Here is a 57,671-nt window from a genome sequence, read left to right as displayed (position 1 = left end):
ATAATAACACCTGATTACGGTTGGCATATACCATGCCAAGTTCCTCTGTAGCTACCTTGTAGATGTGATCCAGGTCCATATCGGTATTGATGCGGGTCTGCAGCGCATCGTTCTCAGAGCGAAGCTGCTCCAGCTGCTGCTCCAGCGTCTCAATGTTGTGGATCTTTGCGGTCATGGAGGACTGCACATGCAGATACCCGATACAGATATACAGCGCGCAGACTGCTGCCAGTGTCAGCATGATCACGTACGGCAGATTCATCTGAAGTGCCTTTTCCTGATTTTTTCTGACAGTATGGCTCATATCCTGGCGGTACTGCACCACTCTCTGCTTTCTTGTGCGTTCCCTCTCTGCTGCCATATTTCTGGCTGCAGTTCCGTACACATAGCCCTGGTTTGCTGCTCTGTGCGAAGCCATACTCATTCCTCCTTTTTTCTCTTACGTAAGATTCTCTTTTATTTATGCTCTTTCAAATACCCGAAGCTTGGAACTCTTCGAGCGCTTGTTGTATTCTAATTCTTCTTCCCCCGGCACGATGGGTTTTCTTGTGATCACAGTGCCTTTGCTCTTTCTGCCGCACATGCATACCGGGAATTCCGGCGGGCAGATGCAGGGATTTTCATTGTCCCGGAAGCGTTTTTTCACGATCCGGTCTTCCAGCGAATGGAAGGTAATAATGCTTAACCGTCCTCCCGGATTCAGGAGGTCAATCATAGTATCGATGGAGCAGTTTAATACATCCAGCTCATGGTTTAGCTCAATGCGGATTGCCTGAAACGTACGCTTGGCCGGGTGACCTCCCGTTGCCCGGATTTTGGCCGGAATTGCGGCCTTTATGGTCTCAATGAGTTCTCCGGTCGTCTCGTAAGGCTTTTCCTGACGCTGCCGCACAATGTGCTTGGCAATATTCTTGGCAAAACGGTCCTCTCCATAATCACGGATGATCCGGTAAAGTTCCATCTCGCTATAGGTATTCACAATATCTGCTGCCGTCTGGGTATTCCGCTGGTCCATACGCATATCCAGCGGCGCATCCTCCCGGTAGGTAAAGCCCCGGGAAGCAGTATCCAGCTGATAGGAGGAAACTCCCAGATCCAGATAAATGCCGTCCACCTTCTCAATACCAAGCTCATGAAGGACCGAAGCAATATTCTCATAGTTGCTTCGTACCACCGTAACCTTGTCCGCAAACGGCTCCAGGCGTTTGGTGGCCGCCGCGATCGCGTCTGCATCCTGGTCGATGCCGATCAGGCGTCCATGTTCTCCCAGCCGTCTGCAGACCTCATAGGCATGTCCGCCTCCGCCCAGGGTTCCATCCACATAGATACCGTCCGGCCTGATGTTCAGGCTGTCAACCGTTTCATACAGTAATACTGATTTATGCTCAAATGCCATCTTAAATTCCAAGACCCTCCATATTTTCTGCAATTTCTTCCATGTCGTCGTAGGTGTTTGACTGATTCCAATTATCTCTGCTCCAGATCTCAATCCGGCTTCCTACGCCGACTAACACTGCGTCTTTATCGATCTTGGCAAACTCCCTTAAAACAGCCGGCAGCAAAATCCTTCCCTGTTTGTCTACTTCACAGGTAGTAGCACCCGCAAGAAAAAAGCGTGAAAACTTTCGTGCGTTTGCATTGGTAAGAGGCAGGGCATGCAGCTTTTCTTCCAGAGCTTTCCATTCGGTGTTTTCATAGACGAATAAACAGCCATCGAGCCCTTTCGTTACAACGAATTCGTCTCCAAGCTGTTCTCTGAATTTGGAAGGGACAATCAGTCTTCCCTTCGCGTCCACTGTATGATTGTATTCACCCATGAACATAATCAATCACCTGTTACCCTGTCATCTGGCACCCACATATGCCACTTTTGTACCATTTCAAACCACTTTGTGCCACTTTCCACCACTTGTATTCTAAGTTTAGTACATGCGTAAGAAAATAGCAAGTTTTTTTTAACAAAAACGACTGGAAAATCCAGGAATTATCGTCAAAAAAAGAAGGATATCCACACTTCTTTTGTGGACACCCTTCCGGAATGGATGTTAAACCTTTGTTAAGAATCTTTTCATTAATATTCCATGCTGATGTATATCTCAAGCAGGCGGTCAAGCGCTATGCTGTTTTCATAAATATAGCGGTAATCGTCTTTGTTCGCAATACTGCCATCCAGTTTCTTTCTGGCACGCTCAATACACACAACCAGTTCCTCCTTGGAAATTTCCATGTCTGCTTTTCTCCTTCCAGTTGTCAGATGGTGCAAGGTGCATCATAACAATACTGCGACATGTTTTATGGCTTGATTTTGCGTCTTTGTCATGGCTTTGTTGCTGTCAGGTTTTCTGCCTGTGCCGATATCCTCTCCAGATCAGGTTTCCTGCTGCCACCAGGATCAGGACCAGGGAAAGTGCCTGAGATACCGGAAGTCCGGTTCCGAACAGGATCAGCTGGTCTGTACGCAGGCTCTCGATCCAGAAACGTCCTATCCCATAACCAAGCAAATAAATCCAGAGCATCTGTCCATCATACTTTTTATATCTGCGAAACCACAGCATAAAGAGTAAAAGGCACAAATTCCAGCAGGACTCGTAAAAAAAGGTGGGGTGCACCTGAATATATTCCACCCCGTTTTCCACAATTCTGTGGTTCAGAACATCTGCATTCAGCATATTATCATTCACCAGAGCCCGTCTGATCCGCATGGCCAGCAGACTGTCCGTATAGCCGCCAAATGCCTCGCAATTAAAGAAGTTCCCCCACCGGCCGATGATCTGACCGGTAACCAGTCCAAGCACACCTGTGTCAGCCATGGAAAAAAAGGATACTTTTTTCATCCGTGTGTAGACGATCATGGTGATGGTTCCCGCAATGACACCACCATAGATAGCAAGACCGCCGGCTCTCAGGTTAAAAATCTGCAGCAGATTGTTCTTATAATAGTCCCACTCAAAAATCACATAATACAATCTTGCACCGATAATGGAACATATGATCGCGTACAGTGCAAAATCCAGATACAGCTCCGGGTCCTGCCCTCTGCGCTTTGCATCTGACTGGGCGATCCACAGCCCTGCCAGCATTCCGATTCCAATGATGATGCCATAAAACGCAATCCGGAATCCGAATACTGAAATACTGCTTTTCAGATGATTGATCGTAATTCCAAGATGTACAAAACGGATGTCTGCTCCGTTCATTGTCGTTCTCCTTTCGATGCTGTTTATATTTTAACGCGGATCTCCGGCAAAGGCAAACAGATTCGTGCGACTTTGTTCGACAAACTCCGCATAGATAATATGCTACAATCAAAGGGAAAAAAAATCAACTATTATATTCTCTGGTGATCAGAAGTTCCACTGCCAGCCGGTCCTGCAGCCGTCCACTCTTTACCGCTTCCTCTGTCTCCACGCAGAATTCCACATAGGAAAGGATCTGTTCTCTACCAAACTGCCTGGCCTGCGGCATGGTCTTTCCGACTACGAAAGGCTGCATCTTCAATTTAGAAGCAATGGTTCCCTTATCCATACCTTTTCCCATCAGATCCTTTACCTGCAGCAGCTGATTGAACTGTCTTGCGATCAGGAACAGAATACGCATGGGCGGCTCTTTTAATGTCAGAAGATCTTCATAAAGGTCCATCGCCTTTCTGGGCTGTCGGTTCACAATAGCCGACACCATCTCAAAGATGCGGTTTGTCACCTGTACTGTGCAGACCGCCAGGACATCCTCATCGGTGATGACCTCCCGGCCCAGGGTATAGCTGATGAGCTTTTCCAGTTCCATGCGGATATTTTCCATGTCATCTCCCGCCATGCTTAAGAACAGCTCCATCGTATGCTTCGTGATTTTTTTCTGCTCCCGCGTAAGAATTCCGCCGGCCCATCTTGCGAGCTGGGCACTGTCCTGACGGTTCAGCTCTGCCGCATATCCCATGTCCTTTACTTTCTTATAAAGACGGTTCCGCTTATCCACTTCCGTTTCTACAAACAGCAGAATAGTGGTATCCGGCATGGATGGCAGATACTGCACCAGGGCATCCGACGCACTCTTAAAAAAGCCGCTGTCCTCCACCAGGATCAGACGGCGCTCCGCAAAAAACGGCATGGTGTCCGCGAGGCGGATCAGCTCGTCCACATCCAGTCCCTTTCCCTCAAAGCGGGCAAAATTCATGGTATCGTCTCCAATGATAGCTTCTTTTAAACGGTTCTTGTAGCTGTTCTTTAAAAATGCCTCTTCTCCGTATAAAAGATAGATCTGTTTGAATTCGCCTGTTTTGATATCCTGGTTTAATGTCTGCATTGCATGTATCTCCCATTCTGTTTTACATTATGATAACACAAGCCGCAGAACGGAACAAGAAAAAAACTCCATTTGAAGCGTGCGCACAGGGCGCACAACACAACAGGGCTGCCGGTTCAAGTCCGGCAGCCCTGCGTTCCATTTAGATCTGAGCCTTTATTCTGTTGGGAATCTTAATGTGTCTGATCACTCTTTTGTTACCAGACTGTCAACGGTATCCTGGGTAACAAGCTGATTATCCAGAACAACGTGAGCCTCAACCTCTTTGCCCTCAAGATAATCATAAGCAGTGTTCAGAATTGCTTTGCCAAGGAAGAACGGCGGCTCTGCGATGGTTGCTTCCACACGTTTATCTTTGATTGCTTCCAGAGTATCATCGATGGCATCACAGCCAACCTTAACGATATCAGCAGTCCTGCCTGCGGCATCCATAGCCTCCAGAGCACCTAATAACATCTCATCGTTTGCAGCGTATAATCCGTCAATCTCAGGGTTTGCCTGCAGGATGTTTTCCATAACACTCATTGCTTTTGCACGGTCAAAATCCGCAACCTGACATGCAACGATTTCCATATCCGGATTCTCAGCAATTACAGAATTGAAACCTTCCGAACGCTGCTGCGCAACATTGGTACCCATAATACCCTGCAGCTCAACGATCTTTCCTTTTCCACCGAGGGAATCTACTAAGAACTGACCTGCGAGCTTGCCGGATTTGATTGCATCGTAACCGATATGGGAAATAACGTCGCCGCCGTTTGCTTCACGGTCCATGGTAAATACCGGAATACCAGCCTCATTGCATGCCTCAATCGAAGAAACAATTGCATCAGAATCACAGGTATCAATGATGATCGCGTCCGGATTCTTCGTGATCAGATTCTCCACATCCTTCATCTGGATAGTCGGATCATCCTGTGCATCAGTGATGTAAAGCTCAATACCATGCTCATCTGCCGCTTTCTGAACACCATCTTTTACATCTACGAAGAACGGGTTTGTCTGCGTATTCATTGCAAGTCCGATCACGTAACCATCCTTCTTCTCTCCGCCTGTCTCTTCCTTACTCTCGTCGGCTTTCTCCTCTGCTTTGCTCTCTGCCTTTGTTGCTGCCGGTGCACTGGCTCCTGAACTACATGCAGTCACGCCTGCGCACACCATTGCCATTGCCATAAAAGCTGCTCCCATTCTTTTTCTCATAAATACATTCTCCTTTTTTATTTTTCCCCGCAGGGATATTTACGCCTTTTATTCAGCCTTTGCAGACAGATCCTTTACCTTCTTGTCCACCAATACTGCAATTAAGATCACCGCACCCTTCACAATATTGGTTGCATGCGGATTTACATTCATAAGGGTCAGGATGTTATCAATAATACCCATGATCATCGCGCCGACTACCGTCGGAAGCACGAATCCGACACCACCGCTTAAGCTGGTTCCCCCAAGAATAACAGCTGCAATGGCATCCATCTCGATACCTGTTCCGCTTGTGGACTGCGCAGATCCAAGACGTGCTGTCAGGATCAGTCCTGCCATACCACACATCAGACCATTTAAGGTATATACCAGAAACTCACTGGTTTTTACCCGGATACCGGAAAGACGCGCTGCCTCGCGGTTTCCGCCCACCGCATACACACTGCGCCCGTAGGAGGTCTGAGTGAGGATATAATGTGCCAATAAGAATACAATGATGAGGATGATAACCGGCACCGGGATTCCTGCGATACTGCCTTTACCAAAGAACTTGTAGGCATCTGATTTGATCGGAATCGGCGAGCCCTTTGTGTATACAAGAATCACACCGCGAAGCAACGTCATCATACCAAGGGTAGAAATAAACGGCGGGATACCACAGACAGATACGAAAAATCCATTCACTGCACCGCAGGCAATACCGACTGTCAGGGATACTGCGACAGCCACAGCCGTATTGCCGGTCGATGCCAGCACACCGGAGGCCAGTACACCGGATAATCCCAGAATAGAGCCAACGGAAAGGTCAATACCACCGGTTAAAATTACAAATGTCATACCGCATCCGACAATTCCCGCTACCGTGATCTGCTTAAAAACATTGAACAGGTTTGTCACACTCAAAAAGCTTGGAGACAAAATCGTTGCAAATACACAGATCACAAGAAGGATCAACACGGAGCGGTAGATATTAATCTGATTGATTAATTTTTTCTTATTCATTTTCACTGACTCCTCCTGACGCATAGGCTAATATTTTTTCCTGATTCATCTCTGACTTATCAATTTCCAGAACGGTATATCCCTCACGCATGATCACCACGCGGTCACTCATGCCGATCACCTCGGGCAGATCCGTTGAGATCAGAATAATGCTCTTTCCCTGCTTTGTCAGTTCATCCATAATCTGATAAATCTCTGCCTTTGCGCCCACATCGACACCACGGGTAGGCTCGTCCAGAATCAGTATGGACGGATCTGCCTCCAGTACCTTCGCGAATACAACTTTCTGCTGGTTTCCGCCGCTCAGCTTTCCGGCAAGCTGAGCCGGACTGCTGATCTTGATATTCAGGCGCTTTACCTCTGCATTGATATTTTCTGTTTCTTTTGCCTTATTCAGATACAGACCATTGCTGATCTTATCCAGAGACGACATGGAAATATTTTCCCGGATATTACGGATCAGGACCAGTCCCTCCTGCTTGCGGTCATCTGAGACAAACCCGATACCTGCTTTTAAAGCTTTTCGTGGTGAGGAACAATCTTTTTTCTCTCCATTGATGATAATTTCCCCATCCGTCATCGGCAGTGCACCATATACGATTTTGGATAGTTCGATCGTTCCGGAGCCAAGAAGTCCTGCCACACCAAGAATTTCTCCTTTGTGCAACTTTAAGCTGACACCGTGTACTCCCTTTCCGGTTACATTGCGAAGTTCCATCGCAACATCCTGTTTTTCATAATTTCGTTTCGGATAAAGGTTGGTCACACTCCGTCCTACCATCATGGAAACCACATCATCATAATCGGTTTCTCCGATTGCTTTTGTCGCAATGTATTTTCCATCCCGGAATACGGTCAGCCGATCTGAAATCCGGAAAATTTCATCCATACGGTGTGATATGTACAAAATAGAAATTCCCTTTGCCTTCAATTCCGCAATGATCCGGAATAAAATCTGAATTTCCTCATCTGTCAGTGCCGCAGTTGGCTCATCCATGATAATAACCTTTGCACCGATCGTCAGACATTTTGCGATCTCCGTCATCTGCGATTCTGCTACCGACAAATTCTTTACTTTATTGCGGCAGTCAAATTTTAAGCCGAGCTTTTTCAAAACCTCATCCGCATCCTGATAAAGCTTTTTCCAGTCAACCACCCCAAGCTGTGTTTTCGGCAGTCTGCCAAGGTACATATTCTCTGCCACAGAAAGCTCAGGAACCATATTAAATTCCTGATAGATCATGGCAATCCCCATTTTTTCCGCTTCCTTGGTTGAATGGAATACCACCTCCTGGTCATTGATGTACATATGACCGGAGGTATAGCCCTGCGCGCCTGCAATGATCTTCATCAGGGTTGATTTGCCGGCTCCGTTCTCCCCGCAGAGCGCATGAACCTCCCCCTCTTTCACATCAAGCTTTACCCCATCCAAAGCCTTTACGCCCGGGAATGTCTTAACAATATCCTCCAGGCGCAATATAACACGATCCCCCATTTTCCGCCTCCTTCGGGTTTCTTGCACTAATAAGCGCAGCCTGCAGTAAGGATTACATTAGTATAGCCTGTAAACTCTCCCGTAAGAATGATTGCTTTCGCGTTTGCGCTTCTGGCTTTTAATTCTGTATGCGGAATATACTCCACCGGAAGTTTCGCCGGAAGAAGCGCCTTTGCCTTTTCATGAAACTCTGGCGTTACACGGAGTGCCTCATCCGCAAAGGTAGCTTTTTCAACCACAATATATTTTAAGATTTCCTCCAGTACATCCAGATAGGCAGGATCTCCCGGTCTCCATCCAAGATCGATGCGCTCCACCCCTTTCGGGATCGGAAGTCCTGCATCTCCGATCACCAGTGTATCCTTATGACGCAGTTCCGCGAGCACTCTTGCCAGCTGCGGATGTAAAATTCCAGTTTTCAGCATAATTTCTTCCCCCTATTTTTTATGTGCATTTAAAAAGTCATCGATTTCACTTCTGACCGGCATAGATGGTGTCGTTCCGATTTTCTGAACAGATAATGCAGCCAGCGCATTCGCAAAATCTGCTGCTTCCCAGATATCCTTATCCTCGGCCAGTGCCGCCAGAAGTCCGCCATTGAAGGCATCTCCAGCACCTGTTGTATCAATTGCATTAACCTTATAAGCCGGGATAATTCCTTTTTTATCTCCGGTGTTGATGTAAACACCTCTGCCCCCCAGAGTAATCAGCACTCGTTTTACTCCTTTGCCGAAAAACCACTCAGCTGCTTTATCTGCCGCTTCTTCACTGTCAACCTTCACACCGGTCAGGATTTCTGCCTCTACCTCATTCGGTGTGATCAGATCAACCTTGCTGAGAAGTTCATCACTGATCGGCTGTACCGGCGCAGTATTTAAGATAACCTTAACACCCTTTTTGCAGGCAATATCCACAATGCGCTCTACCGAAGATACATTCGTTTCCAGCTGGGTCAGCATATATTCACAGCCATCCAGCAGATCCTCCAGAGAATCTACCTCCGCATCAGAAATCGTATTGCAGGAACCCAGAATCACTACAATCTCGTTCTGACTGGTATTTTCATCTACCATGATCAGCGCACAGCCGGTCTCGGTATCATCTGAATACAGGATCCGGTCCTGCTTCATGCCAAGCTCCTTCATAGTATTTAACGCAATGTCGGCAAAAGTATCCCGGCCAAGCTTTGTTACCATAGTCACATCGGCTCCGGCTTTATGAGCAGCTACGCCCTGGTTGAATCCTTTTCCTCCCGGTCCCATTTTGAATACGGTTCCTTTTACGGTTTCCCCTGCCGCCGGAAGATGCGGGGTTCTTCCCATCAGATCCACAACAAAGCTTCCAAATACAACTGTTTTCTTCCCCATAAGCTGTCTCCTTCTTTCCTTTTTATCCCCAAACTGCTACAGCAATACAATTCCATTTCCGGCACCGATCCGGTCTGCGCCTGCTTCCACCAGAGCCTTTGCCGCCTCCGGTGTGCGAATACCGCCGCTTGCCTTTACCTTTGCACGCTCGCCAACGGTCTTTTTCATCAACGCCACGTCTTCCACAGTAGCACCACCGGTAGAAAATCCGGTTGAAGTCTTTACAAAATCCGCTCCGGCTTTTACAGATAATTCGCACGCCCGAACCTTCTCCTCATCCGTAAGGAGGCAGGTCTCAATAATCACTTTTACAACTGCGCCTTTGGATGCTTCAACCACTGCACGGATATCATCTTCCACGTAGTTATCATCTTTATCTTTCAGTGCACTGATATTGATAACCATATCCACTTCATCGGCTCCGGCTTTTACTGCTTCAGATGCCTCAAAAGCCTTGGCTGTCGTCAGCATGGCTCCCAACGGAAAACCAACCACACAGCAGGTCTTTACTTCACTGCCCTTTAACTCGTCAGCCACCAGCGGAACAAAGCAGGTATTTACGCAGACAGATGCAAACTCATGCTCCTTCGCTTCTCTGCAGTAACGGATGATGGTTTCCTTTGTTGCGTCTGCCTTTAACATTGTGTGATCGATCATGCGATTTAAGTTCATAATACTCTCTCCTTTATAATAAATATTTCTCCTTCTGTATGTAACCGGTTACATATTGTTTCAAAGAAAAATGTGCATCTTACATACACATTTCTTTCGTACTCTTTTCTGATCCTCGCAGAATGACCCGATACGGAACCAGAATCCTTTTTCCGCGCTGCCGGTTCTTACTGTCTGCAAAGCATTCCATGAGAAGCTTCATAGCCTCCATTCCCTGTTGTCTTGCATCACGCTCCACCACAGACAGCCTGTAATCAATGACTTTCAGTGTTTCGATATCATCAAACCCCAAAAGTGCGATCTCCCGTCCCGGCACCATGCCTTTCTCGGTCAGATATTTTAAGCACCCGAGTGTTGATTCATTGTTGGATGAAAAGATTGCTGTCGGCGGATCCTGCTGTTCAAGCAGATACTTTGTTGACTCATAGGCTTTCTCACTCTTGAAATCCCCATAGGCAACATATTCTTCCCGTACGGGGATCCCTGCATCCTCCATGGCCTGCCGGTAACCCTGAAGCCGCTCTTTTCCGGGCTTCGAAGTGCCTGGTCCGGCAATCACAGCGATCTTTTTATGACCATTCTGGATCAGTGCCTCCACGCCGTCATACGCTCCGCCAAAATTATCAACAAACACCCCATCAAAGCGTGCTCCCCGGATATCCCGGTCGATAAGGACAACCGGTATGCCGGATTCTTCCAGCTTGAGCAGACTGTCCTTTGTAACCGTATCCAGCTGGGAGACCGGCGCAATGATCACGCCCTTCAGGCGTTGGCTGATCGCTGCATTCAGAAACTCATGCTCTTTGCCCAATGTCTCATTCGTTCCGAAATATACGATGTTGTAGTGATAGCTGTCCGCAATTTCACCGATTCCGCTGATGGCCTTAAAAAAGAACTCATTTTCAATATCCGGAATGATCACGCCAATACTCGGATTGTCATTGATGCTTAGGTTCCGCGCGATCGCATTGGGAACATAATGATATTCCTCCACCGCTTCCAGCACCTTTTTTCGTGTTTCTTCTTTTACATATCCAGAGTTATTCAGCACTCTTGAGACTGTGGCAGAAGAAACGCCTGCACGCTTAGCCAGTTCTTTAATATTCATTTAAAACGTCCTCTTTCGCTTCCATTTTAGGAAACCGATTACATATATGATATTAACATACATACCATGAAATGTAAACGGTTTTTTGTAATTATGCACAATTTTTTCTTTTTACTATGCCAGCCGATATTTTAACATCAAACTCAGAGAAAAGGAAGCCCTTAATTTCTGTAAAATAAAGGGCTTCCTCTGTCCCGCCGTGTCATTCCCTTCCGGCAATCATCCGGTAAAACAGGGAAGAAAAAAGACACAGAAGCACGATGGATAGCACGACACAGTCCAGCTGAAAAACCTGGCTGCCATAAATAATAAGATAACCAAGTCCTCTCCTTGCCGCCAGGAATTCTCCGATGATCACCCCCACCAGACACAGTCCCACATTGACCTTCATATTGCTCAAGATCAGAGGCACAGAGCCAGGCAATAATACCTTTGTGAGCACATCCTTCTTCGTTCCTCCAAGAGTATAGATCAACCGGATCTGATCCGGATCCATAGAGGAAAATCCGGACTGCAGCGTCAGGATTGAACCGAACACAGCTACGGAAACCGCCGCCGCGATGATGGTATGCACATGACTTCCCATCCACACGATCAGCATAGGAGCCAGAGCGGACTTTGGAAGGCTGTTTAGCATCACCAGATACGGCTCCAGGATTTCCGATGCACTCCGGCTGGACCACAGCAGGACTGCTGCCGAAATTCCGATTATCGTAACAATCAGAAAGCTGACAATCGTTTCGAACAGTGTGATGCCGATATGGGAAAAGATGCTGCCATCCAGCACCATCTTCCGGAAACAAAAAAAGACTCTGGACGGCGAGCTGAATATAAAATCATCCACCATATCCAGTCTTGTACAGAGCTCCCACAGGGCGAGAAACAGCACCAGGATCATGACTCTTATGGTTCTGACTTTTCTCTCATGATATTTTTCCTGTTCTATATATGCTTTCTGAAACCGATCCACGGATTGAAGCTGCGGATTGTTGTCTGCCATCTTCCTTCCTCCAGTATTCTTCTTTTCTCTATTATATGCCAGAAAACCACCGTGGCTTCTTTCCGGAAACTACTGTGGTCTTCTCATTTTCATGCTGTATTTAATTACTTAAAAATCCCTTGCCGATGATCTCACTGGAGTTGGAGATCAGGATGAATGCGGTCGGCTCCACTTTCTTGATGTAGTTGCGCAGGTGCACGGCCTGACTGCGTTTCATGGTTGTCATAATAACGGTCTTGCTGTGATGGGAAAAAGCGCCCTGTGCCTTGTAAACAGTGGCACTGCGGTTTAACTCCCGGATGATGAAATCACAGATCGGATCCGGATCATCACAGATGATATGAAAGCATTTACAAAGGTTGATATTCTCGATGACACCGTCAATTACCAGGGACTTCGCCATCAGTCCCAGCGAGGAATACAGTCCGGTAGTCGGTCCGAATACAAAAAAGGACATAACCACAGAGGTAATATCCACCACCAGAAGTGCCGTTCCGATATTCATGCTGGAATGTGCCTTTAAGATCATGGCAATGATATCGGTACCACCGCTGGACGCTCCGATGTTAAATAAAACTGCGGATCCAACGGCCGGAAGGAAGATTGCAAAGATCAGTTCCAGCATCGGCTGGTCGGTAATGGTTCCTGCTAACGGAACAAAGCGGTCCAGGGCGCTTAAGCTGAAGGACATCAGCATGCTGGCGTATACCGTCTTAATGCCAACATCGGTTCCCAAAAATAAAAAGCCCATGACCAGAAGTCCTGTGTTCACTATGAACGTAAAGTCACTGGCATTCATGCCGGTCAGTCTGCTGACCACGGACGAAAAGCCCGTAACGCCGCCAAAAGAAAAGTTATTCGGAAACTTAAAAAAATAAATTCCAACGACCATGATCCAGATGCTCACGGTGATCAGTGCGTATTCCGCAATCTTACGTTTAACCGGATCTTCAATCTGCTGTGTAGCCATAATTCTCCCCCAAATTCTGCAAAAATCCGTAACTGTTCAATACCATCACAGTCACGGGCCATAATCTCTCCTGTCTGCCAGAGAGACTATAACTCGTTCCCATCTGAAAAACAAACACTATTCTGACTGGCTCAATTACAATATTATTATTGTATGATTTTCCGGTTTTTAACTGCCGGCACTGTTCCAGCTCTGTCTTGCCACACGACTGTCCTCTGCCATACTCTGCATCTCCTTAAACTTCTTTCCCTTCGGGTCCACGCGCTGCCACAAAGTGTAGGCCGAGGTCTGCTTTGCATCACTCCATGGCACTGCCTCACCCAGGCAGTAGGGGAAGTATAGATCTGCATACAGGGATGCCATCTTTTCCTTCAGATCATCCGGCACCAGAGTAATGGTCTGCTTCACCTGCTCCCGGATCACAGATTTTCCATACTGTAAAGACCAGTCCGCAAAATTAAGCAATTCCGGATTTTTCGATCCCTGTGTCTTTGCCCATGCTGCCACGTCCGCATGCCGGGTCTCAAACGTCATAGTATCGTCCAGGTCCCAGCTCAGCATACCGTACTGATTTCCGGGGAAGGAATACGGACTCAGCACGATCTCATGGATACCATTCTGCACATCTTCCAGTCCCGGACCTGTTACATGCTCCCGGATCCGCTGTACGTGCAGATGTCCGCTGATATAAAGCGGTACCTGATACGCCTCCAGCAGTGCCGTCACCTCCGGCCCGTTCTCCATTTCACACTGAGTTGTGAACAGGCGGCTTTCCTGGAGCAAATTGTGGTGAGCCAGCACGATCACCTGAATATCATGTTCCTTTGCCACCCGGAGATGGACTTCCATCCATTTGAGTGTTGCCTCGCTGATACGCCCTTCCACATGATTTCCGTCATCATAAATACAGGAATCCAGCATCAGAAGCCAGTGCTTTGCATCCAGCGGATACACATAGCTCAGGGATGCCATATCCCGGTTCGGAGACTGGTCATACCCAAACCGGTGATAGATCTCATAAAAGTCATCTCCCGTTTCCAGATACTCTGCCTCTTCCCGTTTTTCACCAAAATAGGTGGCTGCGTTTTGATTCCGGATATCATGGTTGCCGGGAATCACCAGCACCGGAATGCCTGCATCCTGAACCTTCTGCAGCTTCTCAGCCAGCAGTTCATGGTTGATCCGCTCACCATTTAAGGTGATGTCCCCGGTCAGGGCCAGAGCCGTCGGATGATTCTCGATCGCCGTTTCTACCAGCGTATCAAGCATCTCGTCACTGTACTGGTCAAGCTTGCCGTCATCGTGCTCCACCATGCTCCGGAAAGCTTTTCCGTCATCGTGGGTGGTGCTGCTCATATAATGAAGATCAGAAGCCAGCATCAGAGTCGGCGGCTCATAAGGCTTCTCTTCTATCTCTGTCTCTTTTGTGTTATGCTCTGCCTCATACTCTTCTGATTCATCCAGGCCATTACCGGTCTCATCCAAACCGGCTCCATTCTCGGTTCCGGATGCTCCATTTTCATTCTGGGTTTCGCCTGCCTGAGAGGTGTCCTCCTGAACCGTAGATTCCCGGTTATTTCCGGTATTGCCCTGCCGGTTCAGCGCTCCAAGAAGCCACACGATTCCAATGCAGATCAAGAGCAAAGCCCCGTAGATCAGGAGCATCATCTTTTTGTAATGCTTCATAATTCTGTCTTAAACCTCTTTTCCGTCCAGAGTGATACCTCAATATAATAAAAAAAGAATGTGCCTTGGCACATTCTCGCGCCGAGGCGCGGTTGCTTCGGCAACCATCTGCCTTTGCACCGAGTGCGCATCCTCGCGGAGCGTTTTTGTATGATAGGACGCAATTTCCTATCATACAAAAAACGGGCGGTATCACTACCGCCCGCCATCATATCACAGATTGACGAAAAAAGAAAGTTTTAGATAATGTCATTCACGCACACTGCGCCATACGGACGGATACTCATCCGGTATGCACTTCCTGCTCCCATGGCATGCTCGATATAGTCAATGTATTCGTCCACGATGTCATTTGGCAGCATAGCCATGATCACGCCAGCAAATCCTCCTCCGTGAATACGGCATGCACCGCGCTGTTTTTCCGCAATGAACAGCTCTGTAAGTGCCAGGGCAATGGAAATTCCCTGTTCCTGCACGCTGGCTGTGGTATAACAGTTCTGCAACCATTTCCACGAAGAATTTCCGGATGCCGTGATATTGGCCAGAAAATCTTCGAATCGTCCCTCTTTTAAAGCTGCAACCTCTGCCTCGACCCGCTTGTTCTCCTCAAAGAAATGCAGGGCACGCATCACGGAACGGTCTCCCGCAAAGGCACGTACCTCCTGGATATTGTCGATGACCTGCTGCTCCGTTACCTCAGCGCAGACCTCCTTGCCAAAAAACTGTGCTACCTTCTTCATCTCATTCGGAACAGAAGAATAATCCGCACTTAAGTCTGCATGACCTTTTCCGGTCTGCACGATGATGAGGCTGTGATTCCGGGAAGCAAAGTCAAAGTCAATCTTCTCTACCTTTGGAGCAGCCGGTTCCAGGAAATCAATGGTAATAAGTCCGCCTACCGCGCAGGCCATCTGATCCAAAAGGCCGGAAGCCTTGTCCCAGTACATATTCTCTGCATATTTTCCGATATGGGCATAAGCAACGGTATCCATGCGTCCGTCATTGAAGAACCGGTTTAACATGGAACACAGCAGCATCTCAAAGGATGCAGAAGAACTTACACCGGCAGAGCTGATGACATTGCTAGTGATATAAGCATCGAAACCGCCAACCTCATAGCCGGATTCCTGAAATCCCTTCAACAGTCCCTTCACCAGATCTACGGTTCCGGCCTTCTTGTCACTCGGCTGAAGATCGTTTAAATCAATGGTAAATTTCTGCTGGAAGGTCTCACTGATGATATTTACCCTGCTGGATTCATTCCTGGCGGCAATTCCCACACAATCCAGGTTAATGCTTCCAGCCAGTACCTTGCCATGATTATGATCGGTATGGTTTCCGCTGATCTCCGTTCTTCCCGGTGAACTGAACATAAGAATATCGTTCTCTCCAAAGTTCTCCCGGAATTTCTTCACCAGTTCCCCATAACGGCGGATATTCTCCTCCGCTTTTTCTGCTCCGTATAACTCACACATGCGGGTATATGCTGCCTCTGATTGCAGCAATTCCAAAGTTTTTGCTGTGTTCATGATAACCTCCTCCATTATATCCATATTTTTAGTATATCACACCGCATGTTTTTCGGACAATACAATATTCTTTCGTGTGTCTGTGTTTTTTTACGGTTGCATGGTATACTGTATGGAAAAGAAACCGGAAATATCCGGATACGAAAGGACTCACACTCATGAACTGGAACGGCAGCCCCTATCACACCCTGGACTTTGAGATGAAATCCCGCTTCGGACAGAAGGTCTACAAGATTGCCCTGGATGGGCACATGACCTGTCCAAATCGTGACGGAACACTTGGAACACGCGGCTGTATCTTCTGCAGTGAGGGCGGTTCCGGAGATTTTGCGGTATCACTGAATCTAAAAACCGACTGTTCTGCTCAAAACGAGGCATCCCTGATTACCACCGCGGTCCATGAGCAGATTGAAGAAGCTATCTCCCGTGTCAAACGCAAAATGGGTTCCGCACCGGATGCCTACATTGCCTACTTCCAGTCCTATACCAACACCTACGCACCGCTCTCTTACCTGGAAGCACTGTTTACCGCCGCCATCCGTCACCCCAAGATTGTAGCACTGTCCATCGGCACAAGGCCGGACTGTCTGCCGGACGAGGTGCTGGATCTGTGTGCCCGCGTAAACCGGGAAAAGCCGGTCTGGCTTGAGCTGGGACTGCAGACCATCCATGAGGATACCGCCGTCTTTATCCGCCGCGGCTATCCGCTCTCCACCTTCACCGACGCATTATCCCGGCTTCGTGCGCGAAGGCTGGACACCATTGTCCACGTGATCCTGGGACTCCCCGGCGAAAACCGTGAGAAGATGTTAGAGACCGTGCGCTATCTGGCAAAGCAGGATATCCAGGGCATCAAGCTGCAGCTGCTCCATGTCTTAAAAGGCACGGATCTGGCAACGGTTTATGAACAGCATCCTTTTCCTGTCATGACCATGGAGGAATATCTTGATCTGGTCATCGACTGTGTGTCCCTGCTTCCGCCGGAGCTGGTCATTCACCGCATCACCGGAGACGGGCCGAAAGCTCTGCTGATCGCGCCGCTCTGGAGCGCAAATAAGCGCCTGGTGCTCAACTCGCTCACCAGGCGCTTCAAAGAACGGGGCGTAACTCAGGGCTGCGGACTGACGATACCGTCTTCTCCCACAGAGACTCCAAAAGAAATCCCCTCCAAATACTGATAAAACTGCGTTTTTGATTCTGCATCAGTCAGCATGCGGGTATAACCGCCGGATGAAGTTCCCGGAATCAGCTGTAATGACAGACTGTCTCCGGTAAATGCAGCCTGTACCAGCATGGTCTTCGGAATCGAGCTTCCAAAGACAAAATTGCCCAGGCTGTAAAAGATCGGCTTTCCTTTATAATACTCGATGCCCTGCAGCACATGCGGATGGCTTCCGATGACCAGATCTGCTCCTGCATCGATATAACGTCTGGCCAGTGCCCTCTGATACTCCTGGGGCATCTCATCGCGCTCAATCCCCCAGTGGATCAGAACCACAACCTTATCTCCTGAGGCATGGCACTCCGCAATCTGTGCAAGCAGCGGCTCCACCGAAACCTCATAAGAAGAAAGCATTCCGGGATGGCCCTTTGTGGCCGCCCAGTCTGCCTTCGGGATCACACGGGTTGCCCCGATCAGCGCCACCCGCTGTCCGTTTTTCTCAAACAGGACCGGCTGTTTCGCCGTATCCAGATCTTTTCCGGCTCCGGTATGCAAAATACCTGCCTGGTCCAGGATTTCACAGGTATCCAGCAGTGCATCCGTTCCATAATCCAGCGCATGGTTGTTCGCCAGCGTCACCGCATCAATCCCCATCTCTTTGAACAGGGAAACTTTTTCCGGTGCCAGCCGGAACGTATATTGCTTGTCCGGTGCCTGGGTGCCGCGGCTGCTGAACGGAAATTCCTCGTTGACTGCAAAATAATCAGCAGACTGGATTGCGCTCAAATACCCCTGATCCAGCACTCCTGAGATTCCGCCCGCCCGGCTGTACGCGTTTAAAATATGGTCAGACAGAAGTACATCGCCGGAAAACAGGATGGTCATGGAACCGTCTGCCGGCTCCACAGAATCAGAAGCTTTAGGGTTTTCTTCTAACCGGTCTGTTTCAGGTTCTGTTTCAGATCCTGTTTCAGATCCTGTTTTGAATTCTGTTTCAGATTCCGTCTCCAGCACAATATCTGACGCAGTTTCCGCGACCGTCTCCGCAGCTGTGATCTTCTCATACGAAGCATGACTGCAGCCGCCTGAGAGCAGCGCCGCAAGCAGCACCGCGGCAATTTTTACAGCATGATCTCTGTGATCAGTTCCCATATTATATCCTGCCTTTTCATTTCCTGTTCCAGCACTTTTCTCGTCTCTACCGGTGCCATAAAGCATAGTCCGCAGCCTGCGGAGATGGCACCTGGAAGTGGGATGATCCGGCCCGGAAGCCCGGCTTCCTTCATGGCCTTCTCCATACGGATGGCCATGACCGTATCCCGGAATGTGATGATCAGGCGAAGTTCTTTTTTCAGCATCTTATCCCTCCCAGGCCAGGATCCGCATAGCTTTTACAGCCTCCTGCACTTCTTCCATGGTATTAAAATGAGAAAAGCTGAAGCGCACAGCTCCCTGCGTTCCTGTTCCAAGTGCATGATGCATCAGCGGCGCGCAGTGGCCTCCTGAGCGGACCGCAATATCAAACCGCTGCATCAGCTCGTCACCGACGGCAGCGGAGTCATAATCCTTCAGATTCAGTGTCACCACAGGTGTCCGGACCGCCGCGTCAAAGTCACCATATAAGCGGACTCCCGGTAAATTCTTTACGCCTTCATAAAATGCGCTCGCATATGCGTCTGCCTGCCGCCAGATCGCATCGGTTCCTTTGTCCAGAATGTATTCCACCCCGGCCCGGAGTCCTGCGATTCCGGGCATATTTAAGGTTCCGGCCTCTAACAGGGTTGGCATCTCATCAGGCTGTTCTCGATCAAAGGTGCGGATTCCGGTTCCTCCAACACGAAATGGCTTTATCTTCACACCTTCACGCACGCAGATGCCGCCCATGCCCTGCGGTCCCAGAAGGCCTTTATGCCCGGAAAAACACAGCACATCGATGTGCATCTGTTCCATATCAATTGGCAGAAGACCTGCTGACTGCGCCGCATCTACCAGAAACAACGTGCCGTTTTCCCGGCACAAAGCCCCCAGTTTTTCCAGATCATTGACATTGCCGGTCAGATTTGACGCATGGGTACAGACCAGCGCTTTGGTATCCGGCCGGATACTGGCTGCCAGAACATCCAGACACATTCTCCCCTTTTCATCACAGGGGATGATGGTCAGGTCTACCCCTTCTTTTTCCTTCCGATACAAAGGACGCAGCACGGAATTATGCTCCATTTGGGTAGTGATCACATGGTCTCCCGGCTCAAGTAGTCCCTCAATTGCCATATTCAGGCTGTCGGTGGCATTCATGGAAAATGCCACCTGGTTCGGATGCGGATAGCCAAACAGTTCTCCCAGGCGGCTCCTGGTCTCTACAGCCAGACGCAATGCCTGCAGGGACGCCTCATTGCTTCCCCTTGCCGCGTTGCCTACGCTCCCGGAAACCAGAGTCTGATAAACGGCATCGGCAACTGTCTTAGGCTTATGCAGAGAGGTGGCCGCATTGTCCAGATAAATCATGGCCGCACAACCAGGTCTGCTTCAGCCATGGTCTGTGCGATCACATACATATTGGTAACACCGCCGACTTTTAATTTCTCAGTCAGTCCGTAGTAATTTAAGCAGGTACCGCAGGTCAGGATCTGCACACCGGCCTCTTCCAGCTTCTTTAAATCCTCGATGGAGTCAGAACCCTCACAGGTCAGCTTTGCGCCGCCATTGTAGAATAAAATGGTATCCGGCAGAGTTTCCAGCTGGGTCTGGGCAAATAAGAAGCCTTTGATCAGAACCTTGCCAAGCTCCTCATTGCCATCTCCCATATGATCTGCTGTAACAGCAACCACCGTTTTTTTCTTTGCCGGAACCAGGCACTGGTCTGCAGGGATCTCCTCTGCTGATTTTTCCTGTCCGCTCACATGAAGAACCACCTTCCAGGTCTTTTCTTCCTCTTTGGAGGCCTCCACGCCGTAGCCCATCTGAACCGCCATCTTCTTCAGGTTCTGGACTGCGATCTCGTTATCAACGAAAACCTCTACAGTTCCGGCTCCGTTTAAGTTCTTGATTGCCTCTTTTGCCTTGATTAACGGAATCGGGCAGATTTCGCCCCTTGCATCTACTGTTATCATACTAGTTTCCTCTCTTTCCTGATCCATTTACATTTTTACAGCACAGTGATTTCCTTCTGAAATCCGGCATCCCCTTGTTTTATGAGCCGTCCCACGATCTGGGCCGGAAGTCCGGCCTCTTTTAATTCCTGCCGGAACGCTTTGCCTTCCTCCTGGGGCACTGCAAAAAGCAGCCCTCCCGAGGTCTGCGGATCAAATAAAATCTCCTCAAGTGGGAACGGAATACCCTTAAAATCAACAAATGTTCCAACGTGGTTGCGGTTGCGCTGTCCGGCCGCCGTGATCATAAAATTCTCCGCATGGGTATAGGCTTCCTTGATATATGGCATACTCAGGGTATCCACCACCGCCCAGAGGCGCTTATCCAGCATTTCATGCAGATGTCCCAGAAAGCTGAATCCGGTCACATCAGTACAGGCATGCACCGTATACTTTTTTGAGATAGCCGCCGCATACTTGTTCAACGTAGTCATGGATGTGATGGCTTCTGCCATTGCCTCTTTGGAAGCCGCTCCCACCCGGTTTGCAGTGTTCATGATGCCGACCCCGAGCTTCTTGGTCAGGATCAGCACATCTCCTGCCTGGCCGCCGTTATTTTTGTAGATCCGGTCCGGATGCACAACACCGTTTACGGAAAGTCCGTACTTCACATCCTTATCGTTGATGGAATGACCGCCGCAAAGTACAGCTCCGGCCTCCACCACCTTTTCCGAACCGCCCCGCATGATTTCACCGAGAACATTCAGATCTTCATCCTGCGGAAAACACACAATATTCAATGCACTGATGACCTCTCCTCCCATGGCATACACATCACTCAGCGCATTTGTTGCCGCAATCTGGCCAAACACATAGGGATCCTCCAGCATCGGCGGAAAGAAATCCAGCGTCTGCACCACAGCCACCTCATCACTGACACGATAGACTGCCGCATCGTCACTGCTGTCAAAGCCCACCAGCAGATTCGGGTCGGCCGCACCGCGCTCAATCCGGCTTAAGACCCGTTCCAGAATATCCGGGCCCAGCTTCGCCGTGCAGCCGCCGCTGCTGCAAAATAAACCTCCTGCCATAATTTCTCCTTTCCTGAAATCCAGCCTTTCTTATCATAGCACAGACAGATCTGTTCCGTCCAACTGTTAAATCCGTAAATTACATCCACAGCCATTCTTTTAACAGGGTCTCATATACCTTCTGACATCGGCGGATATCTGCCTCATCCACGTACTCATCCGCTTTGTGGGCCATGGCCAGGGTACCCGGTCCATAAGAAAGACAGTTACAGTTTCCGGTAGTTCCGGCAATCACGGCCGTATCAGTGTAGCCCGGAAATGCGGAAACCACCGGTACTTTTCCAGTTTCCTGCTCAACAGCTGTCCTGATACGGGAGAGCATCTCAGCATCCTCGTGGTGTGCGATAGGCGGACGGTTTCCTGTGATCCGGATTTCTGCTTTCAGACCCGGAATTTCCTTTGCCGCGTCTTCTGCTGCAGCTTCCAGCAGTGTCTTCACATCTTCGATATGATATGGCGGTACCACGCGCATATCCACTGATACTTTGCACTCTGCCGGAACCTGGTACGGGTGGACGCCTCCCTGGATCTCACCAAAGACAATGGTAGACTTACCCAGAAACGCATCTTCCTTCAACTCTTTCACACGATTGCGGGCAGATGCCAGCATATAAGCCATGCCGGCAATGGCATCCATGCCCTGCTCCGGGCGGCTGGCGTGAGCTGCTTTTCCGTGCATAGTCACCTCAAACCAATAGCGTCCCTTGTGGGCAGTCTGGATCTCGCCGTCGGTCGGCTCCGTATCCATCACCAGGCTGTCTTTTGTGACCCAGCCAAGCTCGATCACTCGTTCCGCGCCGGTCATATCTCCCTCTTCATCAGAGGTCCCGATCCACTTTAAGGTACGTTTCGGAGCCTTGCCGTTTTCCTTCATCTGTGCCGCAGCTTCCAGAAACGCACACAGTGCGCAGGCAAGACCTGATTTCATGTCGCAGGAACCGCGGCCGAAAAATCGGCCGTTCTCCCCGTCCTCGCCCAGAGGATTCTTTGTCCAGCCTCCGGCAACCGGAACGGTATCCATATGACAGATCAACACCATTTCTTCCTTTGTCTCACCCGGAAGGACTGCCAGCAGAACCGGACGTCCCTCCCTGGTATAATCTTTTTTCAGTTCGCCGCGCTCCGGGAGCGCCGCCCGGATTTCCTGCTCTAGAAATCCGGCAATCTCATACTCTTCTTTGCCCGGATTTGTGCTCTCGATGCCAACTAATTTCTTTGTCCATGCCACTGCATCCGTATTCTGCATGTTCTTTTGCTTCCTTTCTTTCATCCCCGGCCCGCTTTCTGTTCTGTCTGCCAGGCCATCTGCCGCTGCCGGAGTCTGACTCCAATTTCATATTACTCTGCCAAAGAGCTCTTTCCTCGTTTTAAATACTGGCCCTCGCCGCGTGTTCCCACAAAATTTCCATCCGTAACGATCTCTCTTCCACGCAGAAATACCTTCTCGATCGCGCCTGTCACCTTCGTGCCCTCGTAGCAGGTATAATCTGCGTTTCCGTGCATCTTCTCTGTGGTGATAGTCCATTCCTTCTTCGGATCGATGAGTACCAGGTCTGCATCGGAACCGGTCTGGATTGTTCCCTTCTTCGGATACAGTCCGGCAATCTTTGCCGGGTTTGTGCACAGGTAATGTACCACCTGCGGAATGGTCAGATGCTCTCCCTTCACCGCCTCAGAGAACATAAGCGGCAGGCGCTCCTCCACGCCCGGCGCTCCGCTCGGGCACTGGGTAAAGTCTTTCGCGCCCTGCTGTTTCTGCTTTGCAAAGGTGAATGGACAATGATCGGTTGCGACTGCATCCAGCTCTCCGTTCTCCAGGGCCTGCCAGAGTGCTTCGTTATCATCCTTCTTTCGAAGCGGCGGTGCCATAATGGCCTTTAAGCCCTCCTGATCGTCTGCGTAACGGTCATCTGTCATAAACAGGTACTGCGGGCAGGTCTCCACGCCAAAATGCTTCTGACCACGGCGTTTCGCGCGGCGTACCTCCATCAGGCCCTGCTTACTGGATAAATGTACCACATAAACCGGTGCCTCTCCTGCGGACTCGGCCAGATACAGGAAACGGTTCACTGCCTCTGCCTCTGCCGCTGCCGGACGGCTGATCGGATGATACTTTGCCTGGGTATGTCCCTCTTTGACAAATTTTTCCCGCCAGTAATTGACGATGCCGTCGTTCTCGCAGTGGGACGCAATGAGGATGCCATCCTGCTTTGCCCGGGTCAGGATCTGCATCAGATCACTGTCTCCAAGGCCGTAGCCGTAGGTCATATATACCTTAAAGCTGGTGATCCCCTCTTCCTTTGCAATCTCTCCCATTTCTTCCAGGACCTGTGGGTTCACATGCTGGAATACACCGTGGAATCCATAGTCGACTACTGCATTTCCATCGGCCAGTCTGTGGTATTCCTTTACCTGGTGCCACAGACTGCAGTTCTGCGGACCGAAGGCCATATGATCTACAATGGATGTGGTTCCGCCACAGGCTGCCGCAATGGTTCCGGTATAGAAATCATCGATGACACGGGCAATTCCTACATCCAGATCCATGTGCGTGTGGATATCCACAGCGCCCGGAAGTACATACTTTCCTTTCGCGTCTACTACTTCGGCCCCGGAATCCTGAAGATCGGTTCCGATCTCACGGATCACGCCTTCTTCCAGCAGAAGATCGGCTTCATATACACCACTCTCGGTGCAGAGCATTCCGTTTTTAATTATTTTTTTCATCGTTTAAACTTCTCCTATATATGGCTTTAAGCGCAGGAAAACAGCCAAGCCGTTTTCCTGCGCTTATCTTATTTTCAATATTCGCTTACTGATGAATTCTAGTACCTGTCAGACCATTGATACCATCTTTTGCTTTCTCAAGCAGAGTGATCAGAGACTCTCGTCCCGGCGCAGACTCTGCGAAAGCAACCGCTGCCTGTACCTTCGGAAGCATGGATCCAGGTGCGAACTCGCCAGCCTCGATGTACTTCTGTGCCGTTTCCGGGGTAAGCTCAGACAGCCACTCCTGATCCGGTTTTCCGAAGTGAACTGCAACCTTCTCGACTGCGGTTAAAATGATCAGGCAGTCTGCGTTTAACTGTTCTGCCAGCTTCTCTGCTGCGAAATCTTTATCGATTACTGCTGCAGCACCCTTTAAGTGATGGCCTCCGCTTACGAATACCGGGATACCGCCGCCGCCACATGCAACAACGACATAATCATTCTCGACCAGGCTGCGGATGGTGTCGATCTCGATGATGGACTTCGGCTTCGGAGAAGCAACAACACGGCGGTAACCACGTCCTGCGTCCTCAACAACCTTATATCCTTTCTCTTTGACCAGCTTGTCTGCCTCTTCCTTTGTCATAAATGCGCCGATCGGCTTTGTCGGATTTTCGAAAGCAGGATCATTCGCATCTACCTCTACCTGTGTCAGAATGGTGGTGCATCCGGTATTAATACCGCGATCCAGCATTTCCTCACGCAGCGCATTCTGCAGATCGTATCCGATGTAGCCCTGACTCATAGCCACGCATACAGACAGCGGACACGGAATGTATTTTTCCGGATTGGAACGGGTCAGCTCAGACATTGCGTTCTGGATCATGCCTACCTGCGGTCCATTTCCGTGTGCGATTACAACTTCGTTGCCTGCCTCGATCAGATCTACGATTGCGGAAGCAGTTTTCTTCACCGCGATCATCTGCTCCGGCAGATTATTTCCCAATGCATTACCGCCAAGGGCGATTACAATTCTTTTTCCCATAACAATATCTCCTATGTCCGCCTTTCGCTGCTGCTCGCACCTTGTGCAAACCGGATCTGCGATTTTCCCCCGCGGACTATTTTCATTTTTCTTTTTGAAGCAGTGATGGCAGTCCGTTTAAGGACTGCCACCGCTTTTGTTGAGCAGGTTGTTGTATAAAAAGGGATTTCCCAATTTACCAGATTATTCTGACAACAGGCAAATTATGCCATATGTCTCTCGGTTGCTTTCTCAGCCAGCTTAGCCAGAGTCTCCTGCGGGCACTGCTGTTTTGCAAGCAGGATCATAGCTGCGATGATGTACGGCTTGTAGCTAGCCTCTTTGTACAGAGGAGTACGATAACGGTCGAATACGGAAGCCTCAACCTCGCCGTCCTTGCAGGATACATCGTTGATATCAGCCGGTAAGCAGTGCAGGTACAGAGCCTTGCCATCCTTGGTGGTGGACATTAACTCTTCGGTGCAGCACCAGTCTTTGTGCTCTGCGTTCTGAGCAAGCAGCTCTTTCTCCAGAGCCTTGATACCGTCGGTATCGCCCTCAGCGTACAGGTTGGTTCTCTTCTCCATAGCTGCGAACGGAGCCCAGCTCTTCGGATATACGATATCAGCATCCTTGAATGCCTCTGCCATGGAATGGGTCTTGGTGAAGCTGCCGCCGGTCTTCTCTGCGTTCTTACGTGCAACTTCCTCAACCTCCGGCATTACCTCATATCCTTCCGGATGAGCCAGAACAACGTCCATACCGAATCTGGTCATCAGGCCGATAACACCCTGCGGTACGGAAAGCGGTTTGCCGTAGCTCGGGGAGTAAGCCCAGGTCATAGCTACTTTCTTACCCTTTAAGTTCTCAACGCCGCCGAAGGTGTTGATGATGTGAAGCATATCAGCCATACACTGGGTCGGATGGTCGATATCACACTGTAAGTTAACCAGAGTAGGTTTCTGCTCCAGAACGCCGTCCTTGTGTCCCTCGGTTACAGCGTCTACTACGTCGTGCATGTACTTGTTACCTTTGCCAATGTACATATCATCACGGATACCGATAACGTCAGCCATGAAAGAGATCATGTTAGCGGTCTCACGAACGGTCTCACCATGAGCGATCTGGCTCTTGCCCTCGTCAAGATCCTGAACCTCAAGACCAAGCAAGTTACAAGCAGATGCGAAAGAGAAACGGGTACGGGTAGAGTTATCACGGAACAGGGAGATGCCCAGGCCGGACTCAAATACCTTGGTGGAGATGTTATGCTCTCTCATGTAACGCAGAGCGTCAGCTACGGTGAAAACAGCCTCGATCTCATCATCGGTCTTCTCCCAGGTCAGGAAGAAATCGCCCTCGTACATATCTTTGAAGTTCAGTTTGTTCAGTTTGTCAATGTAACCCTGTAATACTTTATCCATGTTGATCTCCTTCTTTCATTTAAGAAATTATTATTTTTGATGCAGACCAGCGCTCACCGCACTGATCTGCCGGCTACTGAAATATTGTCTGATGATTATTTAATATCGTTGTTGGTCTTGCCTGCACGGAACTGGGAAATATCATCGGTCTTCTTGGAACCGTCGTACAGGTTTGCTGCTGCTACATACATAGCTGCGCATCTTACAAGGTCATCTTTGTAGGTGATCTCGTTCGGAGCGTGAGCCTGGCTCTCAGCACCCGGGCCAAAGCCTACGCACGGAATACCGTAACGGCCCTGGATAGCAACACCGTTGGTGGAGAAGGTCCACTTATCGATCAGCGGACGGTTACGAAGCTCTTTGGTGGAGTCCGGTCCCATACGATGATCGCCGAACAGAGCTACGTGTGCATCGTACAGAGCCTGTACATGAGCTGCATTCTCTTTGTTGATCCAGGTCGGGAAGTAGCACTCGGTCTCGTATACTTCGCCGGTCCATGACGGACGGTCGTACATATACATGGAAACCTTAACGTCATCGCCATACTTCTGAACGCTCGGCAGCTGACGGATCTCGTCCAGACAGGAATCCCAGGTCTCACCTGCGGTCATACGACGGTCAATGGAGATTGCACAGCTGTCTGCTACTGCACAACGGCTCGGAGAGGTGTAGAAAATCTGGGAAACGGTGCAGGTACCTCTTCCAAGGAACTGAGCATCCTCGTAGTGCTCCGGATTGTATTTCGGGCTCAGCATCTTAACAAGGCCCTTGATATCGGTATCTTCGTCACAGCCGTTGTTGTTCAGGGAACGAACATCAGCAATGATATCTGCCATCTTGTAGATTGCGTTAGAACCACGCTCCGGTGCGGAACCATGGCAGGAAACGCCCTTCACGTCTACACGGATCTCCATACGTCCGCGATGTCCGCGGTAGATACCGCCATCGGTCGGCTCGGTAGAGATTACGAACTCCGGAACGATTTTATCTTTATTGTAGATGTACTGCCAGCACATACCATCGCAGTCCTCTTCCTGTACAGAACCAACGATCATGATCTTGTAGCCCTCCGGAATGAGGTTTAAATCCTTCATGATCTTTGCGCCGTAAACAGCACTTGCCATACCGCCTTCCTGGTCGGAACCGCCGCGGCCGTAGATGATCTCGTCGGTCTCATAGCCTTCGTACGGATCAGCTTCCCAGTTGTTGATGTTACCGATACCAACAGTATCGATGTGAGAGTCGATTGCGATGATCTTGTCGCCTTCGCCCATCCAGCCGATCACGTTGCCAAGACCGTCCACCTCTACTTTATCGAAGTTTAACTTCTCCATCTCAGCTTTGATGCATGCTACTACCTCTTTCTCCTCGCAGCTCTCGCTCGGATGAGAGATCATTGCTCTTAAGAACGCAGTCATATCTGCGCGATAACCCTCTGCTGCCTGTTTGATCTTTTCAAAATCAAGTCCCATTGTTTTACCCTCCTGGATTATATATGTTCTTGTTTGTAGTTCGTAATGAAGTGATTTCTTTGGATTATACGGTCGGATATTCGCCGCCCCAGACGATCTTTTTGTACTTGTCCGGATCGGTATCACCCTCGGTGGAGAACATCAGAACCTTACTGTCGCGGTTCAGCTCTAAAGCGTCACGCAGCTCTTTGTATTCATCATCCTCCATGATGGTGGAGATCACACCCATACCAACTGCTCCGGACTCACCGGAAATTACCTTCGGATCACCCTTAACCGGAGCTGCCAGCATTCTCATACCCTTTGCTGCTACCCAGTCCGGGCAGGAAACGAATGCGGATACATGGTTTCTTAAGATATCCCAGCCAATGATGTTCGGCTCGCCGCATGCAAGTCCGGCCATGATAGTCTGAAGATCACCACCGACGATACGCGGATCACCGTCTCCCGCAACAGCGCCCTTATACAGGCAGGCCGCAGCGCCAGCTTCCATAACAACGAATTTCGGCGGATTCTCCGGGTACAGGTTGGTGAAATAACCAACTACTGCGCCTGCAAGGCTTCCCACACCAGCCTGAACGAATACGTGGGTCGGGCGGTTCACAGAAACCTCGCGCAGCTGCTCAGCAGCCTCACCAGCCATACTTCCGTAGCCCTGCATGATCCATGCCGGAATTTCCTCGTAACCTTCCCATGCAGTATCCTGAACAACAACACCATGCGGGGTTGCCTCAGCCTCAGCTGCTGCCATACGTACGCAGTCGTCGTAGTTTACTTCCTCGATGGTAACCTTTGCGCCCTCTTTTGCGATGTTGTCAAAACGGGTCTTGGTACTGCCCTTCGGCATATGTACAACAGCCTTCTGGCCCAGCTTGTTTGCTGCCCATGCAACACCTCTGCCGTGGTTGCCGTCAGTAGCAGTGAAGAAGGTTGCCTGACCGAACTCCTCACGGAATTTCTCGCTGGTCAGATAATCATATGTCATCTCGGACACATCGCGTCCCATCTCACTTGCGATGTAGCGTGCCATTGCGAAAGAACCGCCAAGCACCTTAAATGCATTAAGACCAAAACGATAGCTCTCGTCTTTTACAAACAGACCGCCAAGGCCAAGTCCCTCTGCCATACCGTCCAGCTTCGCAAGCGGGGTGATGGTATACTGCGGGAAACTCTTGTGGAACTCACGTGCCTGTTTGATGTTTTCAAGGCTCATAACCGGCAGGCACTTGTCATCGCTTTTTGGCATCTTGTTTAATGCCCAAAGAATTTTCTCCATTCTCTCTTCTCCTAACAAACTTTTTGTATTTCTCCAAACTTTTTGTTTGCTTCTATAGATATCATAACACATTCTGCCATTATGTCAAGTATGTACAAAACTTTTTTTAATTTTTTTCTCATTTTGTTTATCTGTCACGAAACCAGAATGTGTAAAAATCTGTTTTTTCCTATTATTAAGTTGCTTAGCCCTTCTTCTTTCTGTAGAACGTATCTTCCAGTGGAAGGGAAGTACGGAACTTTCTGTCCATTGCATAGTAAGCACCCTGGATAGCCGGTGCAGTCGGGATGGTCGCGATCTCGCCGATTCCCTTCGCGCCGTATGCCACACCAAGAAGTTCATCCTTCTCAACATAGATGGCATGGATGTCCGGAATCTGTGTAGAACGCAAAAGCCCCAGGGTTCCGTATTTTGCCTGCGGAACGCAGTCTTTCAACGGCCAGTCCTCAGTCAGCGCATAGCCCATACCCATGAGCACACCGCCCTCGATCTGTCCCTGAATGGAGATCGGATTCACAACCTTGCCGGAATCATGTGCTGCGTAAACCTCTTTGACTTTGCCATCGTTATCCAGAATAACAACATGGGTTGCATAACCGTAGGCGATATGGCTCTTCGGGAACGGTACATCTGCACCAAGCTTATCGGTCGGCTCAAAGTACTCGTAGAAGAAGTCGCGGCCTTCCAGCTTGCTTAAGTCTCCGCCAACCTCATCCATGGCCTCTTTCAACAGTGTGGAAGCACCACGGATCGCCTCGCCGGAAAGCAGGGTCTGACGGGAACCGGATGTCGTACCGGAGTCCGGTGCATTCTCGGTATTTGCCACTGCGTTGCGGATTTTGGAGAGCGGCAGCCCGGTAGTCTCAGATACAACCTGGCAGAATACCGTCAGACAGCCCTGTCCGATATCGGATGCCGCGCAGTAGATCACGCAGCAACCATCTTCAATGACAAGTTTCGCGCGTCCCTTGTCCGGAAGACCTACACCGACTCCGGCATTCTTCATGGCACAGGCAATTCCGGCATGATCCATATTCTGCTCATAAACTTCTTTGACTGCTTCCAGAGTTTCCTTGAGTGCCGTAGAGCAGTCTGCGATCTGGCCGTTCGGAAGCACCTTGCCCGGCTCAATGGCGTTGCGGTAACGGATTTCCCACGGAGTGATACCAACCTTCTCAGCCAGAACATTGATCAGAGATTCCAGTGCGAACTCACTCTGACATACACCAAAGCCGCGGAACGCACCGGCCGGCGGATTATTGGTATAGTAGCCATAGCCACGGATGTCGGTATTCTGGTAGCAGTATGGTCCTACAGAATGGGTACATGCACGCTCCAGAACCGGTCCGCAGAGGGATGCGTATGCACCGGTATCAAAGTTGATCTCACAATCCAGACCGGTAAAGATACCATTCTCATCACAGCCCAGTGTAAAGGTTCCTTCCATTGCATGGCGTTTCGGATGGAAATATAAGGATTCCTGACGGCTGAATTTTGCCTTGACCGGAACCTGATACTTCCAGGCTGCCAATGCTGCGATATGCTGTACGGAAACATCCTCTTTTCCGCCAAAGCCACCGCCGATGAGCTGGTTTTCCACCACAACGCGCTCCGGATCCCAGCCAAACATGATCGCTGTCTCTTTTCTGGTATCATAAGCACCCTGGTCCGTACTTAAGATCTTAACGCCATCCTTGTACGGGAATGCTACCGCACATTCCGGTTCCAGGAACGCATGCTCCGTAAACGGAGTACGGAAAGAATTTGTAACAGTGTATTTGGACTCAGCCAGTGCCTTTGCCGCATCGCCTCGCACCACATGTCGGGTCTGGCAAAGATTTCCTTTGGAATGAACCTTCGGAGCATCTTCTCTCTTTGCCTCCGCAATGCCTCTTACCGGCTCCAGCTCCTCATAATCAATTTTGACCAGTTTCTTTGCTTTATTTAAAATATCCTCGGTCTCGGCAACAACCAGACAGATAGCATCACCGACACAACGGGTGATATCGCCCTCGGCGATCATCACATCCCAGTCCTGCTGAATGTGTCCGACTTTGTTGTTCGGTACATCTGCTGCAGTCAGAACACCCAAAACTCCAGGCAGAGCCTCGGCCTTGGACGCATCAATCTTCAGGACACGGGCTCTCGGATATTTGCTGCGCACTGCGGAAACGTAAGCCATACCATCCAGCTCGATATCATCCGGGTATTTGCCAAAGCCTAATACCTTCTTGCGGACATCCACACGGAATGCTTTCTGGCCAACCCCGTACAGATCTCCCTTCTCCAGATCCTCATCGACGGAAGCCTCGCCGCGCAGGATCTTCGCTGTCAGCAGGATTCCTTCAATAATTTTCTTGTATCCGGTACAACGGCAGATATTTCCGCGCAGCGCGTATTTCACATCTTCTTCCGTCGGATTTAAATTGTTCTGCAATAATGCCGTTCCGGCCATCACCATGCCCGGAATACAGAAACCACACTGAACGGCTCCGACTGCTCCGAATGCATACACAAACGCATCCTTCCACTCATCACTTAAACCCTCCACTGTCAGAATGTTTCTTCCAACAGCTCTTTTTGTGGTCAGCACACAGGACTTGATCGCCTTGCCATCTACCACGATCGTACAGGTACCACAGGCACCCTCGCTGCAGCCATCTTTTACGGAATACAGCTTCAGATCATCACGCAGATAACGGAGCAGCGGCTTGTCCTCTTCGGTGCGCTGCACCTGGCCGTTTACTGTAAACTCAAAAACTTCTCCCATTATCCTTCTCCTTCTCCTTTGCTGTCTGCATCATTTTCCCAAAGCCACTGCTCTGTGCAGGCTGTCACAGACAACAATTCTTTCTGAATCCGCCGCAAGCCGCGAACTTGCACGTCCGCGGCGGATTAATGTTTTAGAAACCGGTTGTATAAATTCCGTCCGCATCACGGATGACACCACGCGGACATTTAGTTGCGCACATACCGCACGCCACACATTTTTCCCGGTCGATGACTGCATGAAAATCAATCACATGGATGGCATCGGACGGACAATATTTTTCACAGATCTTACAGCCGATACAGCTGGATGTGCAGGCCTTTCCTGCATCTGCGGCCTTCTGCTCATTGGAACATTTTGGCTGAATAGTTCCCTCCGGTGCTTCCAGACTGATCAGATGCTTCGGACATGCTTTTACACAGAGTCCGCATCCGACACATTGATCCCTGTCAACCTCAGCGACCCCCTTCTCGTTGATGGTGAGAGCGTGCAGCTTGCAGGCAGCCACGCAGCTTCCGCCGCCCAGACAGCCGTAGCTGCAGCTGTGGATCCCGTCCGGATACTGTTCCAGGATCTGGTTACAGTCCTTCGGTAATGCGGCAAAATCGATCCCCTCGTTTTGTTTTGCCCCACCGGAGCAATGAACGACCGCAATGTTTTTCTTTCTTTTCATGTGAAATCCCTAACTCCTTTTATGACCACGCGGCTGCTGCCATGCTGCACAGACAGCCGCGGGATGTTAACCCTTAATGGATCAGATATGCGTAATCCTTTAATACGGTGCGGATCACTGCAACGGCATCAGCAGACAGATCAGTCTCACCGGCAACGTCAACAGTCTCAACCTTGCCGTCCAGACGAACCTTGACCTGGGTGCCTTCTAACGGCAGGAAGCCCTCATTGGTGCTGTCAAGGAAATCTTCCTCAGTCCAGTATAAAGTAAATTTATCTTTGTAAGGTCTTCCTCCCTTATACGGACAGAACACTTCACAGTTGCCGCACTCGTTACACATGCCGTCTACATGGATGATCTGTGCTTTGCACTTGCCCGGTACGTGGATTGCCACATTTGCGCGGTTCGGGCAGACATCGGTACATACCTCACATACAGTCGGACAGCCTAAGCAGCGGTCATCCGGAGTCTTGGAGGTGTCTCTGCTCTGAACACCCTTCTTGACAGTGTAGAGCTTCTCGTCTGCTGCAACGTTCTCTTCTGCGTACTTGTCGTAGCTGATGCCTGCGATTGCTGCTGCAGCCTTCGCAGAATCTGCGATTGCCTCAACGACGGTAGCCGGTCCTCTTCTGGAATCGCCCACTGCGTAAACACCGGCCTCGGTGGTCATCATGTTTGCGTCTACAACCGGACGGCCCTTTGCATCCATCTCAACGCCAAGCTCTGCGTACAGAGTGGTATCGATGGTCTCACCGATTGCTGCGATGATGGTGTCTGCCGGATATTCCTCGGTTCTGCCGGTGTCTACCGGAGATCTTCTGCCAGAAGCATCCGGAGCGCCAAGCTCCATAACAGAACATTTCAGTGTTCCGTTCTCTGCGCCAACCGGAGCCAGAAGCTCTAAGAATTCTACGCCATCCTCAATTGCCAGCTGTAACTCTTCCTCATCTGCCGGCATGTAGCGTTTGGTTCTGCGGTAGATCAGGCGTACATGCTCAACACCCGGGATACGTTTTGCTGCTCTTGCAACGTCCATGGCGGTGTTACCGCCGCCCAGAACTACAACATCCTTGCCGATGTTCATGGAAGCGCCGTTCTTCTTAGCCTCCATTAAGAACTCCAGAGCATCAGTTACTTCGCCGTATGCTAACGGGGATCTGCCCGGCTTCCATGCGCCGATGGAAACGATGACATCGGTGTAGCCTTCTGCCTTTAATGCTTTCACAGAGGTAACCTCTGTGCCAAGTCTGAATTCTGCGCCGTAAGCCTTGCACAGCTCTACATCCTTGTCGATGGAATCTGCGGAAATACGGAACTCCGGAATCACGTTGCGCACTACGCCGCCCAGCTGTTCCTTACGCTCAAATACGGTTACTGCTACGCCCGCGCGGGACAGGAAGGTAGCTGCTGCCAGACCTGCAGGACCGCCGCCGATAATAGCAACCTTCTTGCCAGCTACGCTGCCATCAGCCTTCAGAGCCGGAAGGATCTCGTTGTAAGCCTGGCTTGCTGCTGCCAGCTTGGTCTCACGGATGTGCAGAGTATCCTCATAGTAGTTTCTCATACACTTATCGCCACAGTGATGCGGGCAGATGGTACCGGTGATGAACGGAAGCGGGTTGCGCTCTAAGATGATCTCGAGTGCTTTCTTTGCATCGCCGTCTACCATAGCCTGTAAGTAAGCCGGGATATCCTGCTCGATCGGGCAGCCGCTTCGGCAAGGTGCGTTGAAGCAGTCGAACAGCGGAAGCTTCTTATCTACATGGCGCTCCGGAAGCGGTTTTACAGGCTTTCTGTACATAGCCTTTGCCTCTACGCCGTCATCGATGGCTGCCAGTGCTGCTACGTTTACGCCGGAGAAGCGCTCGCTGCCGCACTCCATGAGTTCGTCTGCGATCTGGCTCATTCTCTGATAGCCGCCCGGCTTTAAGATGTTGGTAGCCATGGTGATCGGCCAGATGCCTGCGTCGAACAGCTCTTTGATATTCTCGATGGTTGCGCCGCCAGAGTAGGAGATACGCAGCTTGCCCTGGAACTCATCGGTCAGAAGGCGTGCTACATGGATACTTAATGGGAACAGCGCGCGTCCTGCCATGTACATCTCGTTGCTCGGAAGCTCGTTTCTGGTTACGTCTACCGGGAAGGTGTTGGTGATCTTAACGCCGAACTCCAGACCCTTCTCCTGGCAGAGGTCATACAGTCTGTGCAGCATCGGAACTGCGTCAGGCCACTGAAGATCCTCTACAAAGTGATGATCATCGAATGCGATGTAATCGAATCCAAGGCCATCCAGACGTTTTCTTGCGTACTCATAACCAAGCAGAGTCGGGTTGCACTTGATGAAGGTGTTTAAGTGCTTCTCGGTGATCAGGTAGGTTGCGATACGCTCGATCTCTGCAGGCGGGCAGCCGTGCAGGGTGGACTCGGTGATGGAGTTGGAAACGTTGGAGCTGATGCTGCGGATATACTCCTCATCTACGTTCTTGAACTCGTTCACATGCTCTAATGCCCAGTTGATGCACTCTTTGAAGACTTCGGTATCTTTTGCCTCGATCATGTCGTTGATGTACTTGTCAACCTTCGGGGACTTAATGCCTTCCAGATCATAACCAACGGACATGTTGAATACGAATGCGTCCGGATCGCCGAGGTTGTACTCTTTCGCGATCAGCTTACATGCCACCCATGCTTTCACGTACTCAGCAAATGCCTGCGGAACGTACAGCTCGGTAGACCACTCACAGTTGTAGCACTCATCGCCTGCAATGATACACGGACGGCTGATGCATGCCGCAAGGTCAGCGCCATCCATCACCTGAACGGTCTTTAACTCGAAGAAACGGGAGCCAGCCACATAGGCTGCTACGATATTCTGTGCCAGCTGGCTGTTCGGGCCTGCTGCCGGACCAAACGGAGACTCGATCTTCTCTTCGTAGATCGGAAGTGCCTGTCCATTTTCATGCTTTACAATCTTCTCAATACCAAAGATGCTCTTTTTCTGCTCGTATTCGGACATGATCCAGTGCATCAGATGGCCGATTGACATTGGTCTCATAATTTCGCTCATGTTATCCTCCTGTCGGAAGCCATTTGTTTAACCCTTGCTTCCCATTTTATATAGTTTTTATATGGTTTTTATTAGTATACTCTGTGATTTAACTTACCCCAGAGCTTCTTACTCTGCTCCATGGTCCATGCGTTGATCTTCTCCTCATCAAGGCCAACAAACTCTCTGTCTTTGTAAAGTACCTTACCGTTAATGATGGTGGTACGGCAATTCTTGCCTTCCATACCGAAGATCATATGACCGTCAATATTCTCGTCAGAGAACGGAGTGAATGGTTTGTAATCCATGATGATGATGTCGGCTGCGGCTCCCTCTTTTAAGATACCAAGAGTTCTGCCGAAATATTTCTCTGCAATGATACGGTTGTTTTCAAACTGCATCTTCACATCCTCGCACCAGCCTACATTCGGCAGCATTGCGTTGTGACGCTGGATAGTTAAGAATGCCTTCATGCTCTCTAACATATCGTGGGTATAAGCATCGGTACCCATACCAACGGTGATACCCTTTGCCATCATCTGCAGCACCGGGGAGCATCCGACTGCATTGCCCTGGTTGGACTGCGGGTTGTTGACCACCATGGTGCCGGTCTCTTTGATGATGTCCATCTCAGCCGGGCTGATATGAATGCAATGGCCAAGCAGGGTCTTCTCTCCCAAAATGCCGTTGTACAGCAGACGGTTTACCGGACGGCAGCCGTAGTTTCTCAGACTGTCGTAGACATCATTCATACCCTCAGCTACATGGATATGGAAACCGGTCATGCCATTGTTTGCCTCTACCATCTTCTCGAAGGTCTTGTCTGAGATCGTAAAGAGCGCGTGTCCGCCAAACATAGCCTTGATCATGCTGTCATCTGCATCTTTGGCCCACTTTGCGAAGTCTGCGTTCTCCTTGATGCTCTGTGCGGTCTTCTCTTCGCCGTCACGCTCGGAAACCTCGTAGCAGAGACAGGAACGGATTCCTGCTTCTTTCACGACATCGCGGATCGCAAACAGGGATCCCGGGATCTCACAGAAGCTTGCATGGTGATCGAAGATGGTGGTAACACCGTCACGGATGCAGTCTAAAACGGTAGCCCATGCGCAGGCTCTGGTTCCGTCCAGATCAAGCTGACGGTCAATTGCCCACCAGGTTCCTTCCAGAACTTCCAGGAAATTTGTCGGATTGTTTCCCACGATGGAAAGACCTCTTGCCAGTCCGGAATAGATATGGGTATGCGCGTTGATAAGACCCGGCATGATGACACCGCCGTGTGCGTCTACAAACTCAGCCTCCGGATATTTCTGCTTCATGGCATCCAGGGTTCCAACCTCTTTGATATTCTCACCATCGGTTACAACTGCGCCGTTCTCCAGGTATGGATTTGCGCTGTCTCTTGTGATTACTTTACCGTTTCCTATAAGCAGCATTAATATACCTCCTTGTATAAATTAGTTTTTTTAATTTTTTCTTGCATTCTGTATCTGTAGTTGTTATGATAAATACAGCATCAAACAAATTGTATGATGAACTGATTTGCTTTTTGAAAGGAGAAAACCATGGACAAAACAGCAATTGATTTTTATACACGCCTTGCCCGCGGTCTTGCAGCCCAGTTTGGCTCCAACTGCGAGATCGTCATTCACGATCTGGAGAGCAACGATGTAGAGCACTCCATTGTAGCCATTGAAAATGGCTACATCACCGGAAGAAAGCTCGGTGACGGACCATCCCATATTGTTCTGGAATCCCTGCAGAACGGTGCGAAGCACACGCATGACAAGCTTGCCTATTTAACAAAAACAAAGGACGGAAAGATTCTGAAGTCCAGTACCATCTACATCCGCAACAGTCAGGGTAAGATCATAGGAATTTTAAGCATCAACTATGACATCACGATTCTGCTGGCTGCGCAAAACCACATTCAGAGCTTCACTGCCACTGCAGCGGATGACACGGAAGCCTCCGGTCCTGAGACCGTATCCATGAATGTCAGCGACCTTCTGGATGAGCTGATTGAGCAGGCCTTCCAGCGTATCGGAAAACCGGCCGCCGTCATGACAAAGGATGACAAGATTGACTTCATACGGCTGCTAAATGACGCAGGCGCATTTCTCATTACCAAGTCCGGACAGCGTGTCTGTCAGGTCCTCTGCATTTCAAAATTTACGCTTTACAGTTACTTAAACGAGATCAAAGCCGAAGACGAGGAAACAAAAGCCGAACAGGATTAAAACTGTTCGGCTTTCTTTTTGCATTAAATCATCCGGCTGTCCTTACTCTTCCGGCGGAAGGGTGAGGTTCAGGATGATCGCCATGATCGTTGCCACTACCACGGACGAACTTCCAAATACGGTATTGATCCACGCCGGGATTCCAGGTCCCTGTAAGCATCCGGATACCTGGGTGATACCAACACCAAGTGCTACAGACATACCAACTACGGTTGTCTTTCTTGCTGTCATGCCATCCTTTGTGAACAGGCGTACACCGGTCATTGCGATCTGCGCGAATACGGAAAGAGTTGCGCCGCCGATGACACACTGAGGGATGGTTGTAAGTGCTGCGGACAGACCAGGAATCAGGCCTGCGATCAGAAGCACTGCTGCGGATACCGCGAAAATCACGCGGTTTACTACTTTGTTCATGGTTACGATACCTACGTTCTGGCTGTAGGAAGCCGTCGGAAGTGCTCCAAAGAACGCACCCACGATACTTGCAACACCCTGAACCAGGATACCGCCCTGAAGCTCATTGTCCGTCGGCACACGGTCCATGCCGCCGACAGTAGTAGATGTTAAGTCACCGATGGTCTGTACTGCGTTAACCGCATATACGATAGCCAGTGATGCGCATGCAGCCGGAGCAAATTCAATCTTGAAATGCATAAGCTGAGGGAACGCAATAATGGAAGTCGTGTTCATAACATTGGTGAAATCTACCATTCCCATGAAAAGGGATACTACATAACCAACGATAATACCGAAAAACAGAGAACCCAGTTTTAACACACCTTTAGTAAAGTTGTTCAGGAACAGTACCACTGCAAAAGTCAGCAGAGCAATGAACCAGTTCTTTAAGCCACCGAATTCCGGATGTCCGGAACCACCTGCCATATAACGGATCGCGGTCGGATACAGGGAAAGACCGATGGTAAAGATAACGGTACCGGTTACGATATCCGGGAACAGCTTACGAATCTGCTTTACGAAAATCGCAAATACGATAGCTACGATACCGCCGATGATCTGTGCGCCCATGATGGCACCGATACCGAATTCACCGCCGATCGCAGTCAGGGTCGGTACATATGCGAAGCTGGTACCCATGATAACCGGGAGTGCTGCGCCAATCTTGTGGAACAGCGGAAACAGCTGTAAAAACGTAGCCAGCGCAGTGAAGATCAGTGCCGCCTGGATCATCATGGTCTTTTCTGCGTCCGTCAGTCCGCAGACACCCGCAATGATCATGGATGGTGTAATGACACCGACGATAGCTGCCAGTACATGCTGCAGACTCAGCGGAACAAGCTGGGACATTTCCGGTCTCTTCCCGTAGAAGTCAAACAACACATTGCTGTTTCCTAATTCTTTTGTTTTCTCCTTCATGCTTTTTTGAGGTCCAGACAGCATTTCTTGCTGTTTTGTTCCAAAGCACAGAAAAACGCAACTGTTAATTTTTTCACAGTCACAAGCAAAATCTGCAAAATCTATTTCATTTGCCTGCGGCAATGGGATTCTTGCCTTACAGTTTATGTTTTTTACGGTCAGCGGCCATCCCGCGGACCCACCGTGCAGGAACGAATAAACAAGTATTTAGCATCTAGAAAGACTCCCGGCCCCCACCAGAAATCTGTTTGTCTGGCCTCCCCTCCTTACTATTTTTTATTTTTGCTAAATATAATTTTGCTAACTCAATCATAACATATTATCAGGGAAATGCAAGTGTTTTGGATATTTTTTTCTCATTTTCCTTACCTTTTTTGTGCTCATTGTATACCATATTTCAAAAACCTGTATTTTTATCAATACACGTCTAACTATTTGTTTGTTTTTTGCATCATTACATTCCGCATTTTTTCCGGGGGCCTCCCTGAACGGACAGGGTTTAGGGAAAGCCGCAGATCTGCACTTTCCTCACACTGTAGAAATGTAACTGCAGCCATACGGAACAGTTACAGAAAAAAACAGGGTGAAGAGATTCGGATGCGTCCACGACCTCTTCGCCCTGTTTTCTTTTCGTTATCTATTATACACGAAATTTTTTAAATTGTGTGATATTTTTAACTTTTTTTAATTTTATACACAGTAATGAATTCTTTTTTAACCGACCGCCAGGACAATACCGCCGTCTCCCGCATACACCGTGGCAACACCGGCTGCGCCGCTGATCACGATCTCGCGGTAATTCCCGCGCTTTTCCAGTTCTGCCTTCACCTGGAGTGCACGCTCCGGACAATTCACATGCGCGATGACCGCGCGCTTTTCCTCCGGCTTACCCGCACGCCTGGTGGCAAGCTCGCACATACGGGCCAGTCCCTTGGTGATGCCTCTTGCCTGATCCAGCTTGATGATGACACCATGATCCGCTCCCATAACCGGCTTAATATTCAATGCCGTGGCAAAAAAGGCCTGCAGACCGGTGAGACGGCCATTCTTTCTGAGAGGTTCCAGGGTATCGATCACAAAATAGGTCTGCTGCTCATCTCTCATTTTCAGGATGCGCTCAGAAATCTCGCTGAAAACAAGTCCCTCCTCGTACATATCACGAATGGCCAGAGCCTCGTTTAATTCTCCGGCTGAAGCAGACTCGGAATCAATCACCAGAATGTTCTTTTTTCCCTTGCCATGTTCTTCCTCATACAGTTCTTTTCCAAGCACCGCGCTGTTATAGGTACCGCTCAGATGGCTGGACAAGGTAATAATATAGATATCGTCCGCATCACACTCACAGGCCTTCTTAAATGCCTCCGGGGAAGGACAGGCGGTTTTCGGACAGTTCAGGCTCGCCTTCACCATGGCCAGAAATGCCTTCTGGTCAAATGTTTCATCATCCATTATCATATGATCATCCACCTGAAGGGTAAGGGGGATCATCTCAAACCTCGGATCCTTCTTCAATTCCTCTGTTAAGTCCAGGCAGCTGTCACCAAAAATCTTATAGCTCATAATCTTCCTCCGACCCCGTGCTGTTTTCTGTATTCTCCGTTACCGCGCCCGTATGGTGAGCCTGCATCCGTGTTTCGCATCTGCAGCACGTTCTCTATCTGACATAGTTTTTATTACCACTTATTATAGCATAGTTTACCGATATTGCAAGCAATGGTTCCGGCACAGCGGGACGGATTTTGTTTCTGGAAAATAATATCATTGTTAATTTTTCATCAGTATGTTAAGATTTCATTAAGACCGCAACTGTATCCAGCTTCCACACAGTTGCAAACATCACATAAGGAGGTTTTTTATGGAAGTTATCAAACTGATCGGTGTCCTGATCGTCATCGTCGGCTTTATTTTAAAGCTCGACACGCTCGCCGTTGTTGTTGTGGCCGGTCTGGCAACCGGACTTGTAGCCGGCATGAGCCCTATGAAGATTCTTGAAACCCTCGGCACCGCATTTATCACAAACCGTACCGCCACTCTTTTCATTCTCACATTGCCGGTCATCGGAATCTGTGAACGGAACGGTCTGAAGGATAAGGCCGTAGACTTTATCACGTCCTTAAAGAATGCGACCACCGGCCGCCTGATCGCCATCTGGCAGATCATCCGTACCCTTGCATCCGCCTTCTCCCTGCGTATCGGAGGACATCCGCAGTTCATCCGCCCGCTGATCAATCCGATGGCCCAGGCTGCTGCCGTAGTTCAGTATGGCAAGCTGGATGAAAAGACGGAGGATGATATCAAGGGCATGTGTGCCGGAAGTGAAAACTACGGAAACTTCTTTGCACAGAACTGCTTCATGGGTTCCTCCGGCACTTTGCTGATCGTCTCCACCCTGACTGAGCAGGGATATCCGGTAGATGCCCTGCAGATTGCCGGACAGTCCGTACCGATTGCCGTGTTCGCTGTTATTGTCGGCGTGATCTATGCCCTGATCTTTGACCAGATTTTAAAACGCCGGTTCTCAGACCGGAAGAAACAGGAGGAAATGTAATATGACCTGGACCGTAAGCACCATCGTCTCGGAGATTTTCTACTGCATCATCGGCCTTTTCTTTATTTCCAACGGCGTGAAGGCGTTAAAAGATCCGGACTGCACAAAAAAACATACTACCGCGCTGTTCTGGTTTATCCTGGCATTCACCTTCATTGCCGGAGCCCATCTTCCGCGCTGGATCACCGGCGCCTGTGTGGTCCTGATGGCAGCGCTCACCGCGCTGCGTCTTGTCGCTCCGTCAAAAAGTGATGTACCGCAAGCCGCAGAAACCCGGAAAGCAGCAGACAAGACCGGCTACGCCGTATTCATTCCGCCGCTTACCCTGGCAGTCACCGCGGTGCTGGTTGCAACCTTCTTAAAGGTACTCGGCGCCAATAATGCCATCGGTATTTCCGGAACCATTGCCCTCCTTGTGGCACTGCTTCTGTTTAAGACCAAACCATCCTACGCGGTTACAGACGGAACCCGCCTCGTAGACAATGTCGGCGTGACCGGCATCCTGCCGCAGGTTTTAGCCGCTCTCGGTTCCCTCTTTACAGCTGCCGGTGTCGGTGATGTCATTGCCCACGGCGTCAGCGCCGTAATCCCGACCGGTAACCTGTTTGCGGCTACCGCCGTATACTGCGTTTCCATGGCACTGTTCACCATGATCATGGGCAACGGCTTTGCGGCGTTCTCTGTTATCACAGTCGGAATCGGCATTCCGTTTTTGATCGCGCAGGGCGCAAACCCGGTTGTTATCGGCGCGCTTGGTCTGACCGCAGGCTACTGCGGTACCCTGATGACCCCGATGGCCGCAAACTTCAATATCGTGCCGGTGGCACTGCTCGAGACAAAGAGCAAGTATGCAGTCATCAGGTCCCAGATCCCGGTGGCCCTCACCATGCTGGTCATTCATATTTTACTCATGTATTTCCTGGCATTCTAAATCAGGTACTCTGAAGCTTACTGCAACTGTCCACATTTTTACATGAAAGCGAGGTTTTTCCATGAAACTTCTTTTAACCGCATTTGATCCCTTTGGCGGAGACAAAGTCAATCCGGCTCTGGAAGCCGTAAAGCTGGTCTCTGAAAAAGTCGGAAACGTAGAGGTGGTAAAGCTTGAGGTTCCGACCGTCTTCCGCAAATCCATCGCTACCGTAGCTGCTGCCATTGCAAAAGAGAAACCAGACGCAGTGCTCTGCATCGGCCAGGCCGGCGGACGCTACGACATCACCCCGGAACGCGTAGCCATCAATCTCGACGATGCCCGTATCAAAGACAACGAAGGCAACCAGCCGATCGATCTGCCGATCTATGAGGACGGTGCTCCGGCCTATTTTTCCGATCTTCCGATCAAAGCTATGGTGCAGCACATCCGTGAGGCAGGCCTTCCCGCCAGCGTCTCCAACACAGCCGGAACCTTCGTCTGCAATCACTTAATGTACGGCGTACTCTACACCCTGGCCAAAGAATATCCGGGCGTACGCGGCGGCTTTATGCACGTTCCGTTCATTCCAGAGCAGGTAGTTGGAAGACCGGCACCGGCACCGTCTATGAACCTAAAGGACATCGCCCACGGCATTGAGGCAGCCATTGCAGCCATTGGAGAATATGAGGAAGATATCCGTACCGCAGAAGGACAGACCCACTGAAAAAAATGTGCATTGGCACATTCTCGCGCTGAGGCGCGGCTGCACACCAGCAAACACCAAAACCCGGGAGCCGTACCATACGGCACTCCCGGGTTTTTCATTTTTACATTTGCAGTTTTTTCGATTTAAAAACAAAGCTTCTGTATAACCGGACTTATCTTTTTCTTTACCACCGGAAGAAGTTTTCCAACCAGAAGCGCGCTTAAAATGGTGCCCTCGCGGATACCGAACAGACCGTGCATAAACAGAAAGGATAACACCACACCGACTGCCACAGATGAACAGTCTACAATGATCTTGATCTTGTGAAACTCGATATTCGGGAAGCAGTCGCTGATTGCAAGCGTCATGCCCTCCATCGGCATATTGACCAGCTTCACATCCATGTAGATTGCCACACCAATGGCTACCAGCACAATACTGATCGCCATCATAAGAAGCTGTCCAAAATAAGTCGGGATCACAAATCCATGCATGACACCTTTTGCGAAATCTGCAAAATAGCCAAAGATCGTGGAAAAGATCAGCTGGGTTAAGTTGATCCACTTATACTCCTTCCGCTTGATGATGACCTGCACAATCATGTAGGTTACAAACACACCAACGATGCAACGGCCAAGATCCACCTTCAGGATCAGCGAAATCACATACGGAAGCGAATTGACCGGGGATACGCCCAGGTTGGAATTCACGGAAAAAGCTACGCCGAACGCCAGAAACATAAGTCCGACACAGTACAACAGTATTCTCATTAACATCTTCATATTTTATATCTTCCCCTTTTTTGTAGTTGATAATATTATAACGTACCCTAAAAATTATGTAAATATAGATATGTCAAAACTGATATAGGGGATTTTAACAAAATTTAAACAGAGAATTTTTGCACTTTTCTTTTCCCGTTATGTTTTTAACGTTTTAAATCACTTTCTTATTTTTCAGCTCTTCCAGCTGTTTTTCTGTCAGCCCTAACATGCCGCCGTATACCTCTTCATTACTGCCTCCAAGCTCCGGACTGCACTCGTATTCTACCTTCACTGCGCTCATTCTCGGAGCGAATCCCGGAAGCTTCACCCTGCCGCGCTGCGGATGATCAATTTCAACCATCATGCCACGCTCATAATACTGCGGATCCTTTGTAATATCATCTACGGAAAGCAGTGCGCCTGCCGGGATATCTGCCTTACACAGGATATCCATAGCGGTAAACTTATCGTAATCCTTTAACCAGTCTTTGATCGCACCATCACAGATATCTCTGTGTTCATAACGACTGCGCGGAGTTGCCATCTCCGGGCATACATCCTGTTTTAAATCCGGACGTCCGATGACATCACAGAGATTATCCCACTGTTTGCTGCCCGGATGACGGCTGCAATAAATATGAACATAATCATTCTTTCCAAATGGCTTACATGGGTAGGTGTCAGACGGTGCTACGTCTTCAAGCGGCATGCCATTGCCAACCCGGCGGTTCGGAACCATGCCATTATTGTAATACGGCTCCCACTGGGAACGGGAAAGTCCGATCATGAAATCCTGCATTGCAACGTCTACACGCTGGCCAATGCCCTCGCGCTCACGCTGTAAGAGTGCTGCAATGATACTCATGGCAAGGGTAATACCGGTACCGGAGTCTGCTACGGAAATACCACACTTGATCGGCTGATCCGGAAGTCCGGTTGCAGAAACCATAACACCGGTGTGGGTTGCGATCGGGTCAAATGCCGGGTAATCTTTGTACGGACCATCCTGTGCAAAGCCCTTTAAGCTGGCATAAATGATCTTCGGATTGATTTCCTTACAAGCCTCATAGGTCAGACCCAGGTTGTTCATGGATCCCGGTCCCATATTCTCTACGATGACATCGCTCTTTGCAACGAGATCCTTTAACAGCTGCAGTCCTTCTGGAGATTTTGCGTTGCAGGTAATGGATTTCTTATTCATATTCATAACCAGGAATCCATAGGTATCAACACCCGGATTTGCCTGGGAATAACGTCCCAGCTCCCCCTTTACCGGGCGCTCAACTTTTAATACTTCTGCGCCCAGCCATGCCAGAGTCTCCGTACAAACAGTACCAGACTCAAACTGAGTCATATCCAGTACACGGTATCCAGAAAGCGGTCCTTTACATGCCATAATTACATTCCTCCAATTCTTGTTTTCGCCAAAGTTGATTTCTGTTTTTATTTTGTTTATCTGCCCGGCTTTCGCAGATCGTGCTATGCCGGACAGACAAAATTTTTTATTGCTTTATTTTTTTGCTTCTTTCGCCTCTTTGTTTGGAATGACGCGGTTCTCAATGAACTCATCGACCAGATTGGTCATGGTCTCCGCATTCCACTTGCGCGGGTTGACCGGATCTGCATGGAATGCAAGAACCGGGAATCCAGCCTCTTCTAGACGTTTCTTAATGAAATAGCTTCCCTCAACAGCCTGCATATCGTTCTCCGGGATCATGTAAACGACACCGTCGATATCGTTCTGCTTTGCCTGCTGTACGAACCACTCACTGTTCCACGGCGGCATATGGAGGAAATCTTCCATTCCGATGAAACGGGCTGCCAGTGCACGAAGCGGATCTTCTTCCACATGATTGCGGATATACGCGTCAGCACCCATAGCCAGGTACATGGACCACATGAAGACTGCGCCATACTTCTGCTCAAAACGCTGATAGAAACCGAAATCCTGCCACATACCGCGGCCAAGCCACATCAGGCGATATTTCTCATTCGGAACAGCAGCCTCACCTTTATCGATCAGCTCTTTGATCTCTTCATAGAGGCTCTTTGCGTGTGTAGCTGCCCACTCGGTACCGCGCTGCCACTGTGCCTGCATGACAGCATTGATGGTATCCACTACGGTAACCGGAACCGGATGGCTTGCAGCGATCATATCACGGATCTTTTTATAGTAGCCTTCCTGCTCATTGATCAGGTCCATGACATGCTGGAGCTTGTTCATATCCATCATCTTTCCGGTCTTCATCTCCAGATAGCTGATCAGGGCTTTCAGCTCTTCGACTGCCAGGTCGATACGGTCTTTATCGTACAGCTCTTCCCAGCGGTCTGCAGTCAGCTCATACCAGTTTAACGGGGTCTTTCTTGCAACCGTATTTTCCATGACGTACAGATCAGCACCATAGTTCTGTGCGATCAGCCCAAAGATCTTGCTCTGGCAGTCACCGGTCAGACGGGTAATGCTGATGGTCGGCTTCGGAAGTCCGCCCCACGGTCCAAGAGGCTTGCCCTCTTCGTCCAGCTTGTGGTCATCCGGGTCAAAGCTCTCTGCCAGTGCCTGCGCATCGTAGCTGTTTAAGTCATTGCGATAGCCATTGTCTGTCATCAGCTGGGCATACTTGCGGGTCATACGTTTTGCTCCGCAGATTGCAGCCCACCACTGGTTTACAACAAACGGAATGTCCATGGCACGGAAGATTTCCATCGGCACATCGGCATTCAGGATCGCGAAATCGCATCCTTCCCGCTCTACGCGGGCTTTCATATCAAAGAACCACTGTTTCTGGTAAGCACCTGCTGCTGCGGTTGCTTTCAGTTTTTTCACAACGGAGGATTTTGATCCGGTTGCTTTCTTTTCTTCTGGCATCACTGATCCCCTCCTTTTCCTGCTTTCAGTTCTTCTGCAAATGCAGCGAGTTTTTCGTCCAGATCTTCATTTTTTGCTGCCGGCCAGAGCATTCTGCCAAAGGTGCAGGACTTGATGCCGCGGGCTGCAAGACTCTTTCTCTGGTTTGGCATATCCCAAGTAGCAACCTCATCGTAAAGGTTGGTATAGAAGATGACTGCCTCCGGCTTGGTCTCCTCCACCTCACGGTCCAGTGCCTCCACACGCTGGGATACAAATGCCTTCTTCGCAGAAAACTCTCTCAGCATGTAACGGTCTACCAGCGCACGGGTTACCGGATACTCCAGGTTGAAGTCACGGTTGTAATAACGGTCTCCCCAGTTGGTATCTTCTCCGACGACCACAAGACCCTGTGCCTCGATCTTCTCGTAGAGTGCGGTATCTTCATGCTCTGCTCCGGTGTAGAAGACACGCGGTCCTTCCAGTACCGGCCAGCTCTTTGCGTCTTCCGTAACCTGACGCACCAGCTCGGTGTGGGCTGTACGCTCCATGAAAAGTCCGGCTCCGATGATCACCATCGCTTCGCTTCCGGCAATATGTACCTCATCGCCATGGCGGAGGGCTGCCATCTCGCGCAGTGCCTGACGGTTTTCGTTACAGATCTTTCCGGCTTCACGGATTGCTTCATCCGTGATCTCATGTCCGGCCCACTCTTCTACCTGTTTGCGGAACAGGTCCATGACAAATTCATTCCGCTTCTGGTGCATCTGGTGTCTGGTAAACAGCCAGTCAATGAATGCAAACGGAGGAAGGTTCTTCTCCGGTTCTACACGGTGCAGTTCTCTTAAATACAGGAAAATACGGATTACCACGTCGGTACTGTTGGAGATTGCCAGCGCATCCAGCTGTTCTCCATAGGTGCCGTCGATCAGTTTTTCAAACTGCGCACGGACAACCGGCTCAAAAGCGTATTCCAGATATTTGTTGGTTTCCTCGAGCGAGCGGTCCGGATCTGCATAGATCTGAACCGGCAGCATGTCTGCTGCGATCAAAAGTTCATCCGGGACATCAAATCCCAGTTTACCAACTACTTTTTTCCCCTGGGCGCGCCACTTTGCAGCTTCTGCGTCCCGGTGATCCCAGACTTCTTTCAAAGCAGTAAAGGCTTTGCTCTCCAAAGCACAATTACGAATGCTCATCGGTGTGTCACATCCTTTCTTATTCTTCTTCTAGAACCTGTACCCAGCCATCTCTCCACACCAGACGGATGTGAAGCTTTTCCTCTTCGGAAATCTGACGTACATATTCTATAACCTCTTTGGCTTCCTCATAGGTCGTAAGAACTTCCGGTGCTCCTTTTTTGTTGATATAGCACGGAACAAATCCAAACTCCGAAACTCCCTCTTTTGTGATTTCCATACGGGCCAGCATGGTCTTTCTGCTTTCCGGATTGAATGCATAAAATGGCATGTCCGGATCCGGCGTAAAACCAAACAGTTTCTTGCGCTGTGCGATCCAGCGCAGCCGCTCCGGGCTGTTATTATCGCCAGTCGGTGTTAATGCATGGGTTACACAGACGAAGTTGCCAAGATTGTGGTAAATTGGTTTTCCACGGTATACTTCAATTCCGCGGAGAATATGGGCATGATGTCCGATCACGGCATCTGCCCCGGCATCGATTGCGGCATGCGCCAGTGGTTTTTCATACATCTGCAGTTCTGCATGGGTATGTACCATTCCTTTGTGAAGCGCCACAAACAACACATCGCACTCTTTTCGCGCTGCCCGGATCTCCTCCTGCATCTCTTCCACGGAATCCGGTTCCGGGAATGTGTAAACCCGCGCCGGAAGTCCCGGTGTCGCCCGCGGCGATGGCTCATGGTGCGTCAGGATCTGCACGTAAGAAACGCCTGCCTTATGGGAGGTTGCCCAGCCTTCCCTCGGTCCAACCGCATTGTAACCGATCAGACCTACCCGGATTCCTTTCCGCTCTGCAATCGCAGGCGTTTTGGCCTCCTGGATATTTCTTCCGGTTCCGGTTACCGCAATTCCAAGACTTCTTAATTTATCCAGGGTATCTACAATTCCCGGTACCCCGTTATCGTGGGCGTGGTTGCCGCAGGTGGTGCAGAGATTAAATCCACAGTCTTTCAATGGATTTAAATTTTCCGGTGCCGCAGGCGGTGCCGGAATGTCCGTACTGTTTGCCTCTCCACGGTCCGTATGAGGAACCTCGATCTGTCCGATCACAAAATCGCCGGAAGACAACAGTTCCCGTGATGGCTCAAAAAAGGAATAAGGATCCGGCTCATCGACAATGATGTCGCCCGTGGCAAAAACCAGGGCACGCTGCGGATCTTTGTTCGATCCATCTGACATAGTTTCCCCCCTCTTTCTGAATACAAAGGTGAATCTGCTTATGCAGACTGATGTATTCTTCTATCTGTTCTTTATTGTACCTTACTTTCTACGGTTCTGACAGGGCTAATGCGCATACCTTTTTTCAGTTTTTATGTGCACCATGCCCATTTTTGCTTCTAATTTTATTTTTATATGTGAGATCCACACATTTTTCTTGACAGAACCCTCTTATTTTCCTACTATAATCCGTGGAATCACAATCTACATAATGAAAGGAACTTTCCATGAGTATGTACACCCGCGCCATGCTGAATGCATGGCTGAAAGATATTATCCTGGTAAACCACCCCGGAACCAAAGAACTTGCCTCCGACGGCGGTATCGTTCTGCTCACCAGCCCTGACGCAGCACTCTCCTCCGAGTATCTTTACATCGGAACTTCAGACATCGTCACGCAAATCCTGGAAAGTATGACACATTCTGCGGAATATGAGCAGAAACCGTCCGCAGCCACCAGTCAGGAAACAGCTCCGGCAGCCGGTATCTGCCTCATTTCTGCCGGTCCCTGCAGTGTTCTCGCAGACATCTGCATTCCTGAACATATCACATTAATAGAGACCTCCCTGCCGGTTTTGGAACTTTACAATCGTGTCCACGAATATCTCCACCGGTTCCGTGTCTGGGATACCGGACTGCAGCGAATCGTAGATACCAATGCCGGACTGCAGGCACTTCTGGAACAGGCTTACAAAGAACTTCCGGCTACCATTCTTCTGGTCAATGCCGGTTACAAAAAAATAGCAGCCGTTTACGACCCTCATATCCAGGACTCTACCGCAGATGAGCTTAGAGAAAACGGCTACCAGTCTTTCGACACCATCCAGTCCATCCATCACCAGCAGGTTGTGAAACGCGGAGAAAACATGGAATATGCCGAGTATATTTCCGATCTCAGCCATAACTATACCATTGTCCGTCTGATCCACTATCGCGGAGAACTGGTAGCCCGCCTCTGCGTGATCTTAGACGGACCAGCGACAGATCCCTGTATATCCGACTTCAATGAACTGCTTTCCCGCTATGTTGCAGATTATATGCTCAGCAACCATCGCACCGACTACAGCGGAAATGCCCAGTTCGGCGCGCTTGCCGCCGATCTGATCGAGTGCCGCATCGCCAACGAAGAAGAGCTGCAGCAGCGTCTCAAGCAGATCAAACTGGCCACGAGACGTTATTACCACGTTATGCTGATCAATTTCCCATCGGACACCGAACGCAACAAAAATATTCCATGGAACTACATCATCAATCAGCTGGAATACCTGTTTCCGTTCAGCAACATTACCACTTATAAAGGCGAAATTCTGCTTCTGATCCGGAAAATGAAGCGCCGCAGCCGCCTCTCCTTTAACCAGGAAACGCTGTTGAAACTCCTGGAAAGCTACAACGGGTTTGCCTGTGTCGGAAATGCTTCAGAATTTTTAATGTCTCTTCCGCCGGTCTACCACCAGACCCATGAAGCACTGCGCATCGGACAGAAAATGCACCCTGCAAAACGGATCTATTATTATGAAGATTACAGCATCTACCACATCATCGAAATGGCAGCAGAATCTTCCATGCAGAAACTTGGCAGCCGCAATCTGGTACACCTGTGCAACAATGAACTGGTAGGACTTCTCTTATATGATAAAAAGCACAACACCAACCTGGTGCAGATCCTCCAGGCTTACTTAGAGCACGAACGTAATACTACGGAAGCAGCGAAATCCCTGTTCATCCACCGCAACACCATGTTAAATAAAGTACATAAAATTGAGGAAATCATCGACAGCAGCCTGGATGAGCCGATGCTGCGGGAGCGTCTTTTATTCAGCTGCCGTGTCATCGAATACATGTCCAGATACTGTCATGAAGATATCCTGGTATTGAAAAGAAATATGGAAAAAGAGAATGAAAAAAGAGCAGACACCTGAACGCGCCTGCTCTTTTTCTCTACATGAAATATGTTTTTTAGAACGGGATCACACCGATCACACCTGCGATCACAGATACGAGTAAACTCATGCCAAATACCCACGGGAAGCAGTATTTTAAGTTAGACGGCATATCGACATCTGCAAGACCTAATGCCAGGTACGGAGTCGGACCAACCAGGCAGAGGTTTGCGGACAGACATGCACCGATCAGGAATGCTGCATTCAGCTGAAGCATGGTGGAACCGTATGCGGTAACAACGTTTGCCATGATCGGGGCAACTGCCATGTACACGGTATCGGAACCAAGGAACATGGACAACGGAACGCTGAGTGCACTGATGATCCAGGTGATGTGGCTGCCAAGGCTCTCCGGAATGATTGCAAGGATCAGGGCTACCATGCCATCCATCATGCCACTGTCTTTTAATACACCAACCAGAACACCGATGGAGAAGATGATCATAATCATGTTCAGGGCTGTACCACCGAACTCTTTGACTTTCTTTGTCTGATCCTTCGGATTCGGGAAGTTTACGACCAGGGCAACTGCAAGAGCTACCATGAAACCAAGGTTGGATTTTACAACACCGGATAACATTGCAATCAGGATTGCAACCGTAAGGATGATATCAAAGTAAATAACCTTCATGGAAACTTTGGTCTCTACCGGCTGGTTTAAGGTTGCCTTTAATGCCTTGAACTCTTCTTCGGTCATGCCTGCGCCATTCTTACGCTCCAGTTTTGCTAACGGGATTACGATCAGGTAGCTTAAGATGAGGCAGATAACCTGTAACGGCAGGACATAACGCCATAATTCCATTGCATCGCCGCCAGTTGCGGAAGTAAGACGCAATACGGAAGAACACCACGGAGTCATGTTCATGGAACCGGAACAGATAGCTGCTAATAAAAGCAGTGCCTGCGGGCGGATCTTCATTTTCTTGTAGATCGGAAGCATCATCGGAATGGTTACCAGCATGGTGGTTGCACCGGAACCATCCAGATGGGAAATGGTTGCTACCAGGCAGGTGATCCACATAACCACTTCAACTTTGTTACCAAGATAACGCATCAGTTTGCTTACAATGACATCGAACATTCCGACATCATTCAGGATACTGAAATACAGTACCGAAAACGTGAAGAGTGCTACCGTGTTCAGTACGCTCTTCAGACCAGTTCCGATAAAATCATTGATCTGAGCCAGACCAAATCCACAGATGAGGCAGGCTACTACCGGAACTACAACAAAGATCGGTGGTAAAGAAACCTTGCCGGTTAACAACAGTACCACGATGATCAACAACATGAGAAAACCTACAGCAGTCAACATACAATTCATCCCCCTTTATGTTTTATCGTCTTCGTTGTAAGTTGTGCTAATTTTATCGCAATCCATGTAGAAAAAACAGAGAGAAAGCGCCCACATTTCATTGTTTCAAAATGTGCACTGTGCATATTTATTTCCGTTTTTCTGTTCATCATGACGCTTCATTCATCATTTTTGCTGAATCACGGGCAATCTGCAGGATCTGCCGCTGACATCCATCCAAGTGCTGCAAGGCATGAAAAAAGGCCGGAAAGCGTTTTGCTTTCCAGCCTCTTTTTCAAGATCATGCTGCCTTTATTTTAAGTACCCTTTCAGTCCGCCCCAGTGCTCTTCAAAGATACCAGGATCCATCTCTTTTAAGTCCGGAGAGATAACCGGAGTAAATCCGAGGTGATCCAGAACGTCTTTCTGCAGGTCAATGCCAGGTGCGATCTCGATCAGGGTCATCTTGTGGTCGATCAGCTGGAATACTGCACGCTCGGTCACGTACAGAACTTCCTGATTGTCCGGTGCGTACTGTCCGGAGAAGGTGATCTGTCCGACTTTCTCTACGAATTTCTGAATGGTTCCCTCTTCTACGATCTCCAGCTTTCCACCGCCGACTTTCACTTTTGCCTTGCCCATAAGGGTACCTGCGAAGATAACCTTCGGGGTTGCTGCAGTGATATCGATGAATCCGCCAGGTCCGGTCAGTCTCTTGCCCATACGGCTTACGTTGTTGTTTCCGTCTCCGTCAACTTCACCGATGCCCAGGCAGGTCATGTTCAGACCGCCGCCGCTGATCAAGTCAAACATCTCGTGAGGAGAGAGGATTGCTTCCGGGTTATAAGCGCTTCCGAAGCTCGGCAGTGCAGACGGAACACCGCCTACCATACCGCTCTCGGTACTCATGGTCACATCTTCAATGAGACCTTCCTCAGCAACAACTTTTGCAATGTCAGCCGGCATGCCGACGCCCAGGTTGATGAGGTCACCCTTTCTTAACTCCATAGCGCAGCGTCTGCAGACAACCTTTCTCTCATCGAATGGAAGAGGCTGGATGCTGTCTAACGGAATCTTGATCTGTCCGGAATAAGACGGCTCCCAGTAAGTTCCCTCAGCCTGCCAGCAGGACTTCGGATCCTTTGCCTGTACCACATAGTCGACTAATTTTCCTGGAATCTTAACATCCTTCGGATTTAAGGTATCTTTCTTTGCCAGGTACTCAACCTGTACGATAACAATACCGCCATTGTTCTTGACTGCCGCTGCTACCTCAAAGCCTTCATTCATCACACTCTCATGGGCAAAAGAAATATTTCCGTTTTCATCTGCGATGGTTCCGCGAAGCAGTGCAACATCACATCTGAATGCCGGATAGAAAAGGTATTCTTCCCCGTTGAATTCTACAAGCTTTACAACTTCCTCAGAATTTGCACAGTCATTCATGCACCCGCCTTCCACACGCGGATCTACAAAAGTACCAAGGCCAGTCTTGGTAATAAGGCCCGGCCGGCCGGCTGCACATTCTCTCCAAAGGTTAATGATAACACCCTGCGGCAGGCAGTGGGTCGCAATCTGGTTCTGGCGTGCCTGATCGCAAAGCGTGAAAGCACTTCCGATATGAGCACTGGTCCACTTCGTGATCAGTCCCGGTCCTGCCTCACCGAAACGGGTAACACCGCGGTTTCCATGTTCGGTATCTGCCTCCGGGAGCGGGTTTCTGTCCCAACCGTTAAACTTGTTTCCGTACCCCCAGTCCCCCAGTGCGCTTGCCTGCTTTAAATTCAGGTCACACGGATGTCCGGTCTCTGCAAAATTATCGCGAATCGCACAGGCAATCTCCTCCGGCCACCCGGAAAGTCCCATGCCCGCAACACCAACTGTTGCATGATCCGGAATCAGCTGTGCTGCTTCTTTTGCAGTAATAAACTTAGCCATAATAAAATACCTCCTCTTTTATATAAAAAGCATGTTTTTTACGTTATAATCTTAACGTATTATAACATGTACAAAGAAACATGTAAATATATACATGTAATTTAATGCCTTTTTCAGCGTATTCCACTATATCAAATTCCTGTTTTTGTGAAAAATACATGACAAATCATTTTGTTGTTTTTCATTTGGCATTTTTATGTTAAAATTTACATATCAATTATTACAGGTTGTGATTCACAATCCGGTCAGCACTGAAAGAAGCTGCCGTTTTATATATCAGGAGGACACTCATATGCGAACATTAAAATATGCCATCCTGGGCCTGATCAACCGGGAGCCCATGACTGGTTATGATATTACCCGGGAATTTAACAGCAACAATCTGGCAAACTTCTGGTATGCCAAGCACAGCCAGGTTTATCCGGAGCTTAGCCGCCTCATGGAAGAAAAACTTGTTACCTGCGAAGTGGTCATCCAGGGAGAAAAGCTGGAGAAGAAGCTTTACTCCATCACGGAAGCCGGAAAACAGCAACTTCAAGAGTGGCTCATGAAGGATGAACCTCTGGAAGCAACTCCGAAGGACGTATTCCGCCTTCGCATGTACTTCTCTGATTTCATGACACCGGAACAGTTAAAAACCCATCTCACAAATCAGCTTCAGAAACATATCCTGAAAGAGCAGTATCTTTCTGATATCATGTTGGATCACTACCACAATACAGCTCCTGCCATCGGCACCCGTGAATTTGGTGATTTCATGGTTCTTGAGGGTGCCATCATGCGGGAAAAATCTTACATTGACTGGATCAATGACTGTCTCAGACGCTGCTCCACTTCCTCTGCGGAATGATATCCATAGCAGTGTGCTGGTAGATACTTTCTTTGTCCGCATATTTATAACAGCACGAAAATGAAGTCGTTAAGGAAAAACTGAGGGAGGCTTTCACTGATATTGTCCTGACTACGTTATTTATTATCGTAGAAAAGCCAATAATATAGAAATTTTGGAGCATTTACGAATAATACGCAATCGGATAGCTTCACAGTACTGAAGAGATTGGGTAATGCCAAAGGCGGAAAGAGAGCTACATAATAATGATCTTTCTGAGGACACGTCAACCGTGTGCTCAGGGACAGAGGAACTGATGGATGTAAATGTCAATATAAAAGAAATTCTGATAGAAAATCCAAGACACAAAGGTATGGCTATATGCAAACAAAAATCAACCACTAAAGAAGATAATAGGTATACTTAACCAGAAACTGACAGAACACTATAGGTACTATAGAATAAGTTATAATCTATAAATGAGCAAGTTCGTGATTTTGCATAAAAGAAAGACACCTTGAGTTCGATTGTGTTGTATAATGGAAGTGACCAAACCAACATTTACAGCATTCACGAAAGAAGGTGTCTCCTGCAAATACTATACATCATTCAACATTCATATACAACCAGTTTAAAAAATTAGATTTATGCAAATCATATTCTAATCGAATGATCAATCATCTTATGAGTATCCTGATTAGCATCTTTCTTTCTGGATACCATGGAAAAACCACGGATTTTGCTAAAAACAGTTTCTGCCACAGAACTACAATTGCCCATTTCCTCAACTCTGGAAAGTGGGATGAATCGTTGCTTTCAGATACATTAAAACAGTCTGTCATTGAGATTATTTATTCAGAAGCAGCCCGCACCGGAAAACCTGTTTTCTGTATTGTTGACGATACGATAGCTTCAAAGACAAAGCCTTCGTCACGGGTCCTGCATCCGATTGAAGATGCGTATTTTCATCAATCTCATTTGAAGGGAAAACAGGACTATGGGCACCAGGCAGTTTCGGTTATGCTTTCCTGTAACGGCATTGTTTTGAATTATGCTTTTGTGCTGTACAACAAGTCGATTTCTAAAATTGACATTGTTCAGGATATCGCAAAGGAGCTGCCAGTTCCTCCGATAAAGTCCTATTTTCTTTGTGACTGTTGGTACGTTTCTGAAAAAATAATCAACACCTTTGCCGTACAAGGATTTCATACCATTGGTGCTTTGAAAACAAATCGTTTGCTGTACCCGTTAGGAATGAAAAAGAAGTTCAGCGAACTGGCTGCCGAATTATCCGTGACACACAAGAACTTTGACCTTGTGACAGTCAAAGGCAGAAACTATTATGTGTACCGATATGAAGGCAATCTCAACGGCATAGAAAACGCGATTGTTCTTTTCAGCTATCCTGAAAAAGCATTTGGAAAACCGAAAGCACTAAGGGCTTTCCTTTGCATGGATGTGTCTTTATCCACAAATGAAATCCTGGACAATTACGTATGCAGGTGGCCAATTGAGGTGTTTTTCCGCCAATGTAAGGATAAACTGGCGTTGGACAGCTATCAAATCCGTTCTGCGCAGGGAATCCGAAGATATTGGTTGATTATGTCATTTGCACACTATATGTGTGTTGTTGGAACTGGCGAAGTCTGTCCTTTTGAAACAGGGTATCACAAGATCAGTGACATAATCCAGATGGAAAAATATCTGACCCTCTATCAATGTGCAAGGGAATGCAATGATTTTGACTCCTTTGTAAAGGTCGTGGCGTAGTTTTGTGCAATTTTTCAAATTTGCTCATTTATAG

49 protein-coding genes (1 of these 49 running past the window's edge) are annotated in these 57,671 nt (G+C 49.1%); 8 read left to right on the top strand and 41 right to left on the bottom strand.

Going from position 1 to position 57,671, the window contains the following annotated elements:
• The 17 genes from ACMP1L_RS06475 to ACMP1L_RS06395 form a co-directional block, all read right to left on the bottom strand.
• Positions 1 to 418: the 5' portion of a septum formation initiator family protein gene (locus tag ACMP1L_RS06475; protein ID WP_347560156.1), read on the bottom strand. 56 nt of this gene lie to the left of the window's left edge; only the first 418 of its 474 coding nucleotides appear in the window; its start codon is at positions 416 to 418; its stop codon lies off the left edge, out of view.
• Between the two features lie 42 nt (positions 419 to 460).
• On the bottom strand, positions 461 to 1,396 hold the full coding sequence (rsmH, locus tag ACMP1L_RS06470; RefSeq protein WP_118732119.1) for a 16S rRNA (cytosine(1402)-N(4))-methyltransferase RsmH: 936 nt from the start codon (positions 1,394 to 1,396) through the stop codon (positions 461 to 463).
• A 1-nt stretch (position 1,397) separates the two neighbouring features.
• The gene (mraZ, locus tag ACMP1L_RS06465) at positions 1,398 to 1,823 is read right to left on the bottom strand and encodes a division/cell wall cluster transcriptional repressor MraZ (protein WP_118718949.1); all 426 of its coding nucleotides are present in this window, start codon (positions 1,821 to 1,823) and stop codon (positions 1,398 to 1,400) included.
• 248 nt (positions 1,824 to 2,071) lie between these two features.
• Positions 2,072 to 2,227, bottom strand: coding sequence for a hypothetical protein (locus ACMP1L_RS06460; RefSeq protein WP_177304654.1), 156 nt, complete (start codon positions 2,225 to 2,227; stop codon positions 2,072 to 2,074).
• Between the two features lie 106 nt (positions 2,228 to 2,333).
• Complete coding sequence (gene lgt, locus ACMP1L_RS06455) at positions 2,334 to 3,197, bottom strand: prolipoprotein diacylglyceryl transferase (RefSeq protein ID WP_418452405.1); 864 nt, start codon at positions 3,195 to 3,197, stop codon at positions 2,334 to 2,336.
• Between the two features lie 124 nt (positions 3,198 to 3,321).
• Positions 3,322 to 4,299 (bottom strand): DNA polymerase III subunit delta, encoded by a 978-nt coding sequence (holA, locus tag ACMP1L_RS06450; protein WP_118732117.1) that lies wholly within the window; start codon positions 4,297 to 4,299, stop codon positions 3,322 to 3,324.
• Between the two features lie 186 nt (positions 4,300 to 4,485).
• On the bottom strand, positions 4,486 to 5,499 hold the full coding sequence (locus ACMP1L_RS06445; protein ID WP_118732116.1) for a substrate-binding domain-containing protein: 1,014 nt from the start codon (positions 5,497 to 5,499) through the stop codon (positions 4,486 to 4,488).
• Positions 5,500 to 5,547: 48 nt separating this feature from the next.
• Positions 5,548 to 6,525, bottom strand: coding sequence for an ABC transporter permease (locus ACMP1L_RS06440; protein WP_118732115.1), 978 nt, complete (start codon positions 6,523 to 6,525; stop codon positions 5,548 to 5,550).
• Entirely contained in the window at positions 6,494 to 7,996 is a 1,503-nt protein-coding gene (locus ACMP1L_RS06435) for a sugar ABC transporter ATP-binding protein (RefSeq protein ID WP_118732114.1), read from the bottom strand. Before ACMP1L_RS06435 ends, ACMP1L_RS06440 begins: the two co-directional genes overlap by 32 nt.
• Positions 7,997 to 8,022: 26 nt before the next feature.
• Positions 8,023 to 8,421, bottom strand: coding sequence for a D-ribose pyranase (gene rbsD, locus ACMP1L_RS06430; RefSeq protein WP_418452403.1), 399 nt, complete (start codon positions 8,419 to 8,421; stop codon positions 8,023 to 8,025).
• Positions 8,422 to 8,433: 12 nt separating this feature from the next.
• On the bottom strand, positions 8,434 to 9,363 hold the full coding sequence (gene rbsK, locus ACMP1L_RS06425; RefSeq protein WP_118732112.1) for a ribokinase: 930 nt from the start codon (positions 9,361 to 9,363) through the stop codon (positions 8,434 to 8,436).
• Positions 9,364 to 9,399: 36 nt separating this feature from the next.
• Positions 9,400 to 10,035, bottom strand: coding sequence for a deoxyribose-phosphate aldolase (deoC, locus tag ACMP1L_RS06420; protein ID WP_118732111.1), 636 nt, complete (start codon positions 10,033 to 10,035; stop codon positions 9,400 to 9,402).
• Positions 10,036 to 10,114: 79 nt separating this feature from the next.
• The gene (locus ACMP1L_RS06415) at positions 10,115 to 11,143 is read right to left on the bottom strand and encodes a LacI family DNA-binding transcriptional regulator (protein ID WP_418452402.1); all 1,029 of its coding nucleotides are present in this window, start codon (positions 11,141 to 11,143) and stop codon (positions 10,115 to 10,117) included.
• A gap of 202 nt (positions 11,144 to 11,345) precedes the next feature.
• Positions 11,346 to 12,143 (bottom strand): ABC transporter permease, encoded by a 798-nt coding sequence (locus ACMP1L_RS06410; protein ID WP_118732109.1) that lies wholly within the window; start codon positions 12,141 to 12,143, stop codon positions 11,346 to 11,348.
• 100 nt (positions 12,144 to 12,243) lie between these two features.
• Complete coding sequence (locus tag ACMP1L_RS06405) at positions 12,244 to 13,113, bottom strand: YitT family protein (protein ID WP_118732108.1); 870 nt, start codon at positions 13,111 to 13,113, stop codon at positions 12,244 to 12,246.
• Between the two features lie 168 nt (positions 13,114 to 13,281).
• On the bottom strand, positions 13,282 to 14,799 hold the full coding sequence (locus ACMP1L_RS06400) for a metallophosphoesterase (protein ID WP_418452400.1): 1,518 nt from the start codon (positions 14,797 to 14,799) through the stop codon (positions 13,282 to 13,284).
• A 239-nt stretch (positions 14,800 to 15,038) separates the two neighbouring features.
• Positions 15,039 to 16,328, bottom strand: coding sequence for a galactokinase (locus tag ACMP1L_RS06395; protein ID WP_177304413.1), 1,290 nt, complete (start codon positions 16,326 to 16,328; stop codon positions 15,039 to 15,041).
• Positions 16,329 to 16,486: 158 nt separating this feature from the next.
• Here ACMP1L_RS06395 and mnmL point away from each other — a divergent pair, with 158 nt between their 5' ends.
• Positions 16,487 to 17,506 (top strand): tRNA modification radical SAM protein MnmL/YtqA, encoded by a 1,020-nt coding sequence (gene mnmL, locus ACMP1L_RS06390; protein ID WP_418452398.1) that lies wholly within the window; start codon positions 16,487 to 16,489, stop codon positions 17,504 to 17,506.
• On the opposite strand, the gene ACMP1L_RS06385 is transcribed toward mnmL, so the two are convergent.
• The 15 genes from ACMP1L_RS06385 to ssnA form a co-directional block, all read right to left on the bottom strand.
• A complete protein-coding gene (locus ACMP1L_RS06385) occupies positions 17,437 to 18,642 on the bottom strand; it encodes a CapA family protein (RefSeq protein WP_418452396.1) in 1,206 nt (401 codons plus the stop codon). The genes mnmL and ACMP1L_RS06385 overlap by 70 nt on opposite strands.
• Positions 18,612 to 18,848 (bottom strand): putative Se/S carrier protein, encoded by a 237-nt coding sequence (locus ACMP1L_RS06380; protein ID WP_118732103.1) that lies wholly within the window; start codon positions 18,846 to 18,848, stop codon positions 18,612 to 18,614. The genes ACMP1L_RS06385 and ACMP1L_RS06380 overlap by 31 nt, the downstream gene beginning before the upstream one ends.
• Before the next feature lies 1 nt (position 18,849).
• Positions 18,850 to 19,995, bottom strand: a complete 1,146-nt coding sequence (locus tag ACMP1L_RS06375; RefSeq protein WP_418452395.1) for an aminotransferase class V-fold PLP-dependent enzyme — start codon at positions 19,993 to 19,995, stop codon at positions 18,850 to 18,852.
• Positions 19,992 to 20,600: a sulfurtransferase-like selenium metabolism protein YedF gene (gene yedF / locus ACMP1L_RS06370; protein WP_118732171.1), complete on the bottom strand. Its 609-nt coding sequence runs from the start codon at positions 20,598 to 20,600 to the stop codon at positions 19,992 to 19,994. Before yedF ends, ACMP1L_RS06375 begins: the two co-directional genes overlap by 4 nt.
• A gap of 35 nt (positions 20,601 to 20,635) precedes the next feature.
• Entirely contained in the window at positions 20,636 to 21,670 is a 1,035-nt protein-coding gene (gene selD / locus ACMP1L_RS06365) for a selenide, water dikinase SelD (protein ID WP_177304410.1), read from the bottom strand.
• 79 nt (positions 21,671 to 21,749) lie between these two features.
• Positions 21,750 to 22,916, bottom strand: a complete 1,167-nt coding sequence (locus ACMP1L_RS06360; protein WP_177304409.1) for a M20 family metallopeptidase — start codon at positions 22,914 to 22,916, stop codon at positions 21,750 to 21,752.
• Positions 22,917 to 23,008: 92 nt separating this feature from the next.
• A complete protein-coding gene (gene hydA / locus ACMP1L_RS06355; protein WP_418452394.1) occupies positions 23,009 to 24,397 on the bottom strand; it encodes a dihydropyrimidinase in 1,389 nt (462 codons plus the stop codon).
• Positions 24,398 to 24,482: 85 nt separating this feature from the next.
• Entirely contained in the window at positions 24,483 to 25,424 is a 942-nt protein-coding gene (gene arcC / locus ACMP1L_RS06350) for a carbamate kinase (protein WP_118732098.1), read from the bottom strand.
• A gap of 203 nt (positions 25,425 to 25,627) precedes the next feature.
• On the bottom strand, positions 25,628 to 26,824 hold the full coding sequence (gene ygeW, locus ACMP1L_RS06345; RefSeq protein ID WP_177304407.1) for a knotted carbamoyltransferase YgeW: 1,197 nt from the start codon (positions 26,822 to 26,824) through the stop codon (positions 25,628 to 25,630).
• Positions 26,825 to 26,919: 95 nt separating this feature from the next.
• The gene (locus ACMP1L_RS06340) at positions 26,920 to 28,296 is read right to left on the bottom strand and encodes a YgeY family selenium metabolism-linked hydrolase (protein ID WP_118732096.1); all 1,377 of its coding nucleotides are present in this window, start codon (positions 28,294 to 28,296) and stop codon (positions 26,920 to 26,922) included.
• A gap of 64 nt (positions 28,297 to 28,360) precedes the next feature.
• Positions 28,361 to 29,572 carry a diaminopropionate ammonia-lyase gene (gene dpaL, locus ACMP1L_RS06335; RefSeq protein WP_373243807.1) on the bottom strand — a complete coding sequence of 404 codons (1,212 nt, stop codon included), beginning with the start codon at positions 29,570 to 29,572 and terminating at the stop codon, positions 28,361 to 28,363.
• A gap of 184 nt (positions 29,573 to 29,756) precedes the next feature.
• A complete protein-coding gene (xdh, locus tag ACMP1L_RS06330; protein WP_418452393.1) occupies positions 29,757 to 32,342 on the bottom strand; it encodes a selenium-dependent xanthine dehydrogenase in 2,586 nt (861 codons plus the stop codon).
• A 133-nt stretch (positions 32,343 to 32,475) separates the two neighbouring features.
• Positions 32,476 to 33,015: a 4Fe-4S binding protein gene (locus ACMP1L_RS06325; RefSeq protein WP_177304405.1), complete on the bottom strand. Its 540-nt coding sequence runs from the start codon at positions 33,013 to 33,015 to the stop codon at positions 32,476 to 32,478.
• Positions 33,016 to 33,088: 73 nt separating this feature from the next.
• Positions 33,089 to 36,082 carry a putative selenate reductase subunit YgfK gene (ygfK, locus tag ACMP1L_RS06320; RefSeq protein ID WP_418452392.1) on the bottom strand — a complete coding sequence of 998 codons (2,994 nt, stop codon included), beginning with the start codon at positions 36,080 to 36,082 and terminating at the stop codon, positions 33,089 to 33,091.
• A 71-nt stretch (positions 36,083 to 36,153) separates the two neighbouring features.
• Positions 36,154 to 37,494, bottom strand: a complete 1,341-nt coding sequence (gene ssnA, locus ACMP1L_RS06315) for a putative aminohydrolase SsnA (protein ID WP_118732091.1) — start codon at positions 37,492 to 37,494, stop codon at positions 36,154 to 36,156.
• 129 nt (positions 37,495 to 37,623) lie between these two features.
• On the opposite strand from ssnA, the gene ACMP1L_RS06310 reads away from it, so the two are divergent.
• Entirely contained in the window at positions 37,624 to 38,298 is a 675-nt protein-coding gene (locus tag ACMP1L_RS06310) for a helix-turn-helix transcriptional regulator (RefSeq protein WP_118732090.1), read from the top strand.
• A 42-nt stretch (positions 38,299 to 38,340) separates the two neighbouring features.
• Here ACMP1L_RS06310 and ACMP1L_RS06305 read toward each other — a convergent pair whose 3' ends face one another.
• Together ACMP1L_RS06305 and ACMP1L_RS06300 are read right to left on the bottom strand one after the other, a co-directional pair.
• A complete protein-coding gene (locus tag ACMP1L_RS06305; RefSeq protein ID WP_118732170.1) occupies positions 38,341 to 39,672 on the bottom strand; it encodes a uracil-xanthine permease family protein in 1,332 nt (443 codons plus the stop codon).
• Between the two features lie 714 nt (positions 39,673 to 40,386).
• Positions 40,387 to 41,232, bottom strand: a complete 846-nt coding sequence (locus ACMP1L_RS06300) for a DegV family protein (RefSeq protein WP_418452391.1) — start codon at positions 41,230 to 41,232, stop codon at positions 40,387 to 40,389.
• 295 nt (positions 41,233 to 41,527) lie between these two features.
• Between ACMP1L_RS06300 and ACMP1L_RS06295 the strand changes: the two genes are divergently transcribed.
• The 3 genes from ACMP1L_RS06295 (at position 41,528) to pcp (ending at position 43,857) form a co-directional block, all read left to right on the top strand.
• Positions 41,528 to 42,220, top strand: coding sequence for a DUF969 domain-containing protein (locus tag ACMP1L_RS06295; RefSeq protein ID WP_118530402.1), 693 nt, complete (start codon positions 41,528 to 41,530; stop codon positions 42,218 to 42,220).
• Position 42,221: 1 nt separating this feature from the next.
• Positions 42,222 to 43,151 (top strand): DUF979 domain-containing protein, encoded by a 930-nt coding sequence (locus ACMP1L_RS06290; RefSeq protein ID WP_177304401.1) that lies wholly within the window; start codon positions 42,222 to 42,224, stop codon positions 43,149 to 43,151.
• 61 nt (positions 43,152 to 43,212) lie between these two features.
• Positions 43,213 to 43,857 (top strand): pyroglutamyl-peptidase I, encoded by a 645-nt coding sequence (gene pcp / locus ACMP1L_RS06285; RefSeq protein WP_177304400.1) that lies wholly within the window; start codon positions 43,213 to 43,215, stop codon positions 43,855 to 43,857.
• A 125-nt stretch (positions 43,858 to 43,982) separates the two neighbouring features.
• On the opposite strand, the gene ACMP1L_RS06280 is transcribed toward pcp, so the two are convergent.
• The 5 genes from ACMP1L_RS06280 to ACMP1L_RS06260 all read right to left on the bottom strand — a co-directional run bounded on the left by ACMP1L_RS06280 (position 43,983) and on the right by ACMP1L_RS06260 (position 49,827).
• Positions 43,983 to 44,621, bottom strand: a complete 639-nt coding sequence (locus ACMP1L_RS06280; protein WP_118732086.1) for a YczE/YyaS/YitT family protein — start codon at positions 44,619 to 44,621, stop codon at positions 43,983 to 43,985.
• 154 nt (positions 44,622 to 44,775) lie between these two features.
• Entirely contained in the window at positions 44,776 to 45,999 is a 1,224-nt protein-coding gene (locus ACMP1L_RS06275) for a CaiB/BaiF CoA transferase family protein (protein ID WP_118732085.1), read from the bottom strand.
• Positions 46,000 to 46,113: 114 nt separating this feature from the next.
• A complete protein-coding gene (locus ACMP1L_RS06270) occupies positions 46,114 to 47,469 on the bottom strand; it encodes a 2-hydroxyacyl-CoA dehydratase subunit D (RefSeq protein ID WP_418452390.1) in 1,356 nt (451 codons plus the stop codon).
• Positions 47,469 to 48,647, bottom strand: coding sequence for a 2-hydroxyacyl-CoA dehydratase subunit D (locus ACMP1L_RS06265; RefSeq protein WP_418452389.1), 1,179 nt, complete (start codon positions 48,645 to 48,647; stop codon positions 47,469 to 47,471). Before ACMP1L_RS06265 ends, ACMP1L_RS06270 begins: the two co-directional genes overlap by 1 nt.
• A gap of 19 nt (positions 48,648 to 48,666) precedes the next feature.
• A complete protein-coding gene (locus tag ACMP1L_RS06260; protein WP_418452388.1) occupies positions 48,667 to 49,827 on the bottom strand; it encodes a CapA family protein in 1,161 nt (386 codons plus the stop codon).
• A gap of 266 nt (positions 49,828 to 50,093) precedes the next feature.
• On the opposite strand from ACMP1L_RS06260, the gene ACMP1L_RS06255 reads away from it, so the two are divergent.
• Positions 50,094 to 51,785 carry a PucR family transcriptional regulator gene (locus ACMP1L_RS06255; RefSeq protein ID WP_418452387.1) on the top strand — a complete coding sequence of 564 codons (1,692 nt, stop codon included), beginning with the start codon at positions 50,094 to 50,096 and terminating at the stop codon, positions 51,783 to 51,785.
• Positions 51,786 to 51,822: 37 nt separating this feature from the next.
• Here ACMP1L_RS06255 and ACMP1L_RS06250 read toward each other — a convergent pair whose 3' ends face one another.
• Positions 51,823 to 53,121, bottom strand: coding sequence for an SLC13 family permease (locus ACMP1L_RS06250; RefSeq protein WP_418452386.1), 1,299 nt, complete (start codon positions 53,119 to 53,121; stop codon positions 51,823 to 51,825).
• Positions 53,122 to 53,412: 291 nt separating this feature from the next.
• A complete protein-coding gene (locus tag ACMP1L_RS06245) occupies positions 53,413 to 55,038 on the bottom strand; it encodes an acyl CoA:acetate/3-ketoacid CoA transferase (RefSeq protein ID WP_418452385.1) in 1,626 nt (541 codons plus the stop codon).
• 292 nt (positions 55,039 to 55,330) lie between these two features.
• Here ACMP1L_RS06245 and ACMP1L_RS06240 point away from each other — a divergent pair, with 292 nt between their 5' ends.
• Complete coding sequence (locus ACMP1L_RS06240; RefSeq protein ID WP_177304392.1) at positions 55,331 to 55,888, top strand: PadR family transcriptional regulator; 558 nt, start codon at positions 55,331 to 55,333, stop codon at positions 55,886 to 55,888.
• Positions 55,889 to 56,551: 663 nt separating this feature from the next.
• Positions 56,552 to 57,637, top strand: coding sequence for a transposase (locus tag ACMP1L_RS06235; protein WP_418452383.1), 1,086 nt, complete (start codon positions 56,552 to 56,554; stop codon positions 57,635 to 57,637).
• The last annotated feature ends 34 nt before the right edge of the window (positions 57,638 to 57,671 follow it).

It is taken from the genome of Ventrimonas sp. (assembly GCF_048380235.1).
Lineage (GTDB): Bacteria > Bacillota > Clostridia > Lachnospirales > Lachnospiraceae > Brotaphodocola.
This window is presented reverse-complemented; position numbering and strand designations above follow the sequence as displayed.

What these genes read in the sequence shown, in the direction of transcription:
- ACMP1L_RS06460 (WP_177304654.1), bottom strand. Translation starts at nt 2,227, where the DNA reads ATGGAAATTTCCAAGGAGGAACTGGTTGTGTGTATTGAGCGTGCCAGA.
- ACMP1L_RS06360 (WP_177304409.1), bottom strand. Translation starts at nt 22,916, where the DNA reads ATGCAGAATACGGATGCAGTGGCATGGACAAAGAAATTAGTTGGCATC.
- ACMP1L_RS06445 (WP_118732116.1), bottom strand. Translation starts at nt 5,499, where the DNA reads ATGAGAAAAAGAATGGGAGCAGCTTTTATGGCAATGGCAATGGTGTGC.
- ACMP1L_RS06405 (WP_118732108.1), bottom strand. Translation starts at nt 13,113, where the DNA reads ATGGCTACACAGCAGATTGAAGATCCGGTTAAACGTAAGATTGCGGAA.
- ACMP1L_RS06250 (WP_418452386.1), bottom strand. Translation starts at nt 53,121, where the DNA reads ATGTTGACTGCTGTAGGTTTTCTCATGTTGTTGATCATCGTGGTACTG.
- ygfK (WP_418452392.1), bottom strand. Translation starts at nt 36,082, where the DNA reads ATGAGCGAAATTATGAGACCAATGTCAATCGGCCATCTGATGCACTGG.
- dpaL (WP_373243807.1), bottom strand. Translation starts at nt 29,572, where the DNA reads ATGGAGAAAATTCTTTGGGCATTAAACAAGATGCCAAAAAGCGATGAC.
- rsmH (WP_118732119.1), bottom strand. Translation starts at nt 1,396, where the DNA reads ATGGCATTTGAGCATAAATCAGTATTACTGTATGAAACGGTTGACAGC.
- ACMP1L_RS06260 (WP_418452388.1), bottom strand. Translation starts at nt 49,827, where the DNA reads ATGTCAGATGGATCGAACAAAGATCCGCAGCGTGCCCTGGTTTTTGCC.
- hydA (WP_418452394.1), bottom strand. Translation starts at nt 24,397, where the DNA reads ATGAAAAAAATAATTAAAAACGGAATGCTCTGCACCGAGAGTGGTGTA.
- ACMP1L_RS06280 (WP_118732086.1), bottom strand. Translation starts at nt 44,621, where the DNA reads ATGAAGATGTTAATGAGAATACTGTTGTACTGTGTCGGACTTATGTTT.
- arcC (WP_118732098.1), bottom strand. Translation starts at nt 25,424, where the DNA reads ATGGGAAAAAGAATTGTAATCGCCCTTGGCGGTAATGCATTGGGAAAT.
- ygeW (WP_177304407.1), bottom strand. Translation starts at nt 26,824, where the DNA reads ATGGATAAAGTATTACAGGGTTACATTGACAAACTGAACAAACTGAAC.
- deoC (WP_118732111.1), bottom strand. Translation starts at nt 10,035, where the DNA reads ATGAACTTAAATCGCATGATCGATCACACAATGTTAAAGGCAGACGCA.
- mraZ (WP_118718949.1), bottom strand. Translation starts at nt 1,823, where the DNA reads ATGTTCATGGGTGAATACAATCATACAGTGGACGCGAAGGGAAGACTG.
- ACMP1L_RS06270 (WP_418452390.1), bottom strand. Translation starts at nt 47,469, where the DNA reads ATGCCAGAAGAAAAGAAAGCAACCGGATCAAAATCCTCCGTTGTGAAA.
- ACMP1L_RS06305 (WP_118732170.1), bottom strand. Translation starts at nt 39,672, where the DNA reads ATGAAGGAGAAAACAAAAGAATTAGGAAACAGCAATGTGTTGTTTGAC.
- selD (WP_177304410.1), bottom strand. Translation starts at nt 21,670, where the DNA reads ATGGCAGGAGGTTTATTTTGCAGCAGCGGCGGCTGCACGGCGAAGCTG.
- ACMP1L_RS06235 (WP_418452383.1), top strand. Translation starts at nt 56,552, where the DNA reads ATGAGTATCCTGATTAGCATCTTTCTTTCTGGATACCATGGAAAAACC.
- ACMP1L_RS06255 (WP_418452387.1), top strand. Translation starts at nt 50,094, where the DNA reads ATGAGTATGTACACCCGCGCCATGCTGAATGCATGGCTGAAAGATATT.
- ACMP1L_RS06400 (WP_418452400.1), bottom strand. Translation starts at nt 14,799, where the DNA reads ATGAAGCATTACAAAAAGATGATGCTCCTGATCTACGGGGCTTTGCTC.
- ACMP1L_RS06310 (WP_118732090.1), top strand. Translation starts at nt 37,624, where the DNA reads ATGGACAAAACAGCAATTGATTTTTATACACGCCTTGCCCGCGGTCTT.
- rbsD (WP_418452403.1), bottom strand. Translation starts at nt 8,421, where the DNA reads ATGCTGAAAACTGGAATTTTACATCCGCAGCTGGCAAGAGTGCTCGCG.
- holA (WP_118732117.1), bottom strand. Translation starts at nt 4,299, where the DNA reads ATGCAGACATTAAACCAGGATATCAAAACAGGCGAATTCAAACAGATC.
- ssnA (WP_118732091.1), bottom strand. Translation starts at nt 37,494, where the DNA reads ATGCTGCTTATAGGAAACGGTAAAGTAATCACAAGAGACAGCGCAAAT.
- yedF (WP_118732171.1), bottom strand. Translation starts at nt 20,600, where the DNA reads ATGATAACAGTAGATGCAAGGGGCGAAATCTGCCCGATTCCGTTAATC.
- ACMP1L_RS06295 (WP_118530402.1), top strand. Translation starts at nt 41,528, where the DNA reads ATGGAAGTTATCAAACTGATCGGTGTCCTGATCGTCATCGTCGGCTTT.
- ACMP1L_RS06395 (WP_177304413.1), bottom strand. Translation starts at nt 16,328, where the DNA reads ATGAACACAGCAAAAACTTTGGAATTGCTGCAATCAGAGGCAGCATAT.
- rbsK (WP_118732112.1), bottom strand. Translation starts at nt 9,363, where the DNA reads ATGGGGAAGAAAACAGTTGTATTTGGAAGCTTTGTTGTGGATCTGATG.
- ACMP1L_RS06275 (WP_118732085.1), bottom strand. Translation starts at nt 45,999, where the DNA reads ATGGCATGTAAAGGACCGCTTTCTGGATACCGTGTACTGGATATGACT.
- ACMP1L_RS06340 (WP_118732096.1), bottom strand. Translation starts at nt 28,296, where the DNA reads ATGGGACTTGATTTTGAAAAGATCAAACAGGCAGCAGAGGGTTATCGC.
- ACMP1L_RS06290 (WP_177304401.1), top strand. Translation starts at nt 42,222, where the DNA reads ATGACCTGGACCGTAAGCACCATCGTCTCGGAGATTTTCTACTGCATC.
- ACMP1L_RS06435 (WP_118732114.1), bottom strand. Translation starts at nt 7,996, where the DNA reads ATGGGGGATCGTGTTATATTGCGCCTGGAGGATATTGTTAAGACATTC.
- ACMP1L_RS06325 (WP_177304405.1), bottom strand. Translation starts at nt 33,015, where the DNA reads ATGAAAAGAAAGAAAAACATTGCGGTCGTTCATTGCTCCGGTGGGGCA.
- ACMP1L_RS06265 (WP_418452389.1), bottom strand. Translation starts at nt 48,647, where the DNA reads ATGAGCATTCGTAATTGTGCTTTGGAGAGCAAAGCCTTTACTGCTTTG.
- ACMP1L_RS06410 (WP_118732109.1), bottom strand. Translation starts at nt 12,143, where the DNA reads ATGGCAGACAACAATCCGCAGCTTCAATCCGTGGATCGGTTTCAGAAA.
- ACMP1L_RS06300 (WP_418452391.1), bottom strand. Translation starts at nt 41,232, where the DNA reads ATGAGCTATAAGATTTTTGGTGACAGCTGCCTGGACTTAACAGAGGAA.
- ACMP1L_RS06245 (WP_418452385.1), bottom strand. Translation starts at nt 55,038, where the DNA reads ATGGCTAAGTTTATTACTGCAAAAGAAGCAGCACAGCTGATTCCGGAT.
- ACMP1L_RS06380 (WP_118732103.1), bottom strand. Translation starts at nt 18,848, where the DNA reads ATGCTGAAAAAAGAACTTCGCCTGATCATCACATTCCGGGATACGGTC.
- ACMP1L_RS06240 (WP_177304392.1), top strand. Translation starts at nt 55,331, where the DNA reads ATGCGAACATTAAAATATGCCATCCTGGGCCTGATCAACCGGGAGCCC.
- lgt (WP_418452405.1), bottom strand. Translation starts at nt 3,197, where the DNA reads ATGAACGGAGCAGACATCCGTTTTGTACATCTTGGAATTACGATCAAT.
- pcp (WP_177304400.1), top strand. Translation starts at nt 43,213, where the DNA reads ATGAAACTTCTTTTAACCGCATTTGATCCCTTTGGCGGAGACAAAGTC.
- ACMP1L_RS06415 (WP_418452402.1), bottom strand. Translation starts at nt 11,143, where the DNA reads ATGAATATTAAAGAACTGGCTAAGCGTGCAGGCGTTTCTTCTGCCACA.
- mnmL (WP_418452398.1), top strand. Translation starts at nt 16,487, where the DNA reads ATGAACTGGAACGGCAGCCCCTATCACACCCTGGACTTTGAGATGAAA.
- ACMP1L_RS06375 (WP_418452395.1), bottom strand. Translation starts at nt 19,995, where the DNA reads ATGATTTATCTGGACAATGCGGCCACCTCTCTGCATAAGCCTAAGACA.
- xdh (WP_418452393.1), bottom strand. Translation starts at nt 32,342, where the DNA reads ATGGGAGAAGTTTTTGAGTTTACAGTAAACGGCCAGGTGCAGCGCACC.
- ACMP1L_RS06440 (WP_118732115.1), bottom strand. Translation starts at nt 6,525, where the DNA reads ATGCGTCAGGAGGAGTCAGTGAAAATGAATAAGAAAAAATTAATCAAT.
- ACMP1L_RS06385 (WP_418452396.1), bottom strand. Translation starts at nt 18,642, where the DNA reads ATGGGAACTGATCACAGAGATCATGCTGTAAAAATTGCCGCGGTGCTG.